At 44.9% G+C, this 57,671-nt stretch carries 51 protein-coding genes (2 of these 51 cut by a window edge); 15 read left to right on the top strand and 36 right to left on the bottom strand.

From position 1 onward, the window contains the following. A protein-coding gene (locus GTQ38_RS14740; protein ID WP_161436312.1) for an amino acid permease crosses the window boundary here: on the top strand, positions 1-927 show its end. The gene continues 1,260 nt to the left of window position 1, outside the view; only the last 927 of its 2,187 coding nucleotides appear in the window; the start codon falls outside the window, past its left edge; it ends in the stop codon at positions 925-927. A gap of 25 nt (positions 928-952) precedes the next feature. Here the strand turns inward: GTQ38_RS14740 and GTQ38_RS14735 are convergent, their stop codons facing one another. The 5 genes from GTQ38_RS14735 to GTQ38_RS14715 form a co-directional block, all read right to left on the bottom strand. Further along, positions 953-1,771: a CPBP family intramembrane glutamic endopeptidase gene (locus GTQ38_RS14735; protein WP_161436311.1), complete on the bottom strand. Its 819-nt coding sequence runs from the start codon at positions 1,769-1,771 to the stop codon at positions 953-955. A 53-nt stretch (positions 1,772-1,824) separates the two neighbouring features. Then, positions 1,825-2,229, bottom strand: coding sequence for a hypothetical protein (locus GTQ38_RS14730; protein WP_161436310.1), 405 nt, complete (start codon positions 2,227-2,229; stop codon positions 1,825-1,827). Then, complete coding sequence (locus GTQ38_RS14725) at positions 2,226-2,765, bottom strand: RNA polymerase sigma factor (RefSeq protein ID WP_238857949.1); 540 nt, start codon at positions 2,763-2,765, stop codon at positions 2,226-2,228. Before GTQ38_RS14725 ends, GTQ38_RS14730 begins: the two co-directional genes overlap by 4 nt. A gap of 293 nt (positions 2,766-3,058) precedes the next feature. Further along, entirely contained in the window at positions 3,059-3,880 is an 822-nt protein-coding gene (locus GTQ38_RS14720; protein ID WP_161436308.1) for a universal stress protein, read from the bottom strand. A 521-nt stretch (positions 3,881-4,401) separates the two neighbouring features. Beyond that, positions 4,402-5,511 carry a hypothetical protein gene (locus GTQ38_RS14715; protein WP_161436307.1) on the bottom strand — a complete coding sequence of 370 codons (1,110 nt, stop codon included), beginning with the start codon at positions 5,509-5,511 and terminating at the stop codon, positions 4,402-4,404. 125 nt (positions 5,512-5,636) lie between these two features. Between GTQ38_RS14715 and GTQ38_RS14710 the strand changes: the two genes are divergently transcribed. After that, on the top strand, positions 5,637-6,911 hold the full coding sequence (locus tag GTQ38_RS14710; protein WP_161436306.1) for a hypothetical protein: 1,275 nt from the start codon (positions 5,637-5,639) through the stop codon (positions 6,909-6,911). Between the two features lie 26 nt (positions 6,912-6,937). Here the strand turns inward: GTQ38_RS14710 and GTQ38_RS14705 are convergent, their stop codons facing one another. Then, on the bottom strand, positions 6,938-7,384 hold the full coding sequence (locus tag GTQ38_RS14705) for a VOC family protein (RefSeq protein WP_161436305.1): 447 nt from the start codon (positions 7,382-7,384) through the stop codon (positions 6,938-6,940). Between the two features lie 170 nt (positions 7,385-7,554). Between GTQ38_RS14705 and GTQ38_RS14700 the strand changes: the two genes are divergently transcribed. The 4 genes from GTQ38_RS14700 (at position 7,555) to GTQ38_RS14685 (ending at position 11,052) form a co-directional block, all read left to right on the top strand. Next, complete coding sequence (locus GTQ38_RS14700; RefSeq protein WP_161436304.1) at positions 7,555-8,247, top strand: orotidine 5'-phosphate decarboxylase / HUMPS family protein; 693 nt, start codon at positions 7,555-7,557, stop codon at positions 8,245-8,247. A 15-nt stretch (positions 8,248-8,262) separates the two neighbouring features. Further along, a complete protein-coding gene (locus tag GTQ38_RS14695; protein WP_161436303.1) occupies positions 8,263-9,285 on the top strand; it encodes a zinc-binding dehydrogenase in 1,023 nt (340 codons plus the stop codon). A 30-nt stretch (positions 9,286-9,315) separates the two neighbouring features. Continuing rightward, positions 9,316-10,110 (top strand): SDR family NAD(P)-dependent oxidoreductase, encoded by a 795-nt coding sequence (locus GTQ38_RS14690; protein WP_161436302.1) that lies wholly within the window; start codon positions 9,316-9,318, stop codon positions 10,108-10,110. An 81-nt stretch (positions 10,111-10,191) separates the two neighbouring features. Then, positions 10,192-11,052, top strand: a complete 861-nt coding sequence (locus GTQ38_RS14685; protein ID WP_238857948.1) for a sugar phosphate isomerase/epimerase family protein — start codon at positions 10,192-10,194, stop codon at positions 11,050-11,052. On the opposite strand, the gene GTQ38_RS14680 is transcribed toward GTQ38_RS14685, so the two are convergent. Both GTQ38_RS14680 and GTQ38_RS14675 read right to left on the bottom strand, forming a co-directional pair. Beyond that, complete coding sequence (locus tag GTQ38_RS14680) at positions 11,042-11,740, bottom strand: 3-keto-disaccharide hydrolase (protein ID WP_161436300.1); 699 nt, start codon at positions 11,738-11,740, stop codon at positions 11,042-11,044. The two genes, GTQ38_RS14685 and GTQ38_RS14680, sit on opposite strands and share 11 nt — an antisense overlap. A gap of 47 nt (positions 11,741-11,787) precedes the next feature. After that, positions 11,788-12,834, bottom strand: coding sequence for a zinc-dependent alcohol dehydrogenase family protein (locus tag GTQ38_RS14675; protein ID WP_161436299.1), 1,047 nt, complete (start codon positions 12,832-12,834; stop codon positions 11,788-11,790). A 163-nt stretch (positions 12,835-12,997) separates the two neighbouring features. On the opposite strand from GTQ38_RS14675, the gene GTQ38_RS14670 reads away from it, so the two are divergent. Beyond that, entirely contained in the window at positions 12,998-13,822 is an 825-nt protein-coding gene (locus GTQ38_RS14670) for an alpha/beta fold hydrolase (protein ID WP_161436298.1), read from the top strand. 4 nt (positions 13,823-13,826) lie between these two features. Here the strand turns inward: GTQ38_RS14670 and GTQ38_RS14665 are convergent, their stop codons facing one another. From GTQ38_RS14665 to GTQ38_RS14625, 9 genes are all read right to left on the bottom strand, one after another. After that, a complete protein-coding gene (locus tag GTQ38_RS14665) occupies positions 13,827-14,540 on the bottom strand; it encodes an aspartate/glutamate racemase family protein (RefSeq protein WP_161436297.1) in 714 nt (237 codons plus the stop codon). Between the two features lie 191 nt (positions 14,541-14,731). After that, positions 14,732-15,034, bottom strand: coding sequence for an ArsR/SmtB family transcription factor (locus GTQ38_RS14660; protein WP_161436296.1), 303 nt, complete (start codon positions 15,032-15,034; stop codon positions 14,732-14,734). A 92-nt stretch (positions 15,035-15,126) separates the two neighbouring features. Continuing rightward, positions 15,127-17,235: an elongation factor G gene (locus GTQ38_RS14655; RefSeq protein WP_161436295.1), complete on the bottom strand. Its 2,109-nt coding sequence runs from the start codon at positions 17,233-17,235 to the stop codon at positions 15,127-15,129. Between the two features lie 245 nt (positions 17,236-17,480). Continuing rightward, entirely contained in the window at positions 17,481-18,239 is a 759-nt protein-coding gene (locus tag GTQ38_RS14650) for a LytR/AlgR family response regulator transcription factor (RefSeq protein WP_161436294.1), read from the bottom strand. After that, positions 18,220-19,254 (bottom strand): histidine kinase, encoded by a 1,035-nt coding sequence (locus tag GTQ38_RS14645; protein WP_161436293.1) that lies wholly within the window; start codon positions 19,252-19,254, stop codon positions 18,220-18,222. Before GTQ38_RS14645 ends, GTQ38_RS14650 begins: the two co-directional genes overlap by 20 nt. After that, entirely contained in the window at positions 19,251-20,249 is a 999-nt protein-coding gene (locus tag GTQ38_RS14640; protein WP_161436292.1) for a sensor histidine kinase, read from the bottom strand. Before GTQ38_RS14640 ends, GTQ38_RS14645 begins: the two co-directional genes overlap by 4 nt. Before the next feature lie 109 nt (positions 20,250-20,358). Further along, complete coding sequence (locus tag GTQ38_RS14635; RefSeq protein WP_161436291.1) at positions 20,359-21,816, bottom strand: hypothetical protein; 1,458 nt, start codon at positions 21,814-21,816, stop codon at positions 20,359-20,361. A gap of 146 nt (positions 21,817-21,962) precedes the next feature. Continuing rightward, positions 21,963-23,258 (bottom strand): APC family permease, encoded by a 1,296-nt coding sequence (locus tag GTQ38_RS14630; protein WP_161436290.1) that lies wholly within the window; start codon positions 23,256-23,258, stop codon positions 21,963-21,965. 35 nt (positions 23,259-23,293) lie between these two features. Continuing rightward, complete coding sequence (locus GTQ38_RS14625) at positions 23,294-24,052, bottom strand: SDR family NAD(P)-dependent oxidoreductase (protein ID WP_161436289.1); 759 nt, start codon at positions 24,050-24,052, stop codon at positions 23,294-23,296. A 337-nt stretch (positions 24,053-24,389) separates the two neighbouring features. Here GTQ38_RS14625 and GTQ38_RS14620 point away from each other — a divergent pair, with 337 nt between their 5' ends. After that, a complete protein-coding gene (locus GTQ38_RS14620) occupies positions 24,390-25,838 on the top strand; it encodes a c-type cytochrome (protein WP_161436288.1) in 1,449 nt (482 codons plus the stop codon). Positions 25,839-25,897: 59 nt separating this feature from the next. Beyond that, a complete protein-coding gene (locus GTQ38_RS14615) occupies positions 25,898-26,503 on the top strand; it encodes a hypothetical protein (protein ID WP_161436287.1) in 606 nt (201 codons plus the stop codon). A 1,095-nt stretch (positions 26,504-27,598) separates the two neighbouring features. Here the strand turns inward: GTQ38_RS14615 and GTQ38_RS21015 are convergent. The 5 genes from GTQ38_RS21015 to GTQ38_RS14585 all read right to left on the bottom strand — a co-directional run bounded on the left by GTQ38_RS21015 (position 27,599) and on the right by GTQ38_RS14585 (position 32,492). After that, positions 27,599-28,393: a hypothetical protein gene (locus GTQ38_RS21015; RefSeq protein WP_238857947.1), complete on the bottom strand. Its 795-nt coding sequence runs from the start codon at positions 28,391-28,393 to the stop codon at positions 27,599-27,601. 116 nt (positions 28,394-28,509) lie between these two features. Further along, positions 28,510-29,211: a protein-L-isoaspartate(D-aspartate) O-methyltransferase gene (locus GTQ38_RS14600; protein WP_238857946.1), complete on the bottom strand. Its 702-nt coding sequence runs from the start codon at positions 29,209-29,211 to the stop codon at positions 28,510-28,512. A gap of 36 nt (positions 29,212-29,247) precedes the next feature. Next, positions 29,248-29,772: a DUF4251 domain-containing protein gene (locus GTQ38_RS14595; protein WP_161436284.1), complete on the bottom strand. Its 525-nt coding sequence runs from the start codon at positions 29,770-29,772 to the stop codon at positions 29,248-29,250. A gap of 119 nt (positions 29,773-29,891) precedes the next feature. After that, positions 29,892-30,551, bottom strand: a complete 660-nt coding sequence (locus GTQ38_RS14590) for a class I SAM-dependent methyltransferase (protein WP_161436283.1) — start codon at positions 30,549-30,551, stop codon at positions 29,892-29,894. 51 nt (positions 30,552-30,602) lie between these two features. Next, complete coding sequence (locus tag GTQ38_RS14585; protein ID WP_161436282.1) at positions 30,603-32,492, bottom strand: CocE/NonD family hydrolase; 1,890 nt, start codon at positions 32,490-32,492, stop codon at positions 30,603-30,605. 134 nt (positions 32,493-32,626) lie between these two features. Between GTQ38_RS14585 and GTQ38_RS14580 the strand changes: the two genes are divergently transcribed. Continuing rightward, complete coding sequence (locus GTQ38_RS14580; RefSeq protein WP_161436281.1) at positions 32,627-33,091, top strand: nuclear transport factor 2 family protein; 465 nt, start codon at positions 32,627-32,629, stop codon at positions 33,089-33,091. Positions 33,092-33,109: 18 nt separating this feature from the next. Here GTQ38_RS14580 and GTQ38_RS14575 read toward each other — a convergent pair whose 3' ends face one another. The 6 genes from GTQ38_RS14575 to GTQ38_RS14550 all read right to left on the bottom strand — a co-directional run bounded on the left by GTQ38_RS14575 (position 33,110) and on the right by GTQ38_RS14550 (position 43,575). Further along, the gene (locus GTQ38_RS14575) at positions 33,110-34,669 is read right to left on the bottom strand and encodes a T9SS type B sorting domain-containing protein (protein ID WP_161436280.1); all 1,560 of its coding nucleotides are present in this window, start codon (positions 34,667-34,669) and stop codon (positions 33,110-33,112) included. A gap of 50 nt (positions 34,670-34,719) precedes the next feature. Next, a complete protein-coding gene (locus GTQ38_RS14570) occupies positions 34,720-36,966 on the bottom strand; it encodes a TonB-dependent receptor (RefSeq protein ID WP_161436279.1) in 2,247 nt (748 codons plus the stop codon). Between the two features lie 161 nt (positions 36,967-37,127). Continuing rightward, positions 37,128-37,559 carry a hypothetical protein gene (locus tag GTQ38_RS14565; protein ID WP_161436278.1) on the bottom strand — a complete coding sequence of 144 codons (432 nt, stop codon included), beginning with the start codon at positions 37,557-37,559 and terminating at the stop codon, positions 37,128-37,130. A gap of 44 nt (positions 37,560-37,603) precedes the next feature. Beyond that, the gene (locus GTQ38_RS14560; protein ID WP_161436277.1) at positions 37,604-41,731 is read right to left on the bottom strand and encodes a non-ribosomal peptide synthetase; all 4,128 of its coding nucleotides are present in this window, start codon (positions 41,729-41,731) and stop codon (positions 37,604-37,606) included. A gap of 25 nt (positions 41,732-41,756) precedes the next feature. Beyond that, on the bottom strand, positions 41,757-42,002 hold the full coding sequence (locus tag GTQ38_RS14555; protein WP_161436276.1) for an acyl carrier protein: 246 nt from the start codon (positions 42,000-42,002) through the stop codon (positions 41,757-41,759). Next, a complete protein-coding gene (locus GTQ38_RS14550; RefSeq protein ID WP_161436275.1) occupies positions 41,992-43,575 on the bottom strand; it encodes an amino acid adenylation domain-containing protein in 1,584 nt (527 codons plus the stop codon). Before GTQ38_RS14550 ends, GTQ38_RS14555 begins: the two co-directional genes overlap by 11 nt. 347 nt (positions 43,576-43,922) lie before the next feature. Between GTQ38_RS14550 and GTQ38_RS14545 the strand changes: the two genes are divergently transcribed. Genes GTQ38_RS14545 through GTQ38_RS14530 form a run of 4 tightly spaced genes read left to right on the top strand, consistent with a single transcriptional unit; the run spans position 43,923 to position 50,204 of the window. Further along, on the top strand, positions 43,923-45,179 hold the full coding sequence (locus GTQ38_RS14545) for a HupE/UreJ family protein (protein ID WP_161436274.1): 1,257 nt from the start codon (positions 43,923-43,925) through the stop codon (positions 45,177-45,179). Between the two features lie 13 nt (positions 45,180-45,192). Then, entirely contained in the window at positions 45,193-48,132 is a 2,940-nt protein-coding gene (locus GTQ38_RS14540; RefSeq protein ID WP_161436273.1) for a non-ribosomal peptide synthetase, read from the top strand. Positions 48,133-48,136: 4 nt separating this feature from the next. Next, a complete protein-coding gene (locus tag GTQ38_RS14535; RefSeq protein WP_161436272.1) occupies positions 48,137-49,477 on the top strand; it encodes a thioesterase domain-containing protein in 1,341 nt (446 codons plus the stop codon). Between the two features lie 13 nt (positions 49,478-49,490). After that, the gene (locus GTQ38_RS14530) at positions 49,491-50,204 is read left to right on the top strand and encodes a 4'-phosphopantetheinyl transferase family protein (RefSeq protein WP_161436271.1); all 714 of its coding nucleotides are present in this window, start codon (positions 49,491-49,493) and stop codon (positions 50,202-50,204) included. A gap of 18 nt (positions 50,205-50,222) precedes the next feature. On the opposite strand, the gene GTQ38_RS14525 is transcribed toward GTQ38_RS14530, so the two are convergent. From GTQ38_RS14525 to GTQ38_RS14490, 8 genes are all read right to left on the bottom strand, one after another. Continuing rightward, on the bottom strand, positions 50,223-51,563 hold the full coding sequence (locus GTQ38_RS14525) for a nucleotide disphospho-sugar-binding domain-containing protein (protein ID WP_161436270.1): 1,341 nt from the start codon (positions 51,561-51,563) through the stop codon (positions 50,223-50,225). A gap of 55 nt (positions 51,564-51,618) precedes the next feature. Further along, positions 51,619-52,032 carry a DUF3052 domain-containing protein gene (locus tag GTQ38_RS14520; protein WP_161436269.1) on the bottom strand — a complete coding sequence of 138 codons (414 nt, stop codon included), beginning with the start codon at positions 52,030-52,032 and terminating at the stop codon, positions 51,619-51,621. A 47-nt stretch (positions 52,033-52,079) separates the two neighbouring features. After that, a complete protein-coding gene (locus GTQ38_RS14515; protein ID WP_161436268.1) occupies positions 52,080-52,688 on the bottom strand; it encodes a hypothetical protein in 609 nt (202 codons plus the stop codon). Between the two features lie 4 nt (positions 52,689-52,692). Then, positions 52,693-53,181, bottom strand: coding sequence for an RNA polymerase sigma factor (locus GTQ38_RS14510; protein ID WP_161436267.1), 489 nt, complete (start codon positions 53,179-53,181; stop codon positions 52,693-52,695). Positions 53,182-53,268: 87 nt separating this feature from the next. After that, positions 53,269-54,291 carry an amidohydrolase family protein gene (locus tag GTQ38_RS14505; protein WP_238857945.1) on the bottom strand — a complete coding sequence of 341 codons (1,023 nt, stop codon included), beginning with the start codon at positions 54,289-54,291 and terminating at the stop codon, positions 53,269-53,271. A gap of 209 nt (positions 54,292-54,500) precedes the next feature. Beyond that, positions 54,501-55,697 carry a hypothetical protein gene (locus tag GTQ38_RS14500; protein ID WP_161436265.1) on the bottom strand — a complete coding sequence of 399 codons (1,197 nt, stop codon included), beginning with the start codon at positions 55,695-55,697 and terminating at the stop codon, positions 54,501-54,503. Positions 55,698-55,810: 113 nt separating this feature from the next. Further along, positions 55,811-56,398 (bottom strand): nucleotidyltransferase family protein, encoded by a 588-nt coding sequence (locus tag GTQ38_RS14495; protein ID WP_161436264.1) that lies wholly within the window; start codon positions 56,396-56,398, stop codon positions 55,811-55,813. A gap of 16 nt (positions 56,399-56,414) precedes the next feature. Further along, entirely contained in the window at positions 56,415-56,882 is a 468-nt protein-coding gene (locus tag GTQ38_RS14490; RefSeq protein ID WP_161436263.1) for an SRPBCC family protein, read from the bottom strand. Between the two features lie 205 nt (positions 56,883-57,087). Between GTQ38_RS14490 and GTQ38_RS14485 the strand changes: the two genes are divergently transcribed. After that, a protein-coding gene (locus GTQ38_RS14485) for a cysteine desulfurase family protein (protein WP_161436262.1) crosses the window boundary here: on the top strand, positions 57,088-57,671 show its start. 589 nt of this gene lie beyond the right edge of the window; only the first 584 of its 1,173 coding nucleotides appear in the window; the start codon lies at positions 57,088-57,090; its stop codon lies off the right edge, out of view.

Raw genomic sequence — 57,671 nt, 5'->3', positions numbered from 1 at the left:
TTCTTGTCACGGCAGAATATTGAGACACCCTTTGAAGATGTTCGGTCCGGTCTCTTTGTTTCTTTTGCGGAGTGGGCTGCCAAACATACCTGGGGGATGAAGAATATGCAGCAAAGAGCCTGGAAACCCAACCTGATGGTACCCATTCGGGATATTGACGGGGCAAGGGGAAACTTTCAATTTCTCAGAAATATCGCCAGGCCCAAAGGTTCCATTAAGCTACTTGGAATTGCCCCGAATGTGGAAAACAGCGTATTTCCGGATGAGCTGGCCACCCTTTCCGAATCTTTCCGGCAAAAAGATGTGTTTTCTTCCTGGACAGTCATACACAGCGAGAATTTTGCCCAGGGTGTTAACTATGGAAATCAAGCTCTGAAGGGCGCTTTTTTCAGACCAAATATCGTATTCCTCAACCTTCAGCAACACGATAATTACGAAACGGAGATCAGACCCGTTATCCAGGAATGTATTCGACTGGAGATTGGGGTACTGCTCTTTTCCCTGAATAGCACAACCCTCCTGGGACAGCGCAATGTTATCAATGTTTGGGTAAGTGACCGAACGGATAACTGGAACCTGGGCTGGGACATTGGTAACCTGGATCTCTCCACTTTGATCGCCTACAAACTCAAAAAGAACTGGGAAGCCCAGATACGCCTGATCATTGTGATCAGAGATGAAAAAGAGAAAGAGAACGCCCATAATTTCCTTCAATCGCTTACCAGCCTGGCACGACTACCCTCCACCCTTACCGAGGTGCATATCGGAAGTTTCAGGGAGGTGGTTCAAAAAGCGCCAAAGGCGGATCTCAATATATTTGGGATGGATGGCAATCTAAAATTTGAATTTGTAAATGAAATGACCTCGAAGACGGGTAGTTCCTGCCTGTTTGTAAAAGACTCCGGTCATGAAAGTATACTTGCCTGATCTAAGTTCCCCGATACGTCCTTTTTTAGACCAACTGGTCACTGTCTATCTGAGAGAGCACATCCTGCCGTTTAATTGAAGGAAGCTGCCTTAGAGCATACCACAAAAAAGGAATTACGACCAGAACGGAAAACACAGCCTCATGAATAGCGTATTCCTGCATTTTAGCCGGCTCTACGGCTCCCGGAAGATCATCCAGGCTATTGAAAAAATTGATGATCCCGTGTAGCACACCCAGAGCGAGCAGGCTTTTGGATCTTAGCAAAATGATACCAAAGGCGATCCCAAAAAAAGTGGCGTAAATTACCTGGGCTATTACCGTTGGAAATTGGGCATCCGCGTTGAATAAATTAAGAAAATGAAGCACTCCGAACAAAAGTGCAGCCAAAACTATGGGTATCAGCATTGGCTGTTCCGCAGAGGATCCTTTGAGTAAGTTTGGAAGAATAAGTCCACGGAATATAACCTCTTCTGAGATCCCCACCCCCAACATGGCAAGCAATAATATTATTACATCGGCTGCAGCTATGTTGTGAAACTCATATCCGAAATAGAAGTACCACAGAGGTCCCAACAGTGCAAAATAAAGGGGAACGATCAGTAAAATTGGGTATTTGGGAATGGTGTTTTTAAGACCGGAGATCCTTACAAAGCCCAATCGACGGATCATAAGGATCCCATAGATGATAATAACACAATTCTTAAGGATGTCTCCTAACTGTTGGGCCTTAAAAGTTTCCATGCCGGAGGCCTCCAACAAATCGCCAAATGGGAGTAGCAGCAAAAGCAGAAAGACCAAAGCCATGGCTATGCTGCTACCCATTTTTGAATTGGAGAAATTCATGACTTCAATTTATGAAATATGCCATGAATTTCCCTAATCAGGCTCGTGGCAGCCTATTCACGAGGTGTTTCGTCCGCATTGTCCATACGTTCCAGGTAAGCTTCATAAGCCTGTTTGCCTTCTTCTTCCCAGAACCGATCATAATGTTTCCATCGGGAATTGCCTTTCTCAGCCAATCGGTGTTTCACTTTAGACCTTACCCTTTTTGATCTCCTACCGGATTTCCCTGAACCAAACCCTCCGAACAATATTTTGGCGAGAATAAGGATACCCACGGCTTGCCAGAAGTTTAGTGTTCCCAAGCCAAAAAGAGACGGCATGAGCCAATTCCACAATAACATCACTATATATCCGAAGAGCAGGGCAAATGCAATCATGGCGATGGTCCCGAAAATAACCCAAAACACTACGGTAACAAATTTTTCAATTTTGGATTTTTGACTGTGTAAATGTGTCATTCTGTTTTAGTTTTATTGTTACTATTTTCAGTTTTCTGCAGTTCCTTGAAAAGGATCGAAAGGGCTCTGTGCCTTCTGGACATGAGGGTTCCTGCAGAGATTCCGGTTTCCAGACTGAATTCCTTATAGGTAAGTCCTTCAAAATCGATTGCAAGTATCACATCACGATAAATGGGCTTTAGGTTCCGGATGGCTTCCTTAAGAGAAGCTTTGACGGTTTCAGTATATTCCATTTCCGTATGATCCTGCAATAGTCCGGCGAACTCCGCCAGTCTTTTCCGGAACTCTTCATCCAGATCCACCCTGGCTTTTTTGGCCCTCATCACGTCAATGATCTTATTGCGGACCGAGCTATAAACAAAAGCCGCGATATTATTAATGGGTGTGATGTGGTCTACCCTGGAAAACAACTTCAGGGCCACATCCTGAATGATGTCCTCTGCATCCCGATCTGTAGAATCTGCTATCCTGGAATTCACATAAGCTCTTAATGCACCGTATTCCGTCTGGAAAAACTGTGCGAGCTTGTAATTCATTTTAGTGTTTTTGGCCATTGAGATCCTTTTCGGAACATTTTCACCTATATAGACGAGCAAGTCCGATCCTATTGCATTTTAAATGTAAATAATGCTGGTGAATCCGAAATAATGAGGATAAAATATAAGGATATAGCTAAACCGCCGTTAGCCGGGAAGCGTCGGGGAACTGAAAAAGGTCCAAAAAAGAATGGAAGGGTTATAAATCAGAAAACCTGAAAGACCTATAAACAGCTTAGCGTAGGTGGCCTTTCAGGAAATCTGAATAAAGTCTTATATAAGATAGTAGCTATTTAAGAAGCTATGAACAATACAGGAATACCTACTTTCTGTACCATCCTGCGTACCGACGCGTCTATAATATTTTTGCGTTGGCGGCCGCCCTGATCTTTGTTTTTACTGCTGGGAATGCACAATAGCTGGGTCTGGGTCTTTTGTACATAAGAAGCCAAACCATCCATAGCATTGGAGCCTTCAGGGAATACATAAGAAATGGTTCTTTTCTCCTGGTTGCTAACATTGGCATTAGCGCTTTCACCAACACTAAATAGTTTTATCGGTTTGTTTCCAGCCTTGCTCAAATCGTTCAGGATCTCAAGGCCCTGCTTTTCAATGGCATCTCCAAATATGCCGAGAGAAAGGTCATTGAAAGAGTGGAACACCTGTTCTTCATCCGTTATGAGAACATTTGTAGAACATTGGTTTAGCACGAAGTTGGTAATACCATCTCCAAGAAAGCCAATTATTTTGGACTTCCTCTTACCGAGTACAGCAATATCCGGTTTTGTTTCCTTAATGTGCTCCCTTATAGCGTTTTTTACGTTGCCATAAGCAATCTTAAATCCTATCCTAACGCCTTCAGCCGATTCCAACTCCTGAATATCGTTTTCCAGTTTTGCCTGGGTTTTATTATAGTCATGATGAATAGAACGCATAGCAGACAGTTGGTTGTCGAATTTAACCACTGAAGTTGGGGCTTTTGCGTGAAATACATCTACTTTGCCGTTGATAGCCTTGGCGAGCTGAACTGCATTCCTAAGTGCCATATCTGAGGCCTTGGAGAGGTCTGTCAATACCAGTAACCGGTATTTCGGGTTGGGTGTTTCGTTGCTCATAATGTAGAGTTTTAGGTTTAAGTTGCTTTAAAGCATAATCTAGAATGCAGCTAACTCAACACATATATTCCGTCTTGAGAACGGAATGATGCTGGTAGATGCACCCTTTAAATTTAATAGAAATACTATTAATTGTGAAATGTTTAACTTTTAATTGGCATATGGAATACTAATAAATCGTAAAAGCAATAAGTATTTTATTTGTAACTATCACTATTACAGCACTTAACACTCGCGATTATTCAAAAAAAGCCTAATTTTAAATCTTCGTTAAATCTGCCTCAAAAGTTCCACAAAATGTAACAAAATGGATTTTCCCCAGTCTTTTTAAGTAAAGATCACGGATAAACCGTGTGTAAGTAAAATAATAATTAAGCCATGAGAACGCTCAATATGAATTATGCCAAAAGAAGTCTGTATTACAGTCTAAAGGACGGCTGGCAAATGGAAAGGCATTACGATTGCCGTTTAGATCTTCCTGCGGAATCGCTCTAGCAGCATTGACTTTGGATACGATCTGGTTATTTGGCCAACACTTTGAGGCCCTTGCTATCGGAAATTCTTCCGGTGATCAACCATCCTCCGAAGTCTTCAGAAACAGCCATCAATAAGCTGTTATCTCCCTTTTTCAAGGGCAGGTAGACTGCGTCAAACAAGCCTATAGTACCTAAATAACGATAGTCCCTTGACCTCCATCGATTGTTCCCTCTATATATGGGTTTACCGTTCAATATGACCACTACCCTATCGCTGTATCCGAACTCCAACAGCCGAAGTTGCTCCCTGTTAGATTGAATATTTACCCTGGCGAATACCGTATTTCCTGGATTTTCATCCCTTAAAGTGATAAGTTTCGAAATATTTGCCGCTGTACCTTCTTCAAGAGTCACCTTACCCTTCCAACTCCTGTCTGCAATAATTTTGTTCAGGTTTTCCGGATTTTCGAGTAGTTTTTCCTCGAATTTATCGGATAGTTCCCATTCCGGGATCATGTTTTCCAGGGCTTTGCGTTCTATAGGCTGAAAGTCTTTAATGACAGCCTCTTCGGTATTTACCGAGATATTCGCAAGGTGCATGGCTTCTGCATTGCCGCCGTTCAGAGCTATACCTCCTTCCCTGGGTTCGTGAAACAGGTACCAGGAGAGATGTGGTGTCTTTGAATGATCCAGGTAGACCTGTGCCCTGTTTTCATTGACCACCAGCTTTACATGGGTCCAGTCTGAATAGTTATACTCATAGGGAAAGGAATACCTTGGCCCGAAGTAGAGTTGCCATGCCGCGATCCCGTTCACAACGGGAAGCGCCTGGTTGGCATCCGGCTTGCCGCTAAGATGCGGTCTGATATAGAATTGTTCGGCATTGTTATCATTCACCCTAAAGTAAACCCCAGGGAAAGCCGGAGCCTCCTTCAGGAAAATGTCGTATTCTATAGTGCCGTTCCGTAATTTGATATCTTTTAAAGAAATGCTGCCCTGCTTCAGGTAAATTGCATCCTTTCCTTTAAAGGGTTCAATGATGTAATCCTTAGCATTGATGTCCAGGGCCACAGTATCTATTGGAATAATTTCCTGAGCCGCGACCAAACTGTTAAGACCAGTTGTTAAGCCGATAACTAAAAGGAGTCTTTTCATAATTCATTAATTTATCCTTCTAAGTTCCACAGCATAGTCGCTGAGTCAAAAACAAATTGGTGCATTTCCATTCATTGTGGTTCAGCTGACGAAATTTGGCGATCTTTGGTGTATAACTTTGAAGTATGTCCGCAGAGGAAAAGCTGGTTCAAAAATGTCTGAGAATTATCGAGCAACAACTGGGTTGGGGTTCAGGGGAATCCTGGCACAACGACGTTTTTCTTGAGCTAAGCGAAGAAATACAAAAAAAGACCCAGGTATTGCTGAGTCCCACCACCCTTAAGCGGGTATGGGGTCGCGTAAAGTACCAAAGTGCTCCAAGCGTAACCACCTTGAATACCCTGGCCCGCTTCGCAGGCTACACGAACTGGAGGGATTTTAAGCAGCAGCAAAAAACCAAAAAACCAGCAGGGGTCCTTAAAAAGATAAACCCTAACCTGGGTATCATTATGCTTTCCGCTTCGGTGATGACCCTTGTTTTCATTTCTTTCTTCTCATTGAAGGGAAGCCGCAGCGGCCTGGATGAATTGGACCTTTCTCAAATACCCTTTAGCAGTAAACCTCTCGCTAAAGGCTTACCAAATTCCGTAGTTTTTGATTTTGATCTCAGTGAGATTTCCTCAGACAGTATTCACATACAGCAATACTGGGACCCATCGAGAACCATCTCAATAAAAAAAGGGCAAACACAGGCTACCGGTCAATACTTTTACCCCGGATATTTTCGGGCCAAGCTACTTGTTGAGGGCAGGATCATTAAAGAGCACGATCTGTTCATCAAAAGTGAAGGATGGTTGGGTACACTTAACTATGAGCCGGTTCCCAAATATATAGATGCGCCTTTTACCGATTCCGGCCACCTGGGTTTTAGTCCGGATGTCGTTAAAGAAGTTATCTCCAACGAGCAACCCCTGACGACCTCATTCCACTATGTCCGCGACTTCGGTGAGGTATCCGGGGACAATTTTACACTACAGACCAGGGCGAGGATCCCTTACTCCGAAAAGTGGGCCGTATGTCAGAACATGGCCATCCTGGTTTTGGGAACTAAGAGTGCGCTTATCGTAAATTTCTCCATCCCGGGATGCGTATCCGAGATCGGGTTGATGCTAAGTGAGAAGTATTTAGACGGTAAAGAACACGATCTCTCCGCATTGGGAATTGACTTAAAGGAATTCCGTGATGTTAGACTCGAAGTCCGGGACAAAACCCTTTCAGTATATGTGGAGGAGATGGCCGTTTTTAGCGAAGCCTACGAAAACTCAATCGGTGACCTGGCAGGGATACGATGTCGATTTCTGGGTGTTGGAGAAGTGAGCCAGATGGAAATCCAGGATAATGCAGGAGCTGTGGTTTACGATGCCGGTCCGGGTACTTTTTCCGAAGAAGCTGTGGACTGATCTCTGAAGTTTCCCATTTGACAATCCTATTTTTCCCAGTGTTGGATCTCTATAAAATTCCCTTCCGGATCCCTGGCATAGACAAAAGTGAGTAGCCCTACGCCTTCTATCTCCCGGGTTGTTATTTGCCCGAAACCGCTGCCTCCTTTAGCGCATACAGCATCTAAAACTTTTTTGACATCTGAGACCTCAAAGGAAATGTGTCCGAAACCCAAGGCATTCGGCAACTGATCTGACCTTTCAACCACATTCTTGTATTGATAGATCTCCAGGGTAGGACCATCTTCTCCATACCCGGGTAAAAGCAGATGAGCACCCTGCAACTCCGCCCCGGGAACACCTGTACCCTGGCCAAGCCATTCACCGGCCTGATTTCTTTCGGGAGGTACAAAACGGCAATCGAATACTTCGATATAGAATTCAGCCAGCATTTTCCAGTCCTTGCTGATGATATTCGTATGTACGTATTTCATATTGAGCTTTCCTTTATCTCGGTTTCATCCCCTAAGTTCAGTTGACAGATCCAAGTGATCTATACAGCTCAAAAATAGGTTCGGGAAGGGAAACATCGGTAATTATGACCGGGCTTTTTCTGAAGTTGATTTTTCTTTGCTTAAATTACAGGAAAATAGCCTGTTGCCAAATGAGGCCTATAGTACAAATCTCTCTGGACCTTACCAATATTGAGGAAGCACTGGAAACCGCGGCCACAGCCTTAAAGGCAGGTGTGGATTGGCTGGAAGCCGGAACACCACTCATCCTGGCCGAAGGCCTGCATGGAGTACGGAAATTACGCGAAGCTTTTCCAACAGTTCCAATAGTTGCAGACCTTAAAACTATGGACGGAGGTTATCTTGAAGCTGAAATGATGGCCAAAGCAGGGGCCACCCATGTTGTGGTCATGGCAAGAGCACATGAAGAGACCATCAAAAAAGTGGTTGAAGCCGGCAAAGATTTCGGGATAAAGGTGATGGGAGACAACCTGGGCTGTCCGGATATGGTAGAGGGCGCCCGCATGCTGGAAGAACTTGGTTGTGATTTTATCATTCATCATATTGGATACGATGAAAGGCGTGGTATAGCCTCCAGAGGTCTGCCTATGCCAAGTCCACTGGATCAGTTGCAAGAGGTGGTCAAAGCTGTTAAAATCCCGGTACAGGCTGTAGGAGGGCTTTCACTGGAAGAAGCCATCCGCTGTCCGGAGTTTGGTGCGCCACTGGTAGTACTGGGAGCCCCGCTGACCGTGGATGCCGATGCCTTTAAAACCGCTTCAGGAGACCTGGAAGGAATACTACGCGGCATTTGTCAAAAAGTACATGCCTACGAAGATGTCTAACTAAAATCTGTTACCGTGCAATCAGCCGCCGTCGTAAATTACGCCCCGGAGAAAGGAAGCGTTGAGCTTAGGACTATTTCCCAACCAAAGATCGGTGAGGAAGACGTGCTGCTTGAAGTGGCATCGGTAGGTGTTTGTGGCAGTGACCTGCACCAATGGACCGCGGATCACAGTTGGCCTGTGAATTATCCTGTAGTTCTTGGACACGAATTCGGTGGAACCATAACCGCTCTGGGAAAGGCTGTAAAAAAATGGAAAGAAGGAGATAGAGTTGTGAGTGAAACGGCCGCCGTAATAGATCTGAATAACCCACTTTCCCGCCAGGGATTTTACAATCTTGATCCTACACGTAAAGGTTTCGGTTATGGTGTGGATGGCGCTATGACCCGATTCGTAAGAGTTCCGGCTCGTTGCCTTCATCGGGTACCCGATCAACTGGAGTTTGAGGCCGCCTGCCTTACCGAGCCCTGTGCCGTTGCTTACAACGCTGTTGTGGAGAATTCCGATATAAAACCGGGAGACCGGGTAGTTGTAATCGGCCCGGGAACCATAGGAATACTCTGTGCAGCACTGGCTGGCCTATGCGGAGCTGATGTGGCCATTATTGGCCTCGAATCTGATAAACACAGACTCAAAATTGCCAGCCAATATGGATGTTCAACTTTTGTTGAGGGAGCTTCCGAATGGGCATTTGAAAGGGATGGCCTGGGAGCGGATTGCGTTATTGATGCTGCCGGTGTTAGTGAAACCTTAAAGCTGGCACTAGAGTTGGTCCGCCCAAGAGGTCAGATCACCAAAGTTGGATGGGGCCCGGATCCGCTGGGCTTTTCATTGGACCCGCTGGTACAGAAAAATGTAAGACTACAGGGAAGTTTTAGTCATAATTGGCCTATCTGGGAGAAAGTGCTTGCGCTACTCGCAAATGGCAAATTGGATGTAAAGCCAATTGTAGGGGGTGTGTGGCAGCTTGAAGATTGGGAAAAGGCATTTAACGAAATGCATTCCAGAGAAGTGGTAAAGAGTATATTAAGACCATAGGATTTTCAGCAATCCGGTAATTTGAGCATTATGCGTTTAAAGGATAAAATTGTTTTGATAACAGGTGGCTATACCGGCATTGGTAAGGCCATTGCGAATCGTTGCCTGGAAGAGGGTGCGAAAGTAGTGGTTAATGGTTTAAGGGAAGAGAAGGCCGAGCAGTTCCTCCAGGGCAGATCTAAAGAACATATAGCGACCTATACAGCTGATATTACGGAAGCAGGGGTTCCGGAATCCCTGATCGATTTTGCCATAGCTCAATTTGGAAGGTTGGATGTGCTTGTAAATAATGCCGCACTGATCTCGTCCTCCAATATTAAGAGCACAGATCTGGATTTCTTAAGGAATATGCTTGAGATCAACACCGTAGCTCCCTTTGCCATGATCCGGGCTGCACTACCCCATCTTGCTGAATCCAAAGGAAATGTGCTCAACATCGGCTCGATCAATTCCTGGAGCGGAGAACCTGACCTTCTGGCTTACAGCATCTCAAAAGGAGCCTTAATGACCCTAAGCCGGAACCTGGGAGATAGCTTATTCCGGGATTACGGAGTACGTGTAAACCAGATCAATCCCGGGTGGGTTCTTACGGATAATGAGAAGATAAACCAGAGAGAACAGGGAATGAAGGACGACTGGTTCAGGGAATTACCCGACCTTTTTGCACCCAGCCGCCGTATCCTGGAACCAGCTGAAATTGCAGCCGGAGCGGCTTATTTGATTTCGGATGAATGCGGCCCCATCAGCGCCCAGGTACTGGAACTCGAACAATTCCCGATGATCGGCAGGAACCTGCCCAAAAGATGGGAAGGCTTTCTCAAATGAAAAAGCACTTAAACCTTAAATAATACCAAGAATCATTATTCTCCTGTTTTGCCAAAACTAGCCGTATTTCCAAAAGCGTTTATGCAGGCACTCTGTAAGGATGGTAGCATGAAACTTTCTGAATGGATAGCCCTGGCTACAGAGCTCGATGTAGACGGGCTTGAATGGTATGCCGGCTTCCTGGAGATGCAGGACGAAAAGAACTGGACCATTTTTCGCAGTATGGTGGAAGACAAAGGGAAAAAGATCCCCATGCTCTGTTGCTCTCCCGATTTTACGCTGACTGATGCCGCTCTCAGGCGTAAAGAGGTCGAAAAGCAGTTCCGATGGATAGATATGATCCATACCCTTGGTGGTCAGTATTGCCGGGTGTTGTCCGGTCAGCGCAGGCCCGAACTCACAGAGGAGGAAGGGCTCAAAATGGCTGTAGACTGTATTGAGGAATCCCTGGCTTACGCGAGTGCATTAGGTATTACCCTGATCATAGAGAACCACTATAAGGACGACTTTTGGCACTATCCGGAATTCGCGCAGAAAATGGGGGTATTCTGCAAACTGGTCGAGCGGATAGATCATCCGAATTTTGGTGTGAATTACGATCCCAGTAATGCATTTCTTGCCGGGGACGATCCCTTGGAATTGCTCGCCAAAGTTGTTGACCGTGTCAAAACCATGCATGCCAGTGACCGATATCTTATTTCCGGCACTCTGGAGGATCTTAGAAATGAGGAGATGGACAGCCTGGGTTATGCCAAAAGACTAAGGCACGGGGAGGTCGGAAAAGGGCTTAATGATTATGATGCCATTTTTTCTCTGCTGAAAACCGCTTGTTTTAATGGCTGGATAAGTATTGAGGATGGCGTAGACGGTATGGATCAATTGGTACGAAGTGTGGATTTCGTACGACAGAAAATGATGCAGTACTGGCCTGTCAATCCGTAAGCTTTTTTATGGGTTGCAACACCAGTTTTCTAAACTCTACCTCCGCCCCTTCTGCCTGAATGGCGATTTGTCCCTGCCTGGCAGTGGCCTTATAACCGTGATTGACCAGATCCCCGTTCACCCAAACCTTGACCTCGTCCTCCAGGCATTCCACAGTCATTGAATTCCATTGTCCCAACGGCTTTTCCGAGTCGTCCGTGAGGTTTTTTATCCGTCGAAGCTTTCCTTCCGTAATACCCCAATCCGCTTCAGGGCCGCGGCGTTCAACCATATTATCGGTAGTGATGTCTTCAACGATACACCAGAAATCTCCGGCATTTTCATGCATCATCTGCACTTCTACAGATTTGGGGAACATTTTATAAAGGGCTCGCGGCGTAGAGGCGTGTACCAGCACCCCGCAGTTACCAGGTTTCCCGGGAAAACGGTATTCCACCTCCAGTCGGTAGTTTGTATAGGAATCGTCCGTGATCAAATGACCCGGGGGAGTTCCAAGGCTTACCAGCATACCCTCCCTGACAATAAAGGGATCCCGGCTTTCCGGAATACTATCCTTCTCAGGTACATCCATGTGCCAGCCACGCAAATCCTTCCCATTGAACAGGCTGGCTGCTTCAGGAGCCCTTTTGCAACAACAAATACTGATGAGCACTATTAGGGTTAAGGCTACTTTCAATAGGTACTTCATAATTTGAGTTTTTATTGGATCATTCTTTCTATCAATTTGGTCTTCCACTAAACCGGTTTGTCAAAGACAAGTGCGGTAATTCCCGCTGAGGTATCACGGTTGAGGTTGCTCAGGCTTTCAGGTACTTCGTCCAAACCAATGGTCCTGGTAAGCATGCCGTTCAAGTCAATACCTGCCGTTTTTACCAATTCAAACATTTCGGGGTATTTGTGCGCCTGCATTCCGTGGCTTCCAAGAATTTCCAGTTCATTGGCTATGACCAATGGCATCGGTATGGCCGGATGGTTATGTTCCCCCGTCATTAAACCTACCTGCACATGTTTGCCTCTCTTTTTCAGGCTTAGAATAGAATTAAGACAGGTATCCGTATGGCCTAAGGCATCTATAGAAAGATCTACACCTCCCCTGCTGATCTCCCGGATCGCTTCAGGAACATTGACTGAGTTAGCGTTCAGGCTAAACGCTGCACCTAATTCTTTGGCAAGCATACACTTTTCATCAGAAATATCCACAGCAATTACCCTACCTCCAAGTGCCGCGGCAATTTGAATGGCCGAAAGCCCTACTCCTCCACAACCGTGTACTGCCACATACTGCCCGGCTAACAATTTGCCCTGGTGTTTTATAGCCCTGTAAGCTGTTATGAACCGGCAACCGAGGCTGGCCGCTGCCGTAAAATCAAGATTGCCGGGCAGCAGTACCAGGTTCTCATCGGCATAATCTATGGCAACGTACTCCGCAAAAGAACCCCAGGCCGTAAAACCCGGTTGAAACTGGTTATCACAGACCTGCTGGTTTCCGGAATTACAATACCTACAATGCCCGCATCCGCCTACAAAGGGTACCGTAACCCGTTGTCCGGCGGCCCATTTTTTGACACTCTTCCCCTTTGCTATCACTATTCCGGCAAGTTCGTGCCCGGGAACATGAGGTAGTTCAATGTCGGGGTCGTGGCCCATCCACCCATGCCAATCACTCAGGCAAAGACCACTTGCCATTACTTTGATGACAACGCCATGTGCAGACGGTTCAGGATCCGGAACCTGGTCTATCTTTATAGAACCTCCAAACTTTTCATAAATAGCGGCTCTCATGCCTCTGCGATTCAAAATTATCACCCTCAATGTACCAATTTCCCATGGCTTCTTCGTCTTAATAACAAGAAATACCCTTATATGATGTTTGTCATGGATTATTTACCATATAAAAGCTATCATGCAGACTGTTGAATACACTTAGGGTCAAATTATTGTAATTATGAAAAGGTCGATACTGTTTCAACTGAGTAGCCTTCTGGCTTTATTCCTCTTTTTGACGGGGTGTTCCTCCCTGGACAATGTACAGCAAACCAGCAAATACGGAAAGAAAATGGAATTCGTATTGGAAGGAGAAGGCGCTCCAACTTTGGTCTTTGAGACCGGACTAGGCCCTGAAATGGATACCTGGGACACCATATTGGATTCGCTTGCCCAGCACACCAGGGTTTACGCCTACAACCGGCCGGGTTATGGGAATAGTAATCTTAAAGATGCCCCTAAAAATGTTACAGAAGTGGCCCGACAGCTTCACGCCAACCTCGTAGCCAAAAGGGTTCGCCCGCCGTATATTGTGATAGGCCATTCACTGGGCGGCCTGTATGCCAATATGTTTGCCCGGCTTTATCCTGAGGAGACGGCAGCCGTTGTGTTTATAGAGGCCTCACATCCGGAACAATTTGAATACTTCAAAAACGAGCAGGACCTGATGTATTTGGTACTTACCAGTTCTATTGAAAACAGCCAAAGACAATATGAACTGGATATTGTCCATTCTACTTCCGAATCCTTTCGGGAAGCCCCTGACTTTCCCGATATACCCATAACTGTGCTTACAGCGGGTAAGCCAGCGTCTTTAGGTGGTAAAAGGATGCGCGAAAAATGGTTGGAATTTCAAGCAGAGCTCGCAGAATTGTCAACCAATAGCAGGCATATTATTGTGGAAGAGAGCGGGCATTATATCCATAGAAACGCCCCTGAACAAACCATTGCGGAAATCCTTAGATTGTTCAAGGGCGCTAATGCGGTTCAATCCAACTTAAAATAAGATGCTAGGCCATTGTAGCCGCCGTCCTGTCTAAAGCCCAGTCCACGGCTTTGTAAACATGAATACGGCTGGTATCGAAGGTGGGTAGGTCTACACTTGCTTCCGGAATGAGAAGCGGAAGTTCCGTACAACCCAGAATAATTCCCTCTGCACCGGCATCACTTAGCCTTTGGATAATTTCCATACACTTCTTCCTGGACTCCTCGGTGAAGATCCCTTTTACCAGTTCGTCATAAATGATCTTATGAACCGTTTGCCTGTCCCCGGCTTTGGGAATAATTACCTCAATATCGTACTTATCCCGGATGTAGCCGGTATAAAAATCCTTCTCCATGGTGAAGGCGGTTCCCAGCAATCCAACTTTTTTAAGATTTTGGGCTTTTATGGCCTCCCCAGTGGCGTCTGCTATATGTATAAAGGGTATATTGACATTTTGTGTGATAGCGTCACTTACCAGGTGGATGGTATTTGTACAGAGCAAAATAATATCGGCTCCCGCCAGTTCCAGTTTTTGAGCGGATTCTTTCATAAGTTCTCCGATGGCTTCCCAATTCCCATCGAAAGACCAACGTTCAATTTCAGCAAAATCCACAGTAACCATAATATTCTTACTCGAGTGAGAACCTCCCAGCAACTCCTGGGTTCTTCTGTTCAGGTATTCGTAATACACTTTGGATGACTCCCAGCTCATCCCACCAATTAATCCAATGGTTTTCATATTATTTCATTTTAACTAAATGCTCTGCATTTTGAATTCTTAAAGATAGTAGCAATTGCAAACCCCTTCTCAGAAGAAGAACTTTTTTTTTCGGTCCGGAGTGGCAAGTCTGGCACTCCCCTGCTTCAACAATGGTATACATATTTTCATTTTTAGATTTCGAGAAACATCGATATGTTTAAATAAAAAAATTAGATCATCTGCCTGAGGCTTTTCATATACTGATCAATCACCGCCTCATTACGGCGGTAATAGGTCCACTTACCATGTCTCGTAGGAATGATAAGGTCTGCCTGCTGCATTAAGGAGAGGTAAGTGGATATGGTTGACTGTGAAAGTCCGGCTTTGTCCTGAATATATCCCACACAGACCCCGTCATCAAAATGATCAATATCCTTATGAGGCGGAAAATTCTCTTCAGGATCTTTCAGCCATCTCAGAATACTCAAACGGGTATCATTAGCCAAAACTTTACTTATCGCAACGACATTCATACTCCAAATATATAAAATATTTACATATCGCGAAATATAGATATGAAAAATATTTGGTTTTGGCTCTCTACATTTCCGGATTCACCCAGGCACTACTCGTCTTTTTGCACCAGTGTTTCCTGAATGTTTTGAGGTACGGCTTTAAAAGAATCGAAAACCGCATTAAATGTTGCCTTGCCCTGAGTTAAGGACCTCAGGTTTGTGGAATAGCCATGAAGTTCCGCCGCCGGAGTCATGCACCTCAACACCTGGTAGTGGTCTTCACTCTCAATTCCCTGAATGATAGAACGTCTGGATTGCAGGTCGGTCATCACCCCTCCTACCATATCTTCAGGCACTTTGACGGTCAGTTCCTGAACAGGTTCCAGCAATTTGGGTTTTGCATTCAGGAAAGCCTCTTTAAAAGCGTGTGCCCCGGCAATTTTGAAGGCGATATCATTGGAATCTACCGAGTGCATCTTACCATCGTGCACCATAACCCTTACATCGCGTATGTAAGAGCCTGTAAGCGGTCCGGACTCCATAACCTCAAGAATTCCCTTCTTGATCGAGGGTAGATAACGGGTATCTATCACCCCGCCAACGATGCAGTTGTAAAAGACCAGTTTTCCACCCCAATCCAGATCCACCTCTTCTTTACCTCTTATATTAAATCCTTGTGGCTCCGGCATACCTTCGTACCAGGGTTCTATTTTCATATGTACTTCTGCAAACTGCCCTGCGCCACCGGACTGTTTTTTATGCCGGTAATTGGCCGAAGCAGAACGCTGTATGGTCTCCCGGTAGGCAATTTTTGGCTTTTCAAAACGCGCTTCCACTCCGTAGGTGTTCTTGAGCGTCCAGGCAATCGTAGCCAAATGTAATTCACCCTGGCAGCCCAGTATAACCTGCTTCAACTCTTTGGAGTACTTTACTTCGACAGTAGGATCCTGGCTATGCATTTTCTTTAAGGCGTCACTGAGCTTTTCTTCTTCCCGTTCGTTTACCGCAAATACAGCTTTGCGCGTCCTTGGCCCAGGAAATTGAATGGGCCTTATGGTCATTTTGCTGCCTCCCCTATTCAAGGTGTCATTGGTTTCCGTATGCTTGAGTTTCAGCGTAGCCCCAATATCCCCTACTACCAGTTTGGAAACCGGTTCCCGCTTCTTTCCATCCATGATGAAAAGCTGATTCAGCGTTTCGGTTTCACCGGTCCTGGAATTCACTAGTTTGTCATTCTGATTGACTTCCCCGGATTTGACCTTAAAGAAGGTTATCTGCCCTAAATTGGGCTGATGAATGGTCTTAAAAACAAACAAGGATGCAGGTGCATCCTTCCTATTGAGTACAATATCGCCTTCTACAGTTTGCTCTGGCTTAAGATCTGTAGCAGACGGTGCTACATTGTCAATAAAGCCCATAAGCCTTCCGCTTCCCATATCCTTCAGGGCTGACATACAAAATACAGGGAAAAGTTCATGGTTCATCATGCCAACCTTAATGCCCTGCCTCATTTCGTCTTCGTTGAGGGTTCCTTTATCAAAGAACAACTCCATTAACTCTTCATCGTTCTCCGCTGCTTTTTCCACAAGTTCGTTGTGCAAGCGGTCTGCCAGTTCCTTATGTTCTTCAGGTATAGCCAGTTTTTCAGGCTTTCCACCTTCCGGACCGAACTTATAACACTTCATTTTAAGCACATCAACTATGCATTGTGCTCCGTCCAGTTTAATCGGAAATTGGATCTGTACGGCATTGTTGCCAACCAATTCCTTGATGCTCTTGAAACTATCCTCAAAATTGGCATTCATATGATCGATCTGATTTACCACAAACAAAGTAGGCTTGTGATAAGTGTCTATATAGTTCCAAATGATCTCAGTACCTATCTCTACGCCGTGCTGAGCGTTTAGCACCATGACAATAGTGTCTGCGGCCCTAATGGAGGAAGTGATCTCTCCAATAAAATCATCCAGACCCGGAGTATCGATAATATTGATCTTGTAATTCCGCCATTCCGTGTGAAGCGGGGTGGCAAATACCGAAGTTTCCCTTTCGTGTTCAATTTCGTGATAGTCAGAAATAGTGTTCTTTCCTTCAACGGATCCTCTTCTGTTGATCAGTCCTGCTTCAAAAAGCATGGTCTCAGCCAAGGTGGTCTTCCCACTTTTATGGGCTCCCACCAATACAATGTTTTTAATGTGTTTAGCATCAAATACTTTCATATGAGTTTTGTTTAGCGTGTTTAATAATTTGTTCAGGCTCAGGCCTTTTAAAATACAATTTTTATGGCTCTTTTTAAATTTTTAAGGTTGTAATTTTAAAATCCCCGGACTATTTGCAGTGGCACGGGCTTTTACGGTGAATAGATACACTTAAAGCTTCCGGAAATGATCCGGATCAGGATGGAAATCATATGACCTAAAAAAAAGGGCTTCGGAAAGAATTTTGTAAGGCTCAATTACTTCAGCTAGCTGCCTTCGAACCACTGTTTGAACTGAGTAACCTTTTCTCTGCTAACGATCACGTCTTTGTCCAATTTAGAAATAAGGGTGAGCTTAAGCCTGCGGTTGGAATACACAACCACATCGGATATGGCGTTGATATTTACGATCACTCCGCGATTTACACGAAAGAACTGCCTGGGATCAAGTAATTCTTGTAGTGATTCAATTTTGTATTCTATGATATAGGTACGACCGGCCGTGGATTTGAGGTAAGCATCCCGTCCGTCCGCATAAAAAGCCGCAATTTCTTTAGTGGTAAGGGAGTGTATGTGATTCCCGAGGCTCACCAGGAAGCGGTCCTTATAAGTCTTTTTTTGGAGTTGGGCCACCAGAGGAGCGGTTATTTTGCCACCAGAAAACTGTTCTTTCATGGAACGCAGTTTTTGAAGCGCCCTGGAAAGATCAGTAAAGGTGATCGGTTTTAACAGGTAATCAATACTGTTTACCCTAAAGGCGTCCAAGGCAAATTCATCAAAGGCAGTGGTAAAAATTACAGGTTTTTTAACCTGAACCTCTGTAAAGATCTCGAAACTCAGACCATCCGTAAGCTGTACATCCATAAAGAAAAGGTCTACCTCATTCTGGTGTTCAGAAATCCAGGGCCTGGCAGTTTCCAGGGAATCAAACCGGCCAATGACCTCAATGGACTCACTGTACTTCCTAAGGTATCTTTCCAGCTTTTCAGCTGCAAGGGGTTCGTCTTCAAGGATGGCTACTTTCATGCAGTTGTAACTTTGGTAGTTTTATTGTTTTATATGATACGCCTTCAGATAGTTGTATATCACGATCTGAATAAAAACTATAACTTCTGTTAATATCCTTCAGGCCGGAAGAATCCAGTCCGCCATTCAGAACTTCCTCAGTTTCATAGTGAAATTCGATCCTATCCTCTTTATCATCAATGTTGAGCTTTAACCGCTTACTCTCAGAAGGAATAGTACTCCTGATGATCTTTTCAGTTAGCATCAGAAAACTCCCGGGAACGGTCCAGGAATCTTTTAGATCAGCCAGGCGTAGCTCCACCTTTCGATACGGCAAATGGTTAAACAGCTTTATATGGTCCTTTAATATTTCAACTTCTTCGCTAACCGGCACCAATTCGTTCACCCTTTTGGAGAGCAGATAGCGGTATACCGCGGAGAAGTGATCAGAAAGTGATTCGGCTTCTTCAGGTTCCGTTTTCATGATGACCAGTATAGCCTCCAGGCTTTCGAACAGAAGTCTTGGATTTATACCCTTTTTGAAGTGGGCAAAATCTGCCTCTATGCCTTTCTTGGCCTCCACTTCCCGGTTGATCCGTTCCGTATTCACCATGTAGAGGAACTGATGGCTTTTATACAGCAACACATAGATAAGTGTGATCAGCGCAAACAGGCTGTTGAATATCAATAACTCCCTGGCATTTGGGGTGTACCCAAGTACATAGTTGAAATAAAGATACATGGAAAGACTCACCAACAGTACACAAACACCTATGGAAGTAATGATTTGCAGCAGAAGATGTGCCAGAAAAGATATAGAGCCTCCTATCCTTTCAAAAACCAGGAGGGACAAGCGGGCGTATTCCTGAATGACATAAGCCAATCCTATGCATACATAAAGTTCCTGACCCAGAAAGGACTCCTGAACCTGCCCTATATTGTTGTTAATCAACAAAATGAGAAGATACACCAGGGTACCACTGAACAAGGGGCTCAACAGCCTGAACAAAGCGTGATGTATGAATAATTTCTTCATGGGATCAGCGGGAGGCGCACTGTAAAGCGCTCGTTGTCTTCAATTTCTATTTTTTTGTTTACCAACAGATCATATCTGGCGGCGATATTCTTTAATCCTATCTTCAGGGACTCCATTTTCGGACGTTTGCTGGTCTTATTGTTGGATACGGACAAGAGAGTCCCATCTGAGGTCATACGTACTTTGAGAGGCTGAGTGCTGTTCATCACATTGTGTTTTACCGCATTCTCTACAAGCATTTGCAGGGTCAGCGGGGGGACTTTGGAATTCATCATTTCAGAATTCAGCTCTACCTCGAGGCTCAGGTGTTCCCCAAATCGGGTACGCATAAGAAAACAATAGGCCTGAACGAACTTCAATTCTTCGGCAACCGGAACTAAAAGATCCTCGTATTTGTTTAGGGTGTATTGATAGGACTGAGCCAGCGCCCGGATAAAAGTTTCAGCCTTATCCACATCTTTAGCAAAAAGCGATGAGAGTGTATTCATGCTGTTGAAAAGGAAATGCGGACTTAATTGCGATTTCAGGGCTGCCAGTTGCAATTGTGTCTGTTTTCTTTCCAGTTGCAGTTCCAGTACCTGCCCCTGTGCGTAGTGGTTGTAGGAGTAAAGCGCAAAGTAAATAATATTGTACAGCAGGGATATACAAAGGAGGAGGATTATGATCTTCAGAGACATATCTTCCGGATCCTCAGCGAACAGTTGTAAGTTTTCAACATTTAGATGATAGATCCACAATGCCCCAAACACCATGGTACAGCCCACCAAGGCCAGCAGGCCTATCCCCAGTAGTAAACGCAGGCCAGGTTGTTTTCTCCATGGCATTAAACGATCTAAAACAACATTGCTCCAATGGGCTCCATAGGCGATCAGGATCCCTAACAATCCACTTAAAAGAAGTTCGTAGAACTTTTGAAGGTGACTGAAGCGCACATAGGAATAAACCAGGACACCTAAGAGGAAGCCAGTAAAGATATACAGCAGATGTCTTCGCATGTTGGGTTGGTATAAAAGGTCTCTGAGAAAGCGCTTCATAGAGCCAAAATACTCAATATTATCCTATGACAATAAAGAGTATAATGGCTTCAGAAGTAAAGGCTCAAAATTACTGTATGGCTCTGATTGCTCTTCCGTAGTGAGATTCTGAATTGATCCCTCCACAAGTTTCCCGATAGGCATCTTTTACGGCATCGCCCATGTCTCTGGCGGCTCCGGAGAAGGCCAGCAAGGAGGAGGTCTTGTGGTAATCGGAATTAATGGTTTTAATCGCTTCAAAGACGGAGATCATCTGTTGATCATTCAGGTCTTTGGTGGATAATTGTTTGAATACCTCTGCCTTATGATGATCCGAGGACATGCTCCTGAGTGCAGAGTTCATTCCCATTATGTTCTCTTTGCTCAGATCCTGATTTCGACTGGCTTTTATGAGAATAGCCGCCTGATGGTGATCTGAGGTCATATTATTGCGAACAAGCTCCATAAGCGCATTTAACTCGCTGGCATCCAGCTTATCGTTCAGCATTTCGGTACAAACACTTGCAATGTGGTGATCTGACCCGATATTCCTCGCGGAATGCAGAAAGCTATTGTATTCCTTGCTTGAGAGACCTGGCGACTTTAATGCGGCCTTAAGAACCCTGGCCTGGTGGTGGTCTGAATTGATAGATTTACTCTCCTTAACCAAAAGGGCGATGCTGTTATCCGTCATGGCACGGCTCTTTAATACGGTAAGCAGCACCTCCGCTTTATGATGGTCTGAGTTGATCTTGTCCATGATCTCAAACAGCGATTCCAGTTGGGATTCCGATACCTCGGCATCCTTTACAAGTTGTTTGAGTACGGAAGCCATATGGTGATCAGAATTTATGCTCTCCGCGGCCCGTATATAGGCATCCGTCGTGGCATTGTTCACCAAAAAGGCTTTTGCGTTACTCTTTAGAATCTCTGCCTGGTGATGATCGGATTCCACATCCTCTCCTACAACTCTCATAACGCCGATCAGGTCGTTATTGCTCAGATCTTTCCTCAACAGTAGTTTGAGATAGGCAGACTTCACATAATCACTTCTAATCAGTTCTACCTCTCTCAATACGGCATTGGCGCCTCCCTTGCGGTACATGCGGTCTACCCGCTGTTTTGCGGCGATGGTAGATGAGCGAAGGATTTCCGGAAGTATTTCACCCAGCCATCTTTTGCCTTCAGGCTCAAAACTCTGTTGGGACCCACCTACGTAATATTTTTTGACGAGACGACCCGAATCATCCGGCTCCATTAATATGCGGCGCCGGCTTCCGAAGGCGGATTTCTTGATCTCCAAATAGCCTCCTCTGGATATGGCAACAATATCCTTGTCGTCGTCGGAGAGTGTGATCTCACCCTCAAATTCCAGATAGAAGTTGTTTCCCCTGCCCTCTTTGATAGAAATGGTTGTTTTTCCGTTATTGGTATTTACATTGACCGAAGTACGTTTGGACTGTGCGTGGGATTCCGTGGCAGAGGTCCAGACCACCAGCAGAATAACTTTGAAAAACGCGAGGAGGAAGAATCTGACTAACTGTTGCATGATTGTTCGTTTTTTGATTGATGATGGCACAAAGATTAGCCATAGCTGAACATCATAAAAATGAAATGTAGTGAATTGTACATTCCGTGTGTTGAAATGTACAGAAAGCTATAAATCGGCCTTTAGCCAGATGGTTTGGCCATTGCTCAGGCCACTTTTTTGCTTAGCCTCCTGTCTAACCAGTAGATGGCAAGTCCCAGGATCAGATTCAACAATCCCAGACCTGTTTCCAGGGGTTGGGCAATTACCAGGTAGACGAGTATCCATAGACTAAGGCCAAGAAAAAGTAGCTGCGGGATTGGGTAAAGCGGACTTTTAAAACCCTTGCTTTCTTTGTTCTGACGTCTGACGACAAATACTCCGGCCACGGTAAAGGTCGCGAACAATTGCAGTACGAATCCGGTATAGATCATTACCTGTTCAAAGGTCCCCGTGCTGATAAGCAGAAGTGTTATGGAAGTCTGCAACCAAATTGCCCTTAAAGGGATATTGCTTTTGGTTTTTAGGGAGAACCACCTCCATAAATAGTGATCTTCTCCCAGCACCTGGGTGACCCGTGGTCCTGCCCAGGTCATGGCGCTAATACTTGAAACCAATAGCACCGCGATGCCAAAACTGATCCATACTCCGCCCTGTGGTCCGAATATGCTGTTTGCCGTTATCTGGCCAATTTCCAGTTGCCCTTCCAGGGCCTCGATGGGATTCTGGCGCAGGAATACATAGTTGAGTAAGAGGTATAGCACACTTACGAGCAAAGTTCCTAAAAGCAAAGCCCTTGGGAGGTTCTTCCTGGCATCCCTGATCTCACCGGCTATGTAGGCTGCCGCGTTCCATCCGGAATAGGAGAATGACACGTAAACGAAAGAAACCGCAAAAGCCGGGAGCATTACTTCCTCCTTCCAGCTATTCGTCCAAAGTAGTGCAGAAGACTCTGGCGCTTCCCCCAGACCAAAACCTATAAAAATAAGGATCAACAATACCTTTAAAAAAGTAGTACTGTTTTGCAGCATACTGCTCTTATGAATGCTCATAGAGTGAAGAAAGGCCACTGCCAGTACTACGGAGAATGCCAAAAACACGTGATTAACGCCGAGATAAGGCGCAACATATTCTCCCAGAGCCATTCCGGAAAGGGCCACGGGAGCAGCAAATCCGGCCGTAAGGGATACCCAACCTGAAAGATATCCCAAGGCCGGATGAAAGGCTTTTGACAAAAAATGATACTCCCCGCCAGAACGCAGCCAGTGTGTTCCCAATTCCGCATAGCTCAAAGCCCCGCAGACAGCCATCAGGGCGCCCAGGGACCAGAGGATGAAAATGGACCAGCTATTTACTACATCGGACAGTTGAAATCCCAGGCTTGTAAAGATCCCGGAACCGATCATGTTAGCCACTACAAGTGCAGTAGCTGTAAGCCATCCTATAGATGCGGATTTATTCATGCTGTACTGCTTACTGCTTTAACACTACCACCATATTAATGTATGTAACTCCCTGCGTTCATATCTATGGTTGTGCCTGTGGCGTGATCCATTTTCCCACTGCATATAAGCGCGGCCAAAGGGGCAATATCCTCAGGGATGGTCAGTCTGGGCAGTGAAATTTCATCGAGTATTTTCTGTTCACCATGCTGCTGTATGAACTTTTCTGCCATGGCTGTTCGCGTGAAGCCCGGAGCAAGCACAAACGCGGTTATATTGTATTTGCCGAAAGAACGGGCTACACTACGCGCCAGGGAAGTAAGGCCTCCCTTGGAAGCGGCATAGGCCAGATACTCTTCTGTTTCCCCACGAAAGGCTGCCCGGCTTCCGATATAGATCAGCCTGCCCCCTCCGACAGATTTAAAATGCTCAATGGCCTTTTTGGTGAGTATGGCAGCACTCTCCAGGTTAACGGCTATGGTCTTGCGCCAAATTGCCAGCCAGTCCTCATCAGATAAATCCGGAAAATGCGGTTCAAAAATACCAGCATTGAGCACCAGGCTGTCTATCCCGCCCATAGATTCAAGGGCATTTTCAAAAAGTCCAAGGACCTCCTCAGCATTTTCCAGGTCTGCCCTAAGCACATTGGCTAACGGATAAGTCCTGGTAATTTCACTTACGGCATCCTTACTTTGATTATAATGTACCCCTACCTGGGCACCTCTATCCAGCAAATAAGTGCTGATCGCCTTTCCAATACCTCTTGAAGCACCGGTTACCAGTATCCGCTGTCCTTGTAAGAGCTTCTCATCCATGATAAGTCCGGAGTTTCATGTTCATACCCGAATATCCCGTTCTAATGCCATCATTGAATACCATAATTATCACAGTCCGGGATATGCGGTGAAATGGTAAAAAAGCAATACACCTAAACAAAGCGTATGGGGAAGATCTCATAACTATCAGATAATGGGAAGGGCTCGCTATCAAATATAGATTTTATTCTGAATAAACGCATATCGATAACACTTACATTTCATCGATAAAATTGGTCTTACGGGAATATTCTTGGCAGCCTGCCCTGGAATAATTGTATCTTTATGTTTGATACAGAGCACTTTTAAAGCTACTGATTTAAAAGCTTATTTGAAAATGACCCGTGCCCTTCCATGGCTACTTCTGGCCCTTATGATTTGTCTTTCCTGTTCCAAGGACAGTGGCGGAGGTATGACTGATGTACCAGACCCTGACCCGGATTCTCCCAACCCGGAGACGCCAGAAGTGCAATCCAAGTTTATTCCTGCCAGTACACAACGCCTTGGCGATGCGCAAAAAGGTTTCGAATATCTTACTACAGGAGATTATATTAACTCCGGGATACCGTATGACGCTTATATACTGGGGTTTGGGGAAAATACTGATAACTACCTGGGAAGAACAGGAGATAATGCCGTGGTTTCCTATGAGTTTACCGCTGTAACGGCTCCTAACGGGGTCCGCGTTGTTGGTCCGAATTGCATGCAATGCCATGCCGGTCTACTCAATGATGAGTTTGTTATGGGCCTGGGCAATCATTCCGCGGATTTCACTGTGGATAGAAGCGCAAACTCTCCACTCCTGGATGCGGCGATTAGTTCTTTATACGGTGGGCAGGGTAGCCCGGAATGGGCGGCTTATGACCAATTCAGAAAAGGTATTGAGGTTATAGGTCCCAGAACAGTTACGGAAACGAGAGGCAGTAATCCCGCTGATAAAATACTGCAGACACTGGTTGCGCATAGAGATAAGCAGACCTTGGAGTGGATCGATGATCCGCAGGTGACGCTTACAGACGAAGTAATACCTACGGATGTACCTGCCTGGTGGTTGCTAAAGAAAAAAAACGCGATGTTCTATCACGGTATTACACGTATGGATTATTGCAAATCCCTGATGGCTGCCAGCTTGTTAACGCTTGCAGATGGGGCAAAAGCTATAGAAGTTGATAGTAATATGCCTGATGTCCTTGCTTATATTTATAGTCTTGAAGCTCCGGAATACCCATTTGGTATTGATACGGAACTCGCAAGTCAGGGAAAGGGCTTGTTTGATAATAACTGTGCCAGTTGTCATGGAACATACGGTAGCAATGCCTCCTACCCTAACCTCCTGGTCTCTTTGAGCACTGTTGGAACGGATCGTGCACTTTCGGATCACTATAGCACGTCATCTGAAATAAACGATTATTTTATGGATTTCTTCAATAACGGATGGTTTGGAACGGATGATAACCCGCTGTTGGTACTGGCCGAAGGCGGCTATGTCGCTCAGCCACTTGATGGAATTTGGGCCACAGCTCCTTATTTTCACAACGGATCTGTTCCTACCCTGGAAGATGTCTTAAACAGTTCTTCCAGACCGCGATACTGGAGCAGGAATTTTAGCAGTACCGAATACGACCAGCTTAAAGTGGGCTGGTCCGTAACGGAAGAAACTTCAAAAGTCAACAGAAATACGTACGACACTACCCTTAAGGGATATGGAAACCAGGGGCATACCTTCGGAGACAGCCTTAGCGAATCCGAACGGCAGGCATTGCTGGAATATCTAAAAACCCTGTAGCGGTAACCGAAAGAAGGGTTTAGAGCTATGAGAACCCTCCTTCACTTAAAAAAAATCCTATGAGAACACTTCTACTCGGCATTGTAATGCTAATAACTTGTGGCGCAGGCGCACAAACAAATATTGTACGCATAGAAGCAAAGGAAATTCCAAACCGTTTGGCTTTCTATGCCTTGAACGAAAGTGAAAAAGACCTTGATGTAAAGCTAACCATCAAAGGAAGTAATTTCAGGCAGAGCCGGGCAAAGCCCAGATTTGTGCGTGTTCCGGCCAGTTCTAAAGTACATATGAAGACCGTGGTGGTTCTCAGAGGCAAGAAACCTGTGTATACTTATGATCTGGTAGTAAATGACAGCCTGTCCAATCGGGCGCTGCGTAAGGAATCCACACCGATCAAAATAAAACCCAAAAAAAATATTATTGTCTATATACCTGAAAACTGTTCAGGCTGCGACAGCCTTTCCGTAGAATTGGCAAATGGCCGTTATCTGTTTACAGAGCACAATTTAATTGAACGTCCGGAGATCAAAGAACAACTGGGAAGGTCCTTTGCTAACAGAGTCAACCTAGACTCCCTGCAAACGCCTATAGTAAATTTAGGAGGCAGGCTCTTTACGAAAATTACCAACTACGAGGAATTACTGGCCGAGTTACAAAAGGACTAGTTTGGCAAACACTCCGCTTCCCCCCTAACCTTATAATAATAGGTGATGAATTTTGTTGCCCAATTCTTATTAAATGAGTCGTCCGCTTAGCGGGTAACAATTGTCGCTTTTTAGACTTCGTTAGCCTAAATACTTCAGAATTCAGGCTCCAAATATGGTCGTTTTTCGGTGATTTGAGCCTTTTCGAAAAAAAATCAAAAATAATTCAATTTTTTTATTTTTCTTTTATTTCATTGATTTACAGTATTTTAAGTAGTTTTTCTATTCCAAAAATCTGTTAAATATTGCTTAAAACGGTACTATTTATAACATAGTACTGTAACAAAAATATTAATGGGACGTCTATTAGATGTAAGTCGTTCAAATTTACTGAAATGAAAACCTTAAAACAGAAAAGTCAAACTAAAAGCAAACACCTGATAATGGGTTTCGGATGGAGTAAAAAAACGACGGAAACCAGAAGGCAACAACACAACAAAACAACAACATTTATTTATTAACAACATAAAAACTAGAAATCATGAGATTAAGTAGCAAGCACACACCAACAGAATCAAGAAGATTTTCATACTTCTCCAATTTCAAGGACAGCAAAAGAGTCCGATGGTCAGAAACAAGAAATTACGTGATCTAATCACACATCAACAAAAACATTTAACAACACAACACCTAGAAATCATGACATTAAGTAGCAAGCACACACCAACAGAATCAAGAAGATTTTCATACTTCTCCAATTTTAAGGACAGCAAAAGAGTCCGTTGGGCAGAAACAAGAAATTACGTGATCTAATCACGCATCAATCAAAACATCAACAACACAACACCTAGAAATCATGAAATTACCTAAGAGACAATCACCCACAGAATCAAGACGTTTTTCCTTCTTTTCTAATTTTAAGAATAGCAAGAGAGTTCGCTGGACAGAGAGCAGGCAATTCGTCTACTAGATAGCCAACCGTAGGACCAGGATTAGTTAGTGGTTAAAGAGGAGGTAACATTAAGTTGCCTCTTTTTTTTTTGCCCCCTCCCCTATGGACACAAAAAAACCCCTGCGCGTTGGCAGGGGTTCTCTCATACTATATTGTTTTACAAATTAGTCTTTAATGGATACGTCCTCAGTTGCACCGTTAGGATAAATAATGGTGGCAATATCGTCACAGGTACCGTCGCCAAAATCAACTGTAACTTCCAAACCATTCTTGTTTATATCCATAGACCCGCTGGTAAGGTATTCACAGCTTAGGTTTCCTTCCAGGGTCTCGTTTACTTCAACGGAATAGGAGTTGTCTCCTACTGTGATACTCCAGTTTCCTGATAAAGTGAAGCTGGTATCTTCAAGGCTTTGTCCAAAACTAAAGCCGAATACTTTCGTTCCGTTCTCTGTGATCTTGGACTCATCCGCAAGGGTTATTTCCATATTGCTGTTAACGACAAACGAGTAAGAGCTTTGATCCATATTCGCGTCAAAACCAAAACTTCTGGTTCCGTTAATCTCTATATCTCCTACAAAGAAACCGCTGTAAGTTGCTGTAAAAGCAGCAGATTCGTTATCTACTTCATAAACTACGGTAAGGGTACCATTAACATTATCCGTACCATTTAAGACACAGTTGTTGAACACTACTGTGAATCCGGTGTCTGAATAGGCGGCCTCATAGCAGTCATTGCCTTTGCTAGTAGTATTATTTCCGACAAACACCTCAGCCAGGACGGTATCAGCAACACCTGATATATCGTCAGTTTCTAAAATGGTCTGTAATTCTGTTTCAGAAAGCTGAAAATCCGAAGGGGTGGCATCGCTATCGCTATCATTGCTACAACTAAAGGCAATCACAGCCATAACTACCAGTAAAACAGAGTTTTTAAGGGTATAAAATGCGTTTTTCATTACAATCGTTTATGGGGTTTACGATGTATGAACGGAGAACGACCGGCTTTAGTGCACCGGAATCCAAATTATCGAGCAAATGCACAATTCGCCTTTTCTTATCAAAACGAGGAAATCTACTCCTTTTTACGCGTAAAAGGGACGAAACGGACTGCCATGAGGTTTTTCTTTTTGACCTTCTCTCCTTTTTTCTGCACAAGTACAAGCTGTCTTACCCCCCTGTGCGGTCCAACTGGAATAATCATACGACCGCCATCCTTCAATTGATCTATTAAGGGTTCTGGGATTTGCTCTGCTCCCGCTGTAACAATTATGGCGTCAAATGGGGCTTTCTCCTTCCATCCGTGATAGCCATCCCCTATACGCACGGTTATATTATCGTAGTCCAGGGATTTTAGCAGCTTTTTGGCCTTTAATCCTAATTTCTCTACAATTTCGATGGTGTAGACACTGTCCACAATCTCCGCGAGTACGGCTGCCTGATATCCCGATCCTGTACCGATCTCCAAAACGCGGGATCCGGGCCTAAGTTTCAGGGCCTGGGTCATATAGGCTACAATATAAGGTTGGGAGATGGTCTGCCCTTCTCCAATAGACAAAGGTCCGTCTGAATAGGCGTAAATCCGCATTTTCTCTGGCACAAAGAGGTGCCTGGGTACCTTGCCCATGGCCTTGAGTGTGGCCAAATTGGAAATGTCCCTCGCTTTTAACTGGGTATCAACCATATTCTTCCTTAGCGCCTGATAGTCTGCCTGACCAAAGACTGATAATGCCACCAGCCCCAGCCAAATTCCCATTATACCTCTTAAAAGCCTCAAGGGAAGAATATTAGAATAGTACTCTGAGCCGAAACTTTACCTGGAAGCCTTATCCGGTGCGCCAAGTATACCGTAGTAAGATATGCTGTTCCTGGCGCTGCTGGAAACTATTACCCGGGTATCTCCGGCTTTCCCGGCAGTGATGAAAAAACGGTGCGTTTCCGTATCGTTGGCCACATCGAAACGAATAATCGCCTTCCTTTTATCATCCCGGTATTCTACCTCATAATTCCGTACTTCCCCTTTAAACTGAATGCCGTTTGTGTGGTTGAATCCACCGCCACTCCGTACTGCCCCAAAATAAGGCAGGGAAATGTCTGCTTCCTTTCCATTGATCCTTATTTGATTGGGTCTTGTGGTAAGGGTAACGCTTTGGGTTCCGAGTGGATAAGCCCTGTTCGCCTCAAATACATAGTCCCCGGAAATGATCAGGTCTTTGGTATAATTATAGGCGGCGTCCGCCTTTTCTTTTCTGAGTTCCTTCTTGACTGAATTGTCCTGTGCATAGGACATCGAGGTCAGAAAGACCATAGTAAATGCAATTAAGAGAAATTTTTTCATAGTAAATAGCTTTAAGTTAATACAGCATTGCTTTAAAGATGTCCTCGTGCTTCTTTCTTTTAACTGCTGTCCGGATCCCGATTGTGGAACCCCGTTCTTTTTCTACAAATTTAAGGGATTCAGGCCGATGGTACCACACCGACAAGCATCCATATTGTTTTGCTCTTTTCGTTTTCCCAATCACCCATATCCTTTATTTCAGTACTTATGCTGAATCCGGCCTCCTTGAGCTCTTTTCTAACATATTTGGGTGAAAGAGTATGCGCCCGGGTCTGATCTTTGCGCGATTTATTTCTTGCATGGTCCTTAAGCTTTTCAATAAGCACGATTCGTCCGCCCGGCTTTAATGATTTTTTAATATGACCGAGGATCGCCATATAATCTTCCATTTCGTGATAGGTATCCACTACGAATACCACATCAAGTGCCTTCTCCGGTAACTTGGGATCATCGTAATCTCCGAGAACCGTTGTAATATTCTTAAGACCTCGCTTTTTCGCGTTCCTTTGGAGCGCTTCCAGGCGATATTCCTTGATATCAACCGAATAAACCTTGCCTTTTTCTCCCACTTCTTTGGCCAGATGCATGCTGAGGTAACCCTCGTGACAGCCTACATCAGCGACATTATTCCCGCTATCCAGTCCGGCGGCATTAAAAATCCGGGAAACGTCCATCCATTCATCCCGCTCCTTCCATTCGTCTTCTGTGTACTGGGCCCAGGCGTTGAAACTCCCCAACAGCAGGGCCAAAACGATTAGTTTGATGTTTTTTGATTGCATTCCTAAAAGTTAGTGAAAACCAGAATGCGACAGCCTTAAAATTCTCTTAAACTATCTGGAAACCATGGGTAAACGGATAAGTGATGGGTATTTTGCCGAATGATGGATTGTGTTTTTTGCGATTCGGCCCTCTTTCTCATCATAATTCCGACCGCCGGTATTGAGGTTCCTTGCAAAACGGGGGAAATTGCTGCTAGACACTTCTATCCGGATCCGATGCCCTTTCTCAAAATAATTGCTGGTGGCCATGGGTGTAAGCTTCAGCTGATAGACCTCCCCTTCTTTCATAAAGACCTCTTTTTCATACCCTTCACGGTACCTCGCCCTTTGGATGGTCTCGTCCAGGTTATAGGCCCGTCCATCCGGATATACATCTATGAGTTTTACCGTGAAATCCGTATCCGGAGCATCTGAGGATACATAGAGGGTGGTTTCAATAAATCCGGAAATTTCCACCCCTTCTTTCAGGGGTTCCGAAGTATAGACCAAAATATCCTGACGGGTTTCCATGACCTGCTGATCCCAGGCTCCACCCTTTATCGCGTTCCCTGTGCAGCAAACATTGCCGCCATAGGATGGTACCGGATTCATAGGATCATAGGTATAAGTATCCGGCTTGGAATCGCCCTTAGGTTTCCTTGTATCCAGGCTGCCATCTCCATATAAACTGTTGGCTTTCCCAGAGCTGTTTAGATAGAATGTGGTCATTTCCGCCTCCTGAGGAGGCCAGGTATCAGCGGATTGCCAGGTATTGCTACCCATAGTGTAGTATTGTACGCGGGGAGTCTTTTCCTTAAAATCGTTATCGAGCCCTTTCAACCAGAGATCAAACCAGGCATAGATCTGCTCATCGTAGTTCAGCCTTGCATCCCCAACACTTCGCTCCCCTACTACAGTGTTCGCCGTGGCCCTTTTGTAGCCGCAATGGAGTGTTGGTGCGATAACCAGGTATTGGTTCTCGCGGATCTCCGGATCTTTAGCGTTTGCACGCAGGTGATTGAAAAGCGCGATATTAGGGCTTATGGACACATCGTACCAGGAGGCGAACCAGAAGCCAGGAGTGCCTATTTCCATATTATCGTGATACAAACCTCCCTTGTACCAATCTTCGTGATTCGGGGTACGCCTTACCATCTTGTCAAAGATCTCTCTTTTCCCGTGAATGTTCTGAAGAATGTCCTGGATCGGAAGATGCGCCAATGCCTTGGCCATATCCACTGGCGGGTTTTCCGGTGCCAGGTCGTAAAACCGGGATATGCGTATCAGATCGTCCTGGCTGGCCCCCTCAGGTATCCTGGGCTTGAATTTATCGTGCTCCACACCGTATAACCAGGAAAAGAAGAGCATTTGTTCAGCGCCTCCTCTATACCAGTTTCCCTGTTCAAAATAATCCCCGACCTTTCCTACGCCTGCACCATAACCCTGGGCTACCATGGCTGCATGAGAAGGATGATCCAGGGCAGCAACAGCCATCTGCCATTCGGCTGTGGAAGAGCATCCAAGCGTACCGACCTTTCCGTTGGACCAGTTCTGGTCCTTCATCCAGCTAAAAGCGTCATAACCGTCTGTAAGCGGAACCCCAAGGATATCCCATTCTCCCTCTGAAAAATAACGTCCGCGTTCATTCTGAACCACATAGGCATAACCGCGTTTTACCGCTTCATAGGCCCGTTGGGCGGTCCGGGTTTGCCTTTCCCCATCCCCCCAGGAATTGAAGTTATACGGCGTTCGGGAAAATATAATGGGAACTTTTTCTTCAGTCTTAGGACGATAGATATCCGTAGCCAATCGGATACCGTCACGCATCGGTACCATGACTTTTTGGTCAATCACCGCGATTTCTTCCAGTTTTTCAAAAATGTCCTTCTGTCCGTAAAGGGAACAGACAGAGCATGACAGTATACAAAGCCATACTGCTGTCCAATATCTGAGATCTTTCATAGTGTCCTTGAATTAGCCTTTTAAAATTATGCAAAATATTTAAGGGTGGAAAACTGCTAAGAGGATCATAAAATGGTTTCAGAAACCATTGGTATTGATTACTTTAGGACAAACGATCTAAAAAAACAACCATCATGAGAACTTATTTACTATCCTTCGCGCTTTGTTTCATTTTCATTTCGGCGACAGGCCAGAACACGTCTAAGGACCTGGATGCTGTAAAAGCGGCTTGTATGGACTACATCAACACCTTTTACAATGCAGACACCACTTTGGCTTATAAAAGCATTCACAAGAGTTTACGAAAAACAGGTTTCTATTTCGCAGAGGAAGAAAATAAGTATTCCAAGCAACTGGAAATGCCTTTTGACAAACTCATTGCTTTGGCAAAACGCTGGAATGCCGATGGAAGCCGTGCCAATGACAGTAGTCCGAAAGAGGTTTCCGTATTTGAGGTATCGGATAAGACCGCGGTAGCTAAAGTGAGCGCCGTATGGGGCATTGACTATATAAGCCTGATGAAAATAGATGGGAAATGGCTGATCGTAAACGTATTGTGGCAATCGCCTCCAAAATTCTCCGTTACCGAAAGCAAATAAGTAGAGGGTAACGCCTTATTACCTTTTTAATACGAAGAAACCAACCAGGGAATTGCCGTTGACTGTGGTGATCTTGTACCAATAGGAATCCGAAGCCAATGGCCTGCCGTTAAAATTGCCATCCCAGCCCTGATCGGCATTCATTTGTTTCAACAACTGCCCAAAGCGGTTAAAAATGTCAACGGATCGTATTTCCACGTCCGAAGTGGAGTTCACGATCCATTCATCATTAAATCCGTCGTTATTCGGGGTAAAGAATCTGGGTACAGGAAAGGTATCTGCGGAAAACACTTCTTTTTCTGTTTGAAAAGACTGTTCGGGGCATTCTTCGGCTTCTCCATTAACTTTAAAAGGAATGATCCGTACGTAGATCCTGGTATCTCTCGGAAGGTTTTCACTAAACGCATAGCTGGTTTCCGGCGCTACAATGATCAGGTTGTCTACCAGGTCAGAGCCCTGGGGGCTGGTCCCGACGGACAGCCGATAGCCCTGTACGTCACTTACCGCACTCCATTCTAAAGTGGTACTAACAGAAACATTATTAGCACCATTGGACGGACTCAGCAGATTCGCACAATCCGGGAGAGCGGGTGCCTCCCCGGTAGTAAAAGAAATGGGTTCACAGTCAGTAGCCGTTCCCAGGTCATTATACGGAGTAATTATAACGAAATACAGTGTATTGCCCAGAAAATCCGGTGGTTTGAAATTCGTCCTGTTCCCTACATCAAAATTATCCAAAATCTTGATTCCACCCAGGGACTTTTCGATAACGGTTATCAAATATCCGGAAGCACCAAAATCCCGGATCCAGGTAATATTGGTGGTAACGGATACAAATTCCCCTCCGTTTATGGGGTCTATAATCTCCGTACAACTGGGTGGACTATCACCCCTGGTTCGAAACTCGGATTCGGAGCAACCCGGAGGGCTCTCTCCCGAGCTGTTGTAAGGTATGACGGTCACGTAAATCCTTTGGAATAAGGGTAGGTCGGCAGGCAGGTCATAAGTGGTAACATTACCCACATCCAGGTCGTTAACAATATCTGAGGCCCCGGAACTGGTTCCCACGGTCAGTCTGTACCCGGTCGCCTCCGCTGAAGCCGCCCAGCTGATGTCTGTGTCCGGGGCTACTCCGGAAGCCCTGTCTACCGGTTCTGAAAGCAAGACGCAAGTAGGTATTCCCGTGGAAGCGCCTGTGGTAAAACTCTCTTCCATGCAATTAAAGGCCGGGCCTGTATTGTTTGTCGGGACAATAGTGATATAATAGGTGGTTTCCGGCAGCAAGCCAGACGGAGGAATATAGCTGAATGCGTTTCCGTTGCTTTGGTTATTCAGTATATCTGTTCCTCCGGGAGTTGTCCCAATATTCAGGAAATATTCAGTGGCGTTGGATACCGGACTCCACTGAATATCTGAATTTAGCGCCACATCTACCGCACCGTTAAGGGGTTTGGTTAGTGCTGTACACTCTGGCTGACCCCAGGCAAGCTTGGCAAAGAACAACAGAATTACCCATACAAGTACGCTGTACCGCCCTGTATTAGGGGTATTCCGATCTATGGTTGCCGCACGATCCACCTTTAAATATAAAGAAATATTATCCTATTGGTCGTAAAAGTACCCTCGACCTAAAAGTTTACAGATAATTTTCCTCTCACAAAAAATGGTACTCCAGGTGTAAAATGAATCTCTTCGAAGGAAGTAGGTTCATTAAAAAGACGACTTTCCGTAGCAAATTGGGTCTCATTCCAGTCTATATCAAAGAGATTTTCTACGATCACACCGAAAGTCCAGTTGTTTACGCTGTAATTCAGGTTTAGATCGGTGACAAAATAGCCTTCCGCTACAATGGAATTGTCTTCATTGGCCGGTCTGTCCTTGATATATCTGTAGTTGATCCCACCTGAAAAATTCCCAAGATCTCTTACTGCGAATCCTCCTGCAGACGTCAGGTCCGGGGCCAGGGGAATGAAATCCTCTCCATCTGCTTCTTCAGTACTACGGGCATAGGTATAGTTGATGTCTCCGTTGAAATACAACCAATCCGTCAGTTGATAGCGGAGGCCAAAGTCTGCCCCTACCCGACGGGTTTTACCACTGGGTTCCACGATGCCGGCATCTCCGACATACACAAATTCCTGTTGTAAGTACAAAGCCCACAGCGCCGCGTTTATCACCAACCTGTCCGTGGGTTTTACGATAGCGCCAAGGTCCGCTCCAAAAGCCCCTGGAAGGATATCCTCACCGCTGTTTGCCACTACAACACGAGTGTCATTGGAATGAAAACCAATTCCTGTTTTAGCGAATAACTGAAGGTTATCCGAAGCTGCGAAAATGGTGTTGAATTTAGGTCCAAAGAAAACTTTGGTTTCACTCAGGCTGGTATACAGTTCCGGGATCTGGTCCTGATAATCAAACCTGAAATAGTCCATCCGGAGCCCTGGGTTAAACGTCCACTTACCCTTCTTATAGGTGGCCTCAGCGAAGGCATAGGCATTTACTTCATCCACATTACCAAAAGCAAGACGTTCTAACAAGGTTGAGCGGTTTTGTGTTCTTGAAAGCTGGTTATTGTTTACATCGTCATACCTGAAACCTACACCGGCAGTATAATTCAGCTGGGAAGAGTGGTCTTCCAGATGAAATGAGCGGTTGTAAGCCGTTTCCGCCCCGATAATGACCCTGTCCTCAAACTGCTGTATCTGATCCGCGTTGACCGGATCTTCAAGGAAAAACGTAAAATTCGAGAACAGCTCAAAATCATATGCCGAAACATAGGCATGAGACTTGATGGTTCTATGCTCGTCCAGCTGTTTGGTGTGATTGACCCAGATGTTGGAACGACTTGTACTTCCACCTTCCGTATCGTCAATAGCACCAAAACGGCTGATCAAACCCTGGTCTACCGCTCTCTGCGGGATCTGCCCTGAAGCGTCCCATTTGCTTTGAAAATGCGAAAGTGAAATGGTCAGCTTCTCATCCTCCCGGTTATTGAAGTTGTAACGCCCCATGATGTTTAACCGGTTAAAATTCTGAGGAGATTCAAAAACCCCATCTGTGAGTACCATTTCGGAAGCCAGATAGGCATTGCTCTTATCACCTTCTGTAATTTTTAGCATACTCAGGGCTCGCAAGGTGTTAAACTGACCGGCTTCAATGGAAACCAGATTCTGATCAATGGTCTCCCTGGTTTTCAGGTTCACATAGCCAGCCGTATTGAAATTACCCTGATTGGCGTAATAAGGCCCTTTTCCAAAGTCGATATTGTCTATGGTCTCAGGGATGATGAAGTGCATATCCGCATATCCCTGTCCGTGGGCGTGAGATACCATGTTTACAGGCATACCGTCTACATTGATGGCAATGTCTGTTCCGTGATCGATATCAAAACCCCTGAGGAAGATCTGTTCTGCCTTACCTCCACCGGCATGCTGGCCGATGATCAGCCCCGGTACTCTTCGCAGGACCTCCTGAGAAGATTTTACAGGATTGGCCTTTACATCCACATCTACAAACTGGCTCAAGGCGTTCACTTTGGAGACCAGCACCACCTGATCCAGGGATACCGCAGATTCTTTAAGTACAATGGTGATGGTAGCATCTAGCTGGCCCTCTGTGATCGTAATTTCCTGGTTCTCATAACCCAGACTTGAAAAGAAGATGACATCTCCAACTGATATATCGTCCAGTTCAAAATATCCTGAAATATTTGAATAGGTATATCCGCCGGTAGTCCGGTTGAACACTCCTACTCCTTCAAGAGGAACATTGTCTTCTGATACTATGGTTCCGTTCAGTTCGTGACCATATGCAGTTCCAAATACCAGTATGGCTATGATGCTTAGCCCTATTTTATTCAGTATAACTCGTATCATAATCTATTTTTATGCAATAAACATTTAACACTTAATTCAAAAGCAGGTTAATGTAGGGGGAAGAAACCCTATGAAAGTCAACTCGTCATGAGGGTTTATCTCATTAACGAGAGCTAACGATATGTTACCGCCTTTTCAAGGCAGTTGGTTCCATAAAGGTGTTATGAGTTTTGCGGGGGATAGAAAATGGAAAATGGAAATCCGGATAAAAGTTCCGAACTCAGGTAAGAATTAACAGAGTCAGGCTGTATTAAATTGCTTGAAGCAAAGTAAAATGCCTGTTTGGTAAAGTGCTTGTCCAGTTTCAGGGTGAACTCCAGGGATTCGGAGGGAGGAAAGTCATTCCAATCTGAGCCCTCCAAAAGGGTCTGGAAGAAATCGATAAAGGCATGCTCATGATCCGCAGCTTGCCCTACCCGATGCATTTGATAGGCATGTTCTTTTTGGTCCATATCATGGACAATAACGGTATGAGGGGCTTCAAGTCCATGGGAGATCTGATGAACTATACCTCCGATCTGCTGATGCAATGGGCTTATCAAATAATAGAAAGCCATGCAGAGCGCCAAAATTCCAGCAAATCGCGGTTTCATTTTCATTTGTTCGAGGTAGTCATTTTTTCACTACCGCTTATTGGTTATTCCAGAAGCTCAACTATCGTGGCTTCTATAAATGCCGCATATTCGGCAATTGTGGGAAGTTCAAAGATCTTATTCAGACCCAGACCCATCCCGAGTTCTTCGTTTATCCTGGTAGTCACCCTGATCGCCGCCAGGGAGTGCCCGCCAAGGGTGATGAAGTTATCGTGTACTCCGATCTTCTTTAGTTGCAATACCTCCTTCCATATGCCTTCCAGGAGTTCTTCAATCTCATTTCGGGGAGCCACGTAGGCCGTTTCCATTTCCAATTGTGCCTCGTTGAAACTCTGTAAGGCCAAACGGTCTACCTTTCCATTAGAAGTAAGTGGCAGACTCTCCAGTCGTTTATATACCGAAGGGACCATATAAGATGGCAGCCGGCCCCTTAGGAAGGTATAAAGCTCCCTGTCCGTAACTTTATCGTCCGAGGTATAATATCCTACTAACTTTCTTCTTTCTTCAGCTGCATAAGGACTATCCAGATAGCCGATCTCCTTCATAATACGCTTTACTTCTTTCTCATCAATGTATTCATTGATCTCTTCCAGGGTCTCCGCCCGGGTCTTGTGCCCAAGTCGGACATCCCAACTATATGGGAAAGAGTAATTGCTGTATCCTTTTTCTTTCTTATGCACGTAGATCCCCACCTGGTTGATCAGGCAGTTCGTAGACCTTCCGGTATCCGTAGGTCTTTCCCAACCCACTTTTTCTTTTAGAAAATGCAGCATCTCCGTCAGGCTGACATCGCTATAGCGATAAAAATCAACAAACTGCACTTTCTCAAAAGTAGCCGGGTCCTGGAACATGGAAACATCCATAAGGTTTTTAACCGCGTCCTCTTCCTGATGGTAGAGTTTACGGGCCTCCAGTATGGTTTCGTCAATTGTAGCAGTATCCCGTGAGCTTTCCCAAAAGAGCTCCTCCGTAAGTCGGGTTTCAAAAAACTGACCACGAGACAGGCCTGTAACCACGAATGGAATATTGCGCTCCAGGGCGATCTGTGTGCTAAGGGTATAGATCACCTTAAAGCAGCCGTTACAAACGTTGGCATGCCGGTGCAGACTGTCCACAAATACCTTATTCATATGCGGTGTTTCCCCGTAAATATGGTCAACCCCCAGTTTCTTTACGATCTTGTTTATGTTGTTCTTCGCCTGATCTGAAATGTAGCCGTTGTCCAGGGTGAAAGCCAATACTTTAAGGCCCATATTTACCAATCGGGCCAATATATAGGTACTGTCTTTTCCTCCGCTGAGCAAGGTCAGGCAATCGTAGTCTACCCCTTTGGCTTTGGGTGCCGAGAGTAACTGCTTAAGATCCTCCTCGGTCTTAAAATACTTCGCCGCCTCATGACGGTATCCTTTAAAGGAGTTACAAAGGTGGCATACTCCTTCATCGTCAAAATCCGCATTCGGATAGTTAGATGGCAAACCACATTCCGCACAGTTTAACACCTTATCCTCGGTATTGCGAGACGAAGGATCCAAAAGAACCACCGCGGCGCTGTTTACCGCCTCGTGTTCATTGAGATTGGCCTCAATATCCGTCAATTCAATTCTATAACCTTTAAGCTTAACCTGTTCGTCTATCCGACCCAGGAATTCCAATTCCCCATCGCTATTCCATCGCGCCAGATCACCGGTTTGATAAAGCCGGTTCTCAGATATACCCTCTCGGACGGCGAATTTTTCCTGGTTTAATTTTGAATTGTTCAGATATCCCTTCGCTATACCATGACCTCCCAGGAACAGTTCCCCGGCTACTCCTGCCGGGTTCAGGTTGCCATAAGGATCGAGTATGAATACCTGCATATTTCGAATAGGTTGGCCTATGGGAACAGACGTTCTGTTGTGCTTTTTAGGGTCGAATCTGGAAACCACACAGCCCACAGTAGCCTCCGTGGGGCCATATTCATTATAAACCGTAGCTTTTCCATCGAGTTCCTCATGTATCTTAAGTGCCACGTCTGTCCTCAGGTCTTCACCTCCAATTATCACAGTGCGGATCTTGGATTCAACAAGTTCTATTCCCGAGATCAGGTTAAGGTGAGAGGGGGTTAGCTTAATGGCTTCAACGATATTGTCCTCAATTACCTGAAGAATAGACATATCCGGACCCCTTTCATTCTCCTTATAGATCACAATCTCCCCACCCGTCAGAAGCGGCAAAAAAGTAGATGTAATCGTCAGATCGAACCCAACTGATGTAAAGAGCGGAAAACTCGAAGGCCGATCTTCCAGATAATAGGAAGCAGCCCAACCACTATAGTTGCTAAGCGCCAGGTTAGGGATAACCGTTCCCTTTGGATCTCCGGTAGATCCGGAGGTAAATATGATATAGGCCGGATCTTCTTCCTTAGGCGAGAAATAGGTTTCCGCAGCCAGATCTTCCTCAGAAATCTCTAAGGATCCGTGATCAATTTCTATGGTTGGTTTGGATATGATGGATAGCTTCCTGGCCAGTAATTCATTTGTCAGCAAAAGAACGCAATCGGCTGTCTCTACCATATATTTGACCCGATGTTCCGGCAGGTCCGAAGCAATGGGAACAAAAACAGCTCCCAATTTCATCACGGCCAGAATACTTATAATGTATTCAGGGCTTCGGAAAAAGCAGACCCCAATGGCATCCCCGGGTTTAACCCCTTGTTCCTTTAACTTTAAGGCCAGGGCTCCTACTTTCCTTTCCAGATCCCTGTAATCTATGGTCTCCGAGCCTAATCGCAAGGCGGTGGATTCCGGGAATTTCCTTGCGGTTTGATGAAATCTTTCTATCGTTGGAACGAACTTCCAGCCCTTTTCAGGCTTTGGGATCAGTACACTTTTTTCGTCCGCGGTGATCAATTCCGGTTTTAATATGGGGGTATCCAGGTCTGTAATGAAGGCATCGAGTAATTTGGTGAAATGGACCGAAACCTTTTCACGTAAGTCTTTGCTAAACACCTCGTCATTCAGGTCTATCGCGATCTCAAAAGCTCCGCTGGACTGAAAATCCATCACATGGCAGCGGATCTGATGCTGCTCATCCATATGACCCGGGTGTATCCAGCTTGTTTTGGTTTCAAAATCGCAAAAGTCGCCGAATTCGGTATTGATATAGTTTAGCACCGCATTGAAACTCTGATTCAGTTTGTAATTCGATTCTCCCTGAGTGCTATATCGCAAATAGTCGTTTATTTCCAGTGCATTCCGCTTTATCAGCGTCCTGAAGGTATCAGATGCCTGAAGTTCATTTATCAAAGGGAATACCTGAACAAAGTAGCCGACCGTTCTGGCGAACTTTCTTGTACCCCTATTGTGCGAAGGAGCACCTATGGCGATCTGCTGCTTGCCACTTGTCCTGTAAAGGAATACAAAGAAGAGGCTGGTAAAGAAGTTGAAGAGCGATAAATGCTCCGACCAGCTTCTGAGATCAGGATCAGTAATAAGCGCTCTGATCTTATCTGACTTTTCTTTGCTAAGCGGAATAGAGATCCGTGAGGCCCGGGTAGCGCTACCTTCTTTTTTCACCCCGTAGTACCTGGGCAACTGACCTAAGCCTTCAAGCTTTTCCGACAAAAGCCCGGTATTGTTGTTCTCTCTCTTTCCGTTTTTTTGGGAAACTAGATCATCAATATATTCAGAATAAGGGGCTGGATTAATGTCTTTAGGTAATTCGGTACGGTTTAGATACGCTTTGTAATAATCCGCTGTATTCTGAAAGATGGTGGCTAGTGAAACCGCGTCCGTAATAAGGTGATGCATATTAAGGAACCAGATAAACTTACGTTCACCCCTTCGGATCAGGGCCGAATCAAAAGCGCTGTTATCCAGTTCAAGCAGCCGTTGACTGCGTTTTTCCAGCCATAATTGAACCGCTTGGTCTGTTTCCAACGAGAGGTCAATGCACTCCATTTCGTAGGACATATCACTTTTAACCGATTGCATCGGTACGCCATCTTCTTCCTTGAAAACCGTGCGGAAAGCCTCTACCTCGTATACCAGCTTTTGGAAGGCCTTTCTAAATGCCTTTAGGTCTAATTCAGCTGCTATGGTAAAAGCATATGCGGTATTGTGAATCGGAACATCAGGGTGCATCTTTTGTCCGATCCAGAGGGTTTGTTGGTTACTTGTTAGGGCTCTTTTCATAACTGTAGCTGGGAAACCAAGTGGTTCAACCAGTCTCTTGTTTTCGTTTCAAAAGAAAACTTTCTATACTATTTAAGTTAAGAAAATTTTCAACTGTCATATCTGAAGGTCCAATTTTAACGTCAAATTCGTTTTCCAGGAATAGTACCAATTTCATCATTCCAACAGAATCTATGATACCGCTTCCCAGGAGATCCTCTTGCATATCAAGCTCTGTAAGGGGTTCATTGGCCACCTCCTCCTTAATATATTTGGCTATTTTATCCGTCATAGACCTGGGCCTCCAATATTTTTATTATTTCGTTCCTGTCAATTTTTCCTGAGCCTGTTCTCGGGAAGTCCTCCATAATCCTAAGCGAACTGGGTACAGCATAAGAAGGCAGGAAGGTTTTGCTGAAGTTCAGGATCTCATCCGCATGCATACCTGAACCGGCCACCAAACGGACCACAGCTTCCAGTTCCCTTTCGTCCTCAGCAGTTTCCACAACGACAACCGCGGCCTCTTCAACCTGGTCATTTTTAAGAAGGGTCACTTCTATCTCGTCCAGTTCAATACGATATCCCCGTAGTTTTATCTGACGGTCATTCCTACCCAGGAAGAGCAATTCTCCCTTTTCGTTCTCCTTTACCTGGTCTCCTGTGCGGTAGAAGATATGATCGTAACCGGCAGCTTGAGGAAGCCTCAAAAAGGACCTTTCCGTAAGTTCCTTATTGTTCCAGTATCCCGCCATAAGTGTGGCAGTTCTTACTACGAGTTCCCCTACCTCACCCTTTGTCACTTCCTGGTCAGCGGAGTCTATAATCATATAGTCCGTATTTCCCCAAACCGTTCCAATAGGGACCATTTCATCCACTTCGGGTGGTTCAGGAATAATATAATAGGTACAGGCGACGGTTTCTGCCGGCCCGTAAAGATTATTAAACTTCGCGTGCGGCCATTTGATCATCAATTCCCTGAGGTGTTTTACCGGGAATACCTCCCCTATGAATAGCACCCAGCGCAGGCTGCTAAAGTCGTGCTCGTCTATCTCTCCATGTAACAGAACCTGTACCAGGGTAAGCGGTACAGAATACCATACGGTAATTTTTTCTTTTGCTACCAGTGCCGCAAGGCTTACCGGTAGTCTTAAATGAGCATCCGGAATAATAACAGTAGTAGCCCCGACCATAGGAGCCGCAAAATAGCCGAAGGTAGAGGGATCAAAATGCAGGGGCGCAAAATTACCCACCCGGTCATCGCTACTAAAATCATGGAGATCCGCCGCCAGTCTGGCAAGGCTTAAACCACTGTAATGCGTATGCATAATACCTTTTGGAGTTCCCGTAGAACCCGAGGTATATAAAATAAACGCGAGATCCTGCTCCAGGATATTAGGAGGTGTGAAAGCTTCCAGGGACCTTGAAAATACCGTTTCCCAGGTATAGGCCTTTACATCGGGGCTTTCTACCTCCGCCAGGCCTACAACCGAAGTCAAAAAGGGCGCTTCGGCGGCAATTTTGTCAATCTTTGGTTTTTGGGCAGGGGTTGTCAGCAGATGTTGTATGTTACAATCAGCCATAATAGTAACGACCCTGGCAACCGGCATAAACGGATTAATAGGGACAAAAGCCCCACCGGCCTTAAAGACGCCGTGTACGGCTGTAGCGGTTTCCAGGCATCGGTTCATAAAGATCCCGACCCTGTCCCCTTTTTGCAATCCGGCATCTATCAGGTAGGAAGCCAACTGATTGGATTGCTCCTCAAGTTTTGAATAGGTGATAGCATTATCGAGGCATCGAAATGCTTCTTTATTAGGGAATTGAGCAGCAGACCGCTCAATGATTTGTGCCAAATTATATATCATGTCCACAATAGGCTTCGTTCACAGCCATTCTTCAAGGGGCAGTAACATGAAAAACGTGCGCCGTAAAATTAGCTTAAGATTTCTAAGATGTCAAATAATCGGGCAGGTTGTGAACCTGACTTTCGGTACAATCGTCGAAAAAAACCGGTTTAAATGAGGTTTTTTCAAAAATTGTAGCATATTTAACGAAAATTTCGAGAAAATATGCGGATTCGCCAGGTATATTTTTAAAGATTCGTAATCTTGCAAAGAGTTGCGTCAATTTCCTGATAATATTTTAAACCACCTAACCTTCATTCGACAATCGCGGATCAGCAAAAGTTTTGCTTACTTTTAACAAAAATTCTATGAAGCATATCTCACGATTATTCCTTTGTATTTTTTTCTTATTGTCTGCTCATGCAGCTTATAGCCACAGTATTGATCAGAGCTATATTTATTTAAGGGTTTATGAAACCGCGGGTATAGAAGGCAGGTTTGATGTCAAGATAACGGACCTGAACGAAACCCTGGGCCTCTCCTTACCCTTACACCCTACACCAGAGGAACTGGCGCCCTATTTAGCTCAGATCGAAGCCTATTTCCTGGCAAACACCGCCTTTTCTTCAGTTTATGGGGAGCATAAGATCGTTTTTACCGGAGAACGTGGAGAGATCTTTGTCAAGGACGGGGATTTCCTGCTTTTTCATTTCAAACTGGAAAATGTAGAAAAACTTCCGGATGAACTGACAGTGACCTATTCGGCTTTCTTAGAGAACGATCCCAAGCAAATGAACCTTTTGGGCATGGAATACAACTGGAAAGCCGGTCTTATCAACAATGAAACCATATTTGCCCTGGACTTTACCGAGGGTAACAGTACGAAAACCATGTCTCTGACGGACACATCCCTTTGGAAAGGCTTTGAAGCCATGGTGAGACAAGGTGTCTGGCATATTTGGATCGGGTTGGATCACATTCTTTTCCTGGTCGCCCTTATCCTTCCCTCAGTTGTACGAAGACGGGAACCAAAACTGGCGGTTGAATCAGAAACGAGCAAACCTAAATTTGATATTTGGGGATGGGATCCGGTACCTAAGTTTCGGCCTGCTTTCATATATATCATTAAGGTGATCACCTTTTTTACTATCGCCCATACCATCACTTTGAGCCTGGCCTCTCTGAACATCATCAATTTACCCTCTCGCCTGGTGGAAACTATTATCGCTTTCTCCATCGGCCTGGCGGCTTATCACAATATCAAGCCTATTTTTAAGGGTAGGGATTGGGTAATTGCCTTTGTTTTTGGATTATTCCACGGTTTTGGCTTTGCCAGCGTTTTGGCTGATCTCGGGTTTAAAGGAGAAAATCTGACACTCTCATTACTCGGCTTTAATATTGGTGTTGAATTGGGTCAGGTGGCTATTATTGCCATGATCTTCCCAGTGCTTTACCTTATTCGGAAACTGAAACTGTATCCCAAACTTTTGGTGTTCATCTCAATAATGCTTATAATTATTTCGCTCTACTGGTTTGTTGAACGGGCATTTGATATTGATCTGCCACTAGACGATTACTTAAGGCGTGAAGGATATAAGATTGCAGTTAAGCTAGGACTTAGATAGTGATTGCACCCCAATGAAAGACCATCAGGAAGAAAGTTCTATTCTAAAACGATGGAAGGAGCGGCAAAAGGAAACGGCCGTTACCCCTGGCATAACCAGGGCACCGGAGAACGTCAGGATCCCGGCGTCCTACGGGCAGCAAAGGCTGTGGTTCCTGCAACAGTTATATCCTGAAAATCCGGTTTATAATTTTTCGGAACTATTTACTTTTAAGGGGCCCCTATCGGTTGCCACATTGCTCAAAAGCCTTCAAAAGGTTTATGAGGCAAATGATGTGCTCAGAACCTCCTATTTCCTTGAGGAGAATACCGTATATCAGAAGGTCCAGGATGCCACAACGCTTCCTGTCACTCAACACGATTTGTCCGGACTTGCTGAGGCCGATAAGGCAGCGGAGAGAAAAGCGATACTGGATAAGGAAGCCGCCACGGATTTCTATCTCGACAAGCCCCCGCTCATAAGAGCCACTTTGATTGTATTAGGTGCAGAGGAGCACGAATTGCTCATCACCATGCATCACATCATCGTGGACAAATGGTCTATGTCCCTTTTGGCTGATCAGATCGCGGCTTTCTACGCCGATGAAACATTGCCAATACAGTCCGTAGTCCCGGAGGACCAACTTCAGTTTACGGACTACGCTTATTGGCAACAAAAAAAGGGTATTGATCCCAACCAACTGGCATATTGGAAAAACAAACTGTCTGGAGAGATCCCAAAACTTTATCTTCCCACAGATCATCTTCCTCCACCTCAGTATACCTTTAGAGGTAATACAATTCGCAGGGATCTGAGCAGAGAACTGTCTAAGGAAATACTTGATCTGGCAACAAGCCTGGGAACGACCCCTTATGTACTGCTGTTATCCGCATTCTATCTGATGCTTTGGCGTTATAGCTCGGAAAAAGATATTTTGGTGGGATCCCCGGTTTCTATCAGGAATCAAAAATCATTGGAAGATGTCATGGGATTTTTTGATGAGACCGTGGTGATACGTCAAAAGATTGATCCCTCCGCATCTTTTAGGGAACTCGTTCAGCAAGTAAAGGTAGCAACCCTGGAGGCCTTCGCAAATGCGGAAGTCCCTTTTGAGGTACTGGTGCGCGAACTGAAGCCGGAGCGTTCTCTCAACGAGAATCCATTTTTCCGGGCCATGTTCATTTATCACGCGGTACCGGACAGTCCCTTTACTACCGCAGGTCTCAGTGCAGACCATGCTTTCTATGGCGCCGGAGTGTCCAAGTTCGATCTTACGCTGTATATGTCTAACGAAAATGGGATACTATCCCCCTATTTTGAATACAGCACGGACATTTTTGAACAGAGCACCATTGAGCAGTTTTTAGATCACTACACTTTGCTTCTGGAGGGTATCGCTGACAAGCCACAAAGGTCCCTTACCGAAATACCCATGCTCACCGACAAAGAGCGGCAAAGTTTTCTAAGTACCTCAAAAGAAGAAAAAGGACCTTACAACAGTTACGCGGCCATACACGACATCATAGAAGAACAAGCGAGTAAAAGGCCGGATGCGCAAGCTCTGGTTTTCGGAGATCACGGTATCAGCTACTCTGAAATGGAGCAAAGGGCAACAGAACTCGCCCTGACCATCTTTGAACATACCCGGGGTGAAAACAAGATTGTTGGATTGTGTATAGACCGATCCCTGGAGATGGTTATAGGCTTGCTGGCAATTTTAAAGGCCGGATGCGCCTATATGCCAATTGATCCTGAGTATCCGGAGCAGCGAATAAGTTTTATGCTGGAAGATTCGGATTGTGAGTACGTTCTTGTAGAAGGAGATCTTAAAGAACGCTTTGCAAATTCCGGAGTTAGGTTGTTTGTAGCTGATCAATCCGAAGCTGAGCATTCCTTTGAAAAACAAGATCTGCCTCAGGTTAAGCCATCTGATCTTGCCTATGTGATCTTTACTTCGGGCAGCACAGGTCGACCCAAGGGGGTGCCCATAACACATGGGAACATAATCCGGTCTACGGAAGGCCGACTTACCTTTTATCCTGAGCGCCCGGAAGTATTCCTGCTGATGTCTTCGGTTTCCTTTGACAGCTCCAAAGCCGGTATTTTCTGGACCTTATGTACAGGTGGAACTTTGGTAGTATCCGAAAAGAGAATAGAACAGGATATTGATCGGCTTTCCGAGCTGATCCGCAAAAATGACGTAAGCCACACGCTTATGTTGCCATCCCTATATGGATTATTGCTGGAATTCGGGAAAGCAGAGGATTTGGCTGTCTTAAGGTCCGTCATTGTGGCCGGAGAATCCTGCCCTACAGCTCTGGTTGAGCGACATTTTGAGAAAACCTCAGGAATTAAGCTTTACAATGAGTACGGGCCTACCGAGGCAACCGTATGGTGTATCGCTCATCAAATAAAAAAAGAAGATACCGTTAACGAAATTCCAATTGGGCGTCCGGTAGCGTCTGCCCAGGTTGTTTTATTAGACGAAAATCTAAACCTTGTCCCTCCCGGCGGAATTGGCGAGATCTTTGTAGGTGGGCCCGGTCTCACCTCCGGCTACCTGAAAAGGGATGATCTCAATAGCGACTTTTTTGTCGAGAATCCTTTCAAAGGTGTTGCCGGGGAACGTCTGTACCGAACGGGTGACCTGGGGAAATATAGAAAGGACGGGCTAATAGAATTCATCGGCAGAAAGGACCAGCAGGTTAAAATAAGGGGATATCGAGTAGAGTTGGATGAGATTGAAAATGCCTTGATGAACAACAAGTTGGTTACCGGAGCGGTGGTGCTGGCCGAGGACGTCCCCAATACGGAAAGTACTGTTCAGGCAGTGCCTTCGGCCGAAGACCTGGAGGAATTTATGAAGTCTATGGATGAAAAAACACGCCTGATACTTTTAAAATCGGTAACTTCACTTAGCGAAGCGGAAAAGGAATTCGTATTACAAAAACTGGCGGAAACAAAACAAAACTAAGGTTGTGGGGGCATTTCTGGAAGATCTAAAAGCTTTAACGGACAAGGACCGCGAATTACTGTTCTATCGCATAAAAGAGTGGCAGAACGGCGAGAACGGGGCATCCTCAACAGGAAATAAGAAAAGACTTCGCGCTTATATTACCGCAGATAAGGGTTTGGATATTAACGAGTTAAGATCTGATATTCAAGATCGTCTACCTGATTATATGCTTCCATCGGCAATCGTGGAGATCCCTGAATTCCCATTACTACCAAACGGGAAGGTAGACAAAAGGGCTCTTAAAAAAATCCGATCCGAAAAGCTGACCAGGCCGGAGGAAGAACTGTCCCGACCATTGACTGAGGTAGAAGAAAAGCTTTCGGATCTTTGGAAAGAGGTTCTCAACCTTGAGGCCGTGGGAATCAGAGAAAACTTCTTTGATATTGGGGGAGATTCACTGATGAGCATCCAGCTTATTGCAAAAGCAAGGGATATAGGGATCATGTTATCACCAAATCAGTTGTTTGATCATCAGACCATTGAATCGCTGGCGGCTTTCATTTCGGACCATAAAGGAGAAAAGGAACAATGGGATTATCTTGTCGCCCTTCGCAAGGAAGGCAGCAAAGCACCTCTGTTCTGTATTCATGCAGGAGGAGGCCATGTCTTCTTCTACAACAAACTAACTGAGCATATTGATCCGGAAAGACCGCTTTACGCTATACAGCCTTCCGGGCTTTACGGGGAAAAACAGTTGCATGGAAGTATTGAAGAAATGACTTCGGATTACATCCGTGCCATGCGATCCGTACAGCCTGTTGGCCCCTATAATGTGATGGTATATTGTTTCAGTGCCGCAGTGGGTCATGAAATGGCCATACAAATGAAGCGGCAAGGCCTGGATTACAATCTGATCGTTGTGGATACCATGGTACGGCCCTGGAGCCTGAATTCGCCGGACCGGCTTAAGCTAAGGGTGTCAGGCTTTATAAAGCGCTTCTTCAGGAATCCGTTTAAAACCATTCGATTTATGATAGAAGACCGGATCTGGATGATCCGTCCAACACTTATCAAATGGTTTGGCAACGATGATCAAAAGGCCCTGGAAAAGCTCAGAACCAATCTCGTTAAAGTTTGTTTAGCTTACGATTGGAAGCCTCACAATACAGGAATTTCATTGATACTTACCAACAAACCGGACGAAAGGATAAATACCATGATCCTGAATTCCTGGAAAGAGGAGATCGACGCGGATATTAAAGTATTGCATACTAAGGGCAATCACAGGACCCTATTTGAAAAATCCGACGTTCCATACGTTGCCAAAAAGATAGAAGAGTGTATTCTGGAAAGGAATTCCTAAAACTGTTTTCGTGGTGCTTAGTGATCTAGAACGAAACATAGCAATCATCTGGATACTGCCCTTTAATGATGCCCTGCCTCATTTAGATTTACTCAAGAGCACACTATCCCAAGCAGAAGTAGAACGATCAGAAAAATTTAAATTTACCAAAGACCAACATCGCTTTATACTTACCCGAGGAGTACTACGCACATTGTTGGGTAAATATTTAAACACAGATCCCGAGGCTGTTGAATTTGAATACAGCGCCTATCAGAAACCCTCACTTCACGGAAATCACTCCATCCAATTCAATGTGGGGCATTCCGGATCCTATGCGGTACTGGGCTTTCATCGGGATACCGAAATTGGGGTGGATGTTGAATTTCTCAATCCGGAACTGCAACCGCTTTCCATTGCTCAGAATTTCTTCTCGTCCAAAGAGGTAGAAAGATTGGGTAAATTCCCAAAAAATGAACAGATCCCGGCTTTTTACAGATGTTGGACGCGCAAAGAAGCCATCATAAAAGCCCTGGGAACGGGTTTGAGTTTTCCTCTGGACGCTTTTGCAGTCTCAATGGAAGATGATCAGGAAGCCGAACTATTGGAAACCTTGTGGGAGGCTGACGAAAGAGTTCACTGGCAAATGCGTTCACACAGGCTGGATGAGGAACACCTGGCCGCAGTGGCCATCAGGGACAGGGAAACTGAGATCCGCTTTAAGCCGTGGGAGTCCACTTTCTTATAAATTCTGAATCCTCAAACATCATTCGGACAAGATCAGTGGGCTCAATGTCCTGGATCTATACTGCTTATAAAGCAGGTTCATCTGCTCCATCTTCTCCTGATATTTTTTATTCTGAAGTATTTCTTCGATTTTTTGTTGGATGGCGTTAGCATCGTCCTGCTTCGTATCCCCGAGAATCCCTAAGCCGTGATAGCTAATTCGCGCAGCGCAACCATTCTGATCGTATTCCCCGCCGGAAAAGATCAACATGGGTACAGAAAAATGGATACACTCACTGATGGCATGTCCACCGCCGTGGTTAATACTGCAATCAGCTTCCTTCAGCACCTGCAATTGGGGCAGCCAGTTAAACACATAGACGTTATCCGGAAGGTCTTTAGAAAAGGATTCCGGGATCTTTCCTCCTGTTGTCATCACCAAGAGCCAACTTTTCACGCCTCTCACAGCTTCTATAACATTTTTCAAAAAGTCAGCGTCTGCCCGTTTGTTTGAGCTAACAGAACAATAAATGAGCCGGGAACCCGAAGCTTTTTTACGCTCGAAGATGTGCCGTAATTTTTCCTGGGTCTCCGGAGAGACTTTGTCCTGCCGCTTTTCAAATACCATCGGTCCCAAATAGCTAAAGCGATCCGGAGAGTCGTGTGGAAATTCCAATTCCTTTAAGGTCATTGTCAGTATTGGAAGCCTTTTATGGATGTAAATCGAAGGGAAATTCCGGTGGATCAGGTTTGCTGTCGGATAACCTAGTTGCCTGGCATATTTTTTTAAGAGAACTCTTCTGTAATTTCGGAATTGCAGCATGTCAAAGAGGTATCTACCGTAGATCTTGGCCTTGACGAAGGCCCAACCGTGAGCTATACCCGGGGCGCTTCCCTGGAACCCCTGGCCGGGAATGATCAAACGTCTTATAGGAGGCAGGCCTTTTATTCTGTAGAAATTATACCAGGAACTCAGAAGTTTGAACGGGATCTTTAAATCCATCAGTGTAAAGATGGCCTCATGCAGCTCCATATTCACCAGGGCAAAATCAGGATGTAGTTGCTGTAGTTTCGATTTAAACTCGTCCAGCCCCAGTAGCTCCCTCCCCTGCTCACTCAGGTATTTTGAACGCTTCAGATGGAGCCTGAACCTGGCTTTCCAGCCTTTGGCCTCTTTTCCGTCCGGGCCTTTAAGAACAGGATAAAAGTTGATCTCGGGGAGCTGCATATAAGGAAAACCCTGCTCTTCCACCCTGGACCTCACATCCAGGCAACTGAGGCAGGTTAGCTGATGACCTTCTTCTTGTAAACGGGACATTAGCTCGAAACTCGCATTGAGAAAACCTATGGAACCTGAAGTGATTATCGCGATATGAGCCATTCTGATTATTTAAATCCCAACAGCAGGATGGAGAGGGCATTAAGGTAATTTATCATTATTTCCTGTCTTTTATTCGATACATGAATTTGAGTCCACTCCAATCTTCATCTACCGAGCATACCTTTACATCAACCAATCCGTTCTCGAGCAGGTAATTGCGGATAGGATCGCGCGCCAGATCCGTAGGAATACTTGAACTACCCTTGGGCCAACTGACCCATAACATCCCATTTTTCTTCAGAAATGGCTTTACTCTTAAAGCATGCTTTTCAAATGCGGCCCTTTCTGTGCAGAAAAGGTGAATAAAATCCAGGCTTTCTACAGAAGGATCTTCTATGACATTCACCTCGGGCAGTATATCAAAAAGCATGAAATAATGTTCCGGGAGGTTGATGAAGTAAACATCGTAGCCTTCTTTAATACCTAATTTACGGGCCAGGGGTGTCCCGGAATAACCGCTTGTACTCATGCAATCTAAATGTGGCCACCGGATCCAGCCTAAGGCTATCTAACGGTTCAAACCCCGTTATCAAGTTCATTCAGGATATTTTCGGCAGAATTTGTAATTTTTTTATAACTCCGATAGCCCCATCGTGCAAAGAAGTACAGGAAAACCATTACTACCCCAATAAGGACATAAAGTGAGAATTCTTTTTCCATAATGAAAAAGTCCTTGTTCGATAACAACTTTGAAGCTACCGGTATGGTGGTAAAAAATAAGACAAAACTCAGATAAATTCCAAATTGTTGGATCATTAAAAGGTGATTCCTCGCTTTTTCAAATGCCACAATGGTGTCCCTGTAGTTTAGCTCCAATATATTGAGCTTTTTGATCTGATGGATCGCCCTTAGTACCAAAACCGGCATGATTAGAAGGAATGCCAGAGTTATACCACCGCACAATTTTAGATACCAGGTGTCCAGTTCTTCAAATTTCCACAGAATACCTATAGCTACTAAAAAGCAAATTACAGCTCCGACGGATTCATATCGGGTGATCTTTTCAAATTTATTGGTATAACGTTGTTGTGTCATATTCATAATGATTTTATCGGTTAGGTTTTTTTGTTTCTCCAACTCATCGCTCAGTTCTGTCCACAAGTTCTTTAGTTCTTCCAGTTCCATCGATTTAACTTTTAAGTATGCGGGACTTTAGTTTTTGTTTGATCCGGGAAATCCTGGTACCGACATTAGATTCGGTAAGTCCGGTAATTTCGGCTATCTCCTGATACTTCTTACCCTCCAACAGCAGTAACATTAAACCTTTTTCCAGTACGTTCAGTTTTTGAATTTGGGCGTATAGGATCTTAAGGCGATCTTCAAATTCCTGATCCTCATTTTCGGTAGCGCGCTGCACTATCTTATCAATTCCTGAACCACCAGGCTGTTTCTTACGGCTTCTGAGGTGAGAAATAGCGGTATTTAGAGCTACCCTGTACATCCACGTACTGATCTTGGACTCGTTCCTGAAGCTGTCAAAGGATTTCCACAACTGGTACACAATATCCTGATACAGATCTTTCTGATCACTCTCGTTGTTGGTATATACCGTGGTGATCTTAAAGATTACACCCTCATTGTCCTTTATCAGCTCGGTGAATTTCTGCTCTTTGGTCATTTATGCAGGCCGCCTTTTCCCTATTAGTGTTCAAATTGAGGAAAAAATCACAACCAGCTAAATTATTTTATGTATTCCATCCGGAAATTACCTGGTGCTAAAAAGGGAAAGGTCCAGTCCGGGTAACAGTTTGCCGGCATTTTGGTAATAAACCTTTTTGAGTACTTCATCGGGAAGATTCATGCCGTACATAGACCAAAAGGCGTGGTACTTCTTGTGATATGGAAAGTATTCGTCATCCGTCTCCAATACCCTGAAGTAAGTAGGGAATTCTTCGGGCTTCCAGCTGTCTTTACCGAATAGTATCCTGTCCTGATACTTTAGAAAGAACTCCCGGGCATTCCTGGGTTGCCTTCCAAGTTCTGCAATGACTGCGGCTATACCCACATACATATTGGGTATTTGATCCATAAGTTCGCTCAGTTTTCCAAGATCGTTGGCATACCAGCCCATATGTGCATTGATGAAGTTGGTATTGGGATGCTTTTTGAACATGCGGTGTTGTTCATCTATGATCTGCTGCCAGGGAGCCGGATCCGTGTCAGAACGCTTACGCCTTGGCCTGGTCTTAAGCTCGAGCCATCGCTCATTTTCACTGTCCATAGGGTCCCAAAACGATTTTGGATCGGCAGAATGGATCAACACCGGAATGCCTAATTCACCACATTTGGCCCATATTGGATCTAACCTTGGATCATCCACCGCCAGTCTTTTACCATCAACATCTTTGTTTCGCAATCCCAGGCTTTTGTAGACCTTAAGTCCCTTTGCTCCGTTCCTGACGTCCTGCTCTAGTTGACTTACCGCATTTTTCGCCCAATCAGCTCCTCCGGCGCCATCAAAATTGACGTTGGCAAAAACCACAAAGCGGTTGGGATAATGCTCTTTTACGTTTGTCAGAGCTGCTTTAAGCCCTTCCCCCGAACCACCGCTTAGATTTACCATAACGGCCATATTTAGCTTATCCATATCCGCGACCAGCCTGGATAGATCCTGAGAGGCCATCCTAAACTGATGGCTGTGAATATCTATAAAGGGGAATTTTGCCCTGGGTACTTCGTGAGATGGCACAACCAAGGTGGATACGGGATTGTATTCTTCAAAACTCATTTCCTGGGCTGCAGTTTGAACTAAGGAAAGAACAGACAGGCCTAGGATTGTTATACTTTGTTTAAGGGACATGGGATCTTGCGGTTTTAAAACCTGAATGTACTACTATTTCGGCTATGGAATCGCAAATGTTTCGTAAAATTCAAGGCATAAAATAAAAAACCCCGAACCTGCCAGGGATCGGGGTGAATTAATGGTTATAATACCTATTAGCTTTTCTTTTTCTTATTGGCGGATCTACTTTTTTTCTTGGTTTTGGACCTCGCATTGTTTTTCCCCCTCGTACTTTTCTTACCCGCTGTCTTTACCGTTCTGGAACCGTCCGCATTCTTGTTAACAGCAACTGCTCTTTTAGAACCATCTGCCTTTGTTTTTACTGCAACGGTCTTTTTACTGCCGTCGGGATTAGAGACAGAAGCTACACGTTTCTTGGTTCCGTTTGCCTTGTTAACCCCAGCCACCTTTTTGGTAGTTCCGTCCGCTTTCTTTACACCAGCAGCTCGGTATTTATCTCCATCTGCCTGGTTAACGCCAGCGACACGCTTTTTGGTACCATCGGCCTTATTAACGCCTGCTGCTCTTTTCTTTGTCCCATTGGCTTTGTTTACACCAGCCGCTCGGTATTTATCCCCATCGGCCTGGTTTACACCTACCGCCCTTTTCTTTGTACCGTTAGCTTTGTTTACACCAGCCACTCTGGCATTGTAAGACCTGTTGGGATATCTTACGGCATAATCGTTCCGTCTTACATTGGTATGAATACGAACAGCGGTACTGCTATACCTCAAACTGGTTCTGTGATAAGTATGCCGTACGTTGATGTGTACATGTACGTTTCTTCGGTACGTATGAACATGAAACGGCCTCCATTTCCTGAAGTACCTGGGATAGTATCCCCAGTAAAAAACAGAGCGGTAAGGCCTGTAAAATGGCCTCCAGAATATGGAGAAGATCACAGGTCTGTAAACATAAACAGGCTCTACTATATAGTCCGGACCGTACAGGTATACATCTCCTACAACCTGAACCTGCGCCTCACCATCCGCGTTTTTTTCCACCTCAATGGTAGCTACATCCTGGAAAATATCATCTCCAAGAACAGCTTGAATTGCAATCAGATGGGTGTCATTCTCTGCAGTTTCAACCACCCTTAGATAGTCTACGTATTCATCTTCGTTCAAATCCAGATTCGAGATCTGGATCTCCGGATCGTTCAACTTCTGTTCGAACTCTTCCAGGTCTTTGGCATCTCCGAAAAGGGAAGCCACTGCCTCCAGGTCGAGGTTTTCACTAATTTCTTCACTGGCCGCGTCAACCGTAGTGACATCCTGGGCCGTTGCGCTTATAACACTAAACAAGAGTAGGTTAAGCAGAATTACAATGTTTTTCTTTCCAGTCGTTTTCATGGGACATAATTTTTATACTTTGACTTGACTGAAGTTCAAAGGTTTAACCAGAATAATAACGATTATTTGAAATGAATCGTATTTTCGATGAAATGCATTCGTTAGCGCGGAACTTAAAGGCTTTGAAGATTCCGGTAGTCCTCGGGAGTATCAATATCCAGGTGAAGATCTCCTGAATCCAGGGCAAAAGTGTCCTGGCTGTTTTGTAAAATAATTGATTTAGCACCCTTATCCGCTTCCAGCTTAAGGAGATGTGGAAAATATTTTTGGCTGAAAACTGCCGGCACACCCATTCCTTTTGGGTATTTCGTCGCAATTATACCCGAATTCTTTTCTTTAAAAGTGTGTATTAGTTTGTCCAGGTAATCCGCCGATATCATGGGCTGATCTGAGAGCATGATCAATACGGCATCCCATTTGGTTTCGCTTTTCAACGCTTTTGCCATACCCCTGGAGATGGAACTTCCCATACCTTTGGCCCAATTCGGGTTAACGGTCAGTTGTACTTCTTCGTCCCGGACAGATCCTTTTATCGTTTCCGCATTTGCTCCTAATACCACATAAACTTGCTTAACTTCCGATTTCCGTGCGTTGTCTATAGCATGCCCTAAAAGGTTGGTGTCCTTCCATGGAAGTAATTGTTTAGGACGACCCATTCGTTTGGAACTCCCGGCTGCGAGGATTATTATAGCAGCATTCATATCTTATCTGCTTTCATCAGGATTGCTCGGCTTCCTCAAGGCGTTTTTTAAAATTGCTGACGAATTGCTTGTATAGCTGGTTGGAAACGCTTTGGACAAGACGCGATCCGAATTGGGCTATCTTACCACTGATACTTACTTCCATAATCGCCTGTAAATTAGAACCGCCGTCCGGGTTTTCGCTAACGGTCATGGTCATGTCCATCTGAGCATTTCCATTACCTCTTTTGTCTACCCCGTTGCCCTGCAGTATGATCTTTCTATTTTCCTCATCGATGGACTCATAACTTACCTTGGCTTTGTACTGGGCTCCTATTGGCCCTAGTTTTAGTCCAACAGTGGCATTGTATTTATTTTCTTCTATTTTATCACCAATCTGCACTCCGGGGACACATTCCATGACTTTGGCGGGGTCTATCAGGTGTTCCCAAACCAGGGGCAATTGCTGGGGCACTTCAAAAGATTTTTCCAGGGAAGTTTTCATAAATACTTGTGATGAGTTAAGAGATTTGAGAATTAGCTCAAACCGTTTTACACGGTTTAATTTACGATTTTCTTAAAGGTATTCTTTTTTCAGGTTCTGTCCAATTTCAGGTTTAGCAGACGAGGAAAGCGGTTTGCTTTAACAGAAGTGGAACACAAAATCCAAAAGATATTTCCTTAACTTTAATCCAGAGATCCGCAAGCCCATGTATCGCCAGTTATATTTCGATTATAATGCTACAACCCCCTGTGACGAAAAGGTTCTTGAGGCTATGCTCCCTTTTTTTAAAGAAGACTTTGGCAATGCTTCCAGTAGTCACCATCCTTATGGATGGCTGGCCAAAAACGCCATAGAGGAAGCCACCGAAAGTATCGCTGGTTCTCTGGGGGTATCAGGGGATGAACTGATCTATACTTCAGGGGCTACGGAAAGCATCAATATGGTCATCAAAGGAGTCTGTAAGGCGAAAAAAGCGTCTGGAAACCATATCATTACTACCAAAGCAGAACACAAGGCGGTCCTGGATACCTGTAAGGAATTGGAAAAAGACGGTATCGAGGTGACCTATCTCGATGTGGACCGCAATGGACTCATCCCCATTGACCATTATGAACAAGCCATAACGGATAAGACCATACTGATCGCTACCTTATATGCCAACAATGAGACTGGAGTTATACAACCTCTAAGGGAGTTGGGGGAGCTGTGTGGCAAACACCAAATCCTGCTTTTTTCAGACACCACTCAAGCCCTGGGTAAGATTCCGCTAGCAGAAGTTTTTGAATCCGT

Origin of the sequence: Poritiphilus flavus, assembly GCF_009901585.1 — a bacterium.
Classification (GTDB): domain Bacteria; phylum Bacteroidota; class Bacteroidia; order Flavobacteriales; family Flavobacteriaceae; genus Poritiphilus; species Poritiphilus flavus.
Note: the sequence above shows the minus strand (reverse complement) of the source record. Positions and strands in the feature narration are given on the sequence as shown.

Coding starts and splice junctions, on each gene's coding strand:
- GTQ38_RS14735 (WP_161436311.1), bottom strand. CDS start 1,771: ATGAATTTCTCCAATTCAAAAATGGGTAGCAGCATAGCCATGGCTTTG.
- GTQ38_RS14730 (WP_161436310.1), bottom strand. CDS start 2,229: ATGACACATTTACACAGTCAAAAATCCAAAATTGAAAAATTTGTTACC.
- GTQ38_RS14725 (WP_238857949.1), bottom strand. CDS start 2,765: ATGAATTACAAGCTCGCACAGTTTTTCCAGACGGAATACGGTGCATTA.
- GTQ38_RS14720 (WP_161436308.1), bottom strand. CDS start 3,880: ATGAGCAACGAAACACCCAACCCGAAATACCGGTTACTGGTATTGACA.
- GTQ38_RS14715 (WP_161436307.1), bottom strand. CDS start 5,511: ATGAAAAGACTCCTTTTAGTTATCGGCTTAACAACTGGTCTTAACAGT.
- GTQ38_RS14710 (WP_161436306.1), top strand. CDS start 5,637: ATGTCCGCAGAGGAAAAGCTGGTTCAAAAATGTCTGAGAATTATCGAG.
- GTQ38_RS14705 (WP_161436305.1), bottom strand. CDS start 7,384: ATGAAATACGTACATACGAATATCATCAGCAAGGACTGGAAAATGCTG.
- GTQ38_RS14700 (WP_161436304.1), top strand. CDS start 7,555: ATGAGGCCTATAGTACAAATCTCTCTGGACCTTACCAATATTGAGGAA.
- GTQ38_RS14690 (WP_161436302.1), top strand. CDS start 9,316: ATGCGTTTAAAGGATAAAATTGTTTTGATAACAGGTGGCTATACCGGC.
- GTQ38_RS14685 (WP_238857948.1), top strand. CDS start 10,192: ATGCAGGCACTCTGTAAGGATGGTAGCATGAAACTTTCTGAATGGATA.
- GTQ38_RS14680 (WP_161436300.1), bottom strand. CDS start 11,740: ATGAAGTACCTATTGAAAGTAGCCTTAACCCTAATAGTGCTCATCAGT.
- GTQ38_RS14675 (WP_161436299.1), bottom strand. CDS start 12,834: ATGAGAGCCGCTATTTATGAAAAGTTTGGAGGTTCTATAAAGATAGAC.
- GTQ38_RS14670 (WP_161436298.1), top strand. CDS start 12,998: ATGAAAAGGTCGATACTGTTTCAACTGAGTAGCCTTCTGGCTTTATTC.
- GTQ38_RS14665 (WP_161436297.1), bottom strand. CDS start 14,540: ATGAAAACCATTGGATTAATTGGTGGGATGAGCTGGGAGTCATCCAAA.
- GTQ38_RS14660 (WP_161436296.1), bottom strand. CDS start 15,034: ATGAATGTCGTTGCGATAAGTAAAGTTTTGGCTAATGATACCCGTTTG.
- GTQ38_RS14655 (WP_161436295.1), bottom strand. CDS start 17,235: ATGAAAGTATTTGATGCTAAACACATTAAAAACATTGTATTGGTGGGA.
- GTQ38_RS14650 (WP_161436294.1), bottom strand. CDS start 18,239: ATGAAAGTAGCCATCCTTGAAGACGAACCCCTTGCAGCTGAAAAGCTG.
- GTQ38_RS14645 (WP_161436293.1), bottom strand. CDS start 19,254: ATGAAGAAATTATTCATACATCACGCTTTGTTCAGGCTGTTGAGCCCC.
- GTQ38_RS14640 (WP_161436292.1), bottom strand. CDS start 20,249: ATGCGAAGACATCTGCTGTATATCTTTACTGGCTTCCTCTTAGGTGTC.
- GTQ38_RS14635 (WP_161436291.1), bottom strand. CDS start 21,816: ATGCAACAGTTAGTCAGATTCTTCCTCCTCGCGTTTTTCAAAGTTATT.
- GTQ38_RS14630 (WP_161436290.1), bottom strand. CDS start 23,258: ATGAATAAATCCGCATCTATAGGATGGCTTACAGCTACTGCACTTGTA.
- GTQ38_RS14625 (WP_161436289.1), bottom strand. CDS start 24,052: ATGGATGAGAAGCTCTTACAAGGACAGCGGATACTGGTAACCGGTGCT.
- GTQ38_RS14620 (WP_161436288.1), top strand. CDS start 24,390: ATGACCCGTGCCCTTCCATGGCTACTTCTGGCCCTTATGATTTGTCTT.
- GTQ38_RS14615 (WP_161436287.1), top strand. CDS start 25,898: ATGAGAACACTTCTACTCGGCATTGTAATGCTAATAACTTGTGGCGCA.
- GTQ38_RS21015 (WP_238857947.1), bottom strand. CDS start 28,393: ATGAAAAACGCATTTTATACCCTTAAAAACTCTGTTTTACTGGTAGTT.
- GTQ38_RS14595 (WP_161436284.1), bottom strand. CDS start 29,772: ATGAAAAAATTTCTCTTAATTGCATTTACTATGGTCTTTCTGACCTCG.
- GTQ38_RS14590 (WP_161436283.1), bottom strand. CDS start 30,551: ATGCAATCAAAAAACATCAAACTAATCGTTTTGGCCCTGCTGTTGGGG.
- GTQ38_RS14585 (WP_161436282.1), bottom strand. CDS start 32,492: ATGAAAGATCTCAGATATTGGACAGCAGTATGGCTTTGTATACTGTCA.
- GTQ38_RS14580 (WP_161436281.1), top strand. CDS start 32,627: ATGAGAACTTATTTACTATCCTTCGCGCTTTGTTTCATTTTCATTTCG.
- GTQ38_RS14570 (WP_161436279.1), bottom strand. CDS start 36,966: ATGATACGAGTTATACTGAATAAAATAGGGCTAAGCATCATAGCCATA.
- GTQ38_RS14565 (WP_161436278.1), bottom strand. CDS start 37,559: ATGAAACCGCGATTTGCTGGAATTTTGGCGCTCTGCATGGCTTTCTAT.
- GTQ38_RS14560 (WP_161436277.1), bottom strand. CDS start 41,731: ATGAAAAGAGCCCTAACAAGTAACCAACAAACCCTCTGGATCGGACAA.
- GTQ38_RS14555 (WP_161436276.1), bottom strand. CDS start 42,002: ATGACGGATAAAATAGCCAAATATATTAAGGAGGAGGTGGCCAATGAA.
- GTQ38_RS14550 (WP_161436275.1), bottom strand. CDS start 43,575: ATGATATATAATTTGGCACAAATCATTGAGCGGTCTGCTGCTCAATTC.
- GTQ38_RS14545 (WP_161436274.1), top strand. CDS start 43,923: ATGAAGCATATCTCACGATTATTCCTTTGTATTTTTTTCTTATTGTCT.
- GTQ38_RS14540 (WP_161436273.1), top strand. CDS start 45,193: ATGAAAGACCATCAGGAAGAAAGTTCTATTCTAAAACGATGGAAGGAG.
- GTQ38_RS14525 (WP_161436270.1), bottom strand. CDS start 51,563: ATGGCTCATATCGCGATAATCACTTCAGGTTCCATAGGTTTTCTCAAT.
- GTQ38_RS14520 (WP_161436269.1), bottom strand. CDS start 52,032: ATGAGTACAAGCGGTTATTCCGGGACACCCCTGGCCCGTAAATTAGGT.
- GTQ38_RS14515 (WP_161436268.1), bottom strand. CDS start 52,688: ATGGAACTGGAAGAACTAAAGAACTTGTGGACAGAACTGAGCGATGAG.
- GTQ38_RS14510 (WP_161436267.1), bottom strand. CDS start 53,181: ATGACCAAAGAGCAGAAATTCACCGAGCTGATAAAGGACAATGAGGGT.
- GTQ38_RS14505 (WP_238857945.1), bottom strand. CDS start 54,291: ATGAGTTTTGAAGAATACAATCCCGTATCCACCTTGGTTGTGCCATCT.
- GTQ38_RS14500 (WP_161436265.1), bottom strand. CDS start 55,697: ATGAAAACGACTGGAAAGAAAAACATTGTAATTCTGCTTAACCTACTC.
- GTQ38_RS14495 (WP_161436264.1), bottom strand. CDS start 56,398: ATGAATGCTGCTATAATAATCCTCGCAGCCGGGAGTTCCAAACGAATG.
- GTQ38_RS14490 (WP_161436263.1), bottom strand. CDS start 56,882: ATGAAAACTTCCCTGGAAAAATCTTTTGAAGTGCCCCAGCAATTGCCC.